This is a genomic window from Salipiger sp. ABF4_146 (assembly GCF_056161345.1).
Window position 1 is genome coordinate 1 of record NZ_JBSWYX010000014.1, and the last position, 56,179, is coordinate 56,179.

Consider the following 56,179-nt stretch of genomic DNA (forward strand, 5'->3'; position numbering starts at 1 on the left):
TTTGCCCGCTTTCGTTGCCCAACAACTCTTCTTGTGGGAGTCGCCCAAAGAAAGAAAAAGGTGTGTTTCTTGGGGGGGCTCCCCCGCTGTGAGTATTTCTTGGAAAGATGAAAGGGTTATTCGGCGGCCCAGCCGCTGACCGATTTCACCTCGAGGAAGTCTAGGATGCCGAAGCTGCCGCCCTCGCGCCCATTGCCCGACTGCTTCATGCCCCCGAAGGGCGCGCCCGCAGCGCGGCCCGTGCCATTGTTCTGCACCATGCCCGAGCGCAGCTGACGCGACAGGCGGTTCACCCGCGCGGCGTCTTGGCTCTGCACGTAGTTGGTCAGGCCGTAGGGCGTGTCGTTGGCGATGCGCACCGCGTCCTCTTCGGTCTCGAACTTCATCAGCGACAGCACCGGGCCGAAGATCTCTTCACGCGCGATGGTCATCTCGGGGGTCACATCGGCGAACACCGTGGGCCGAACGTAGAACCCCTTGTTGAGCCCCTCCGGACGGCCAAGGCCGCCAGCCACGAGGCGCGCACCTTCGTTGATACCGGTCTGGATGAGGTCTTGGATCTTCGTCCATTGCACCTCGTTCACCACCGGGCCGATGTGATCGCCCTCGTCCTGCGGCGGGCCCACCTTCACCGCGTCGGCTGTCTGTGCCGCCTGCTCGACCGCGCTGTCGTAGAAGGCGGCCTCGACCATCATACGCGAGGGCGCGTTGCAGCTCTGGCCGGAGTTTTCCATCATGTGCAGCACGCCGCGCGTCACCGCCTCGGGATCGGCATCGGCAAAGACGAGGTTCGCGCCCTTGCCGCCCAGTTCGAGGTGCACGCGCTTGAGCGTGTCGGCCGCGGCCTTGGAGATCGCCCGGCCCGCGCGGGTCGAGCCGGTGAAGCTGACCATATCCACATCCGGATGCGACGAGAGCTGCGCACCAACGCCCGCGCCATCACCGTTGACGAGGTTGAACACGCCCTTGGGGAAGCCCGCCGCATCCATCATCTCGGCAAAGAGGATGGCGTCGAGCGGGCTCTCCTCGGAAGGCTTCAGCACCATGGTGCAGCCCGCCACGGCGGCGGCGCCGACCTTCAGCGTGATCTGGTTCATCGGCCAGTTCCACGGGGTGATCAGCGCCGCGACGCCCACCGCCTCATGGATGATCCGGTGCTCGGGGGTATCCGCGCGCAGAGCATGCTCGAAGGGGAACTCCTTGGCGGCGCGGATGAAGTTGGTAAGGTGGAAGGTGCCCGCCCCGACCTGCGAAGCGCGTGACAGCGAGATCGGTGCGCCCATCTCAAGCGTCATCGCCTGCGCCATCTCCTCGGCGCGCGCCTTGTAGACCTCGAGCAGCTTCTCGACATAGCCGATGCGCTCTGCCACAGGCAGCGCCATCCAGCCCGGCAGCGCCGCTTTGGCCGCCGCGACGGCGGCGTCCGTGTCGGCCTGATCGCCCAGCGAGATGACGGCGCAGGGCTCTTCCGTGGCGGGGTTGACCACCGCGTGGTCGCGCGGCGTTGCCGGGTTTACCCATTGGCCGTCGATGTAGAACTGGCGCGTTTCGATCATGATGCTCTCCGCAATTCTGAATTTGATCAAATTCTCCCTGGCCGCACAGTGTCACCGCGCCGCGCCCGCTGCAAGCGGGCTCTTTACATCAAGACATGCGGACGTATCTATTTCGCGAGACCAAAAGCCGTTCACTCGGACAGGAAAGGAACATTCCCATGGCTCTGCGTATCAACGACACCATCCCGAACCTTCACGTGGTTACCGATCAGGGCGAGGTCGACCTGCACGACTGGATCGGCGACAGCTGGGCGATCCTCTTCTCGCACCCCAAGGACTTCACCCCTGTCTGCACCACCGAGTTCGGCGCGGTCGCGCAGCTGGCGGATGAATGGGCCAAGCGCGGCACCAAGGTGATCGGCGTCTCGGTCGACGGCGTCGAGGATCACAAGAAATGGAAGGGCGACATCGAGAGCGTTGCAGGCACCGCTGCTGGTTTTCCGATCATCGCCGACGAAGGTTTGGAAGTGTCGAAAGCTTTCGACATGCTGCCCGCCGAAGCCTATCTGCCCGACGGCCGCACCCCGGCCGACAGCGCCACGGTGCGCTCTGTCTTCATCATCGCGCCCGACAAGACCCTGAAGCTGTCGATGACCTACCCGATGACCATCGGTCGCAACTTCGGCGAAGTGCTGCGCGCGCTGGATGCGCTGCAGCTGACCTACGGCGCGCCGATCGCGACACCGGCGAACTGGCAGGTCGGAGAGGACGTGGTTGTGGCCACCTCGCTCGACAACGAGCAGGCCGCCGAGAAATACGGCGAGCTGGACATCAAGCTGCCCTACCTGCGCTTCGCCAAGAACCCCGGCTGAGCCGCGGCCCAAAGCGGCACTGGAGACAACGAGCACCCGGCGGACCTTCCGCCGGGTGTTTCTTTTGCAAGCGCAGCTTTATGCAACGCGGGCGCCGCACCGAAGTGCTTTCTCTCGCTTAGTGCGAAGGCCAAGAGCCTCAAACGCGCTTGGGTGGTGTTTCGCCGCCGATGTCCTGCTAAACTCGCTTAAAGACTTTTTGAACCCCACCAATCCTTTGAAATCACGACTTGAATCGAGGCCTTTATGCCGCGCGACATACTGCCATTTCTTCGCATTCTTCTACTTTCTCTGACCGCCTGCTTCGCCACGACCGCCGACGCGCAGGAAACCGCCGACACGCCGTCCGAGGCAGCGGCCGAGACGCCCGAAGCGCCGCCCACCCCCGTGGAACAGATCATCGAAAGCGCCGAAGAGCGGGGCAGTCAGGCGGCGATCACCCGGCCGGACGTCCTGTCCGCAGCCGGGGCTGCAGACGCGCCGCTGGCGCCGGAAAGCGACGCTGCCCTGCTCAGCGCGTTGACCGATCCGTCGATCTCTGCAGACGAACTGGCGCTGCGCACGCTTCCCCTGACCGTCGCCGAGTTATCGCAGTTGGCGCAGGCGTGGGAACGGATCGCCAAGGGCATGACCAAGGCGGTGGTTCAGGAACAGTTGGCCGTGAACACCCGCGAGGCCAACGGCGAGGAGGTCCCGCGCGAACGGCTGACCCAACTCGTCGAGTTCCGCAACGACGCGTTCGACAACCTCAGCACCGTGGTCGGCGCGCTGGAGGCGAAGGGCGGAGACGAGGCCGAGGTGGCCGGGTATCGCGCCTATCGCGGTGCCATCCACGTCGACGAGACCCAGCGCGCCGACTGGCGCACGCTGCTGGCGCAGGCCGCGAACTGGGCGACGGACGAGGACGGCGGGCTGCAGCTGGCGCTGCGTGTGGCGGTGATCGTCGGCTCGCTGCTGGCCCTGCTGATCATCGCCCGGGCCGTGCGCGGCGTGGCGCGGCGGGCACTGTCGCGGGTGCCGGACCTGTCGAAACTGCTGCAGGCCTTCATCGTCATGGTGATCTACTGGCTGACCATCGCCTTTGGACTGATGATTGTGCTGAGCGCGCTGGGGATCGATGTCACCCCGCTCTTCGCACTGGTCGGCGGTGCGTCCTTCATCATCGCTTTTGCGATGCAGGACACATTGGGCAATCTCGCCGCGGGGTTGATGATCATGATCAACCGCCCCTTCGATGAGGGCGATTACGTCACCGTCGCCGGCACCGGCGGCACGGTGCAATCGGTGTCGATCGTCTCCACCACCGTGGTCACGCCCGACAATCAGGTGATCGTCATTCCGAACTCGAAGGTCTGGGGCGATGTCATCACCAATGTCACCGCCAGCGATACCCGCCGCGTCGATTTCACCTTTGGCATCGGCTACGGCGACTCCATCGAAAAGGCGCAGGAGGTGCTCGAGAAGGTGGTCGCCGAACATCCACTGATCCTCGACGACCCGGCTCCGGTGATCCGGGTCAACGCACTTGGCGCCAGCTCGGTGGACTTCATCTGCCGCCCTTGGGTCAATGTCGAGGATTACTGGACCGTCTATTGGGATCTCACCCGGCAGGTGAAAGAGGCTTTCGACCGCGAGGGCATCTCGATCCCCTTCCCGCAGACCGACATGCACGTGCATATGGCCAAGCCCGGCGGCGCTCTGCCCTTCTCGGAAGAGACCGCGCCGGCTGCGGCGTCCACCGCGCCCGAGGAAGGCACGCCATATCACGCGCGCGAGGACCGGGTGACCTCCTTCCGGCGCGGCGACGAGGGCTATGACGACAACGATGACAACACGTAGTGTTGGCGCGGCGCGCCGCTGTGGCGCGCCGCCGGTTCAGATGTTGAAATCGTAGACGCCGCTGCGGCGCCGCGGGATCGACTGGCGCTCGATCATCCGGCGGGTGTGCGGCCGTTCCGGCCCGCGATGCAGCGCCATCAGCCGCTCGAACGTGCCGCCATCGGCCTTGGTGCGGCGGGTGTTGTGGCGGATGTACTCGACCCAAGTGGGCACGTGGTACGTCTCCTCCCACAGTCGCGGATCTTCGAGATCGCGCATCAGCACCCAGTTCTGCGCCCCGTCACGGATGCGCACACGGCGCCGCTCGGCCATGATTTCCAAAAACTCGGGCACATCGTCCGGGTCGATCTCGAACTCGGTCGAGGCAACGATCGGGCCGCTGCGCATTTTCAGGTCGAGATGTAGCTCCGGTGCTTTGAACCGGTCGAGTGGCGACAGATCGAGATCGCTGTATTCCGGCAGCGGCATCCTGAAGCCCACCACTGCAGCGATGGCCAGCAGCACTGCCGCGCCCGTGAGCGCGGTGCCCAGCCCCCAGCCATCCGAGACAGAGCCCCAGACCCAGCTGCCCGCCGCCATGCCGCCAAAGCTGGCCGACTGGTAAAGCGCGATCGCCCGGCCCACCACCCAGCGCGGCGTCGAGAGCTGCACCGTCACATTGAACAGCGACAGCGCCACCGTCCATGCCATGCCGTTGAGCAGCAGCGCTGGCAGGCAGAGCAGCAGCGTCGGCGCAACGGCGAGGATCGAGGTGCCGATCACCGCCGCCAGCGCCGCCACCCGGACCAGATGCTCATTGTCGAAGCGGTCGCGCAGCCGGGCATTGTTGAGCGCGCCGATCACAGCGCCGACGCCGAAGCAGCCCAGCATGATGCCGAAGGTCGAGGCGTCGCCGCCCAATCTCTCATGCGCAATGAGCGGCAGCAGCGACAGCACAGCAACTGAGCCGGACCCAAAGAGGAAGGCGCGCGCCATGACGTTCATCAAGTTCGGCGACATGGCGACGTAGCGCAGCCCCGAGCCCACCGCGAGACGCATCGGCTCGGGCGGCAGTGAACTGTCCGGCGGCGGCGACTTCCAGCGCCAGAGCACGGCGATCATCGGCACATAGCTCACCGCGTTGAGCGCGAAGGCCGCCGCGGCGCCCGCCACGGCGACGATAATGCCGCCGATCGCCGGACCGATCGAGCGCATGGCGTTGAAGGCCATGGAGTTCAGTGCCACCGCCGACGGCAGGTCGTTGCGCGGCACAATGTCCCCCAGCGAGGCCTGCCAAGACGGGTTGAAGAAGGTCGAGCCGGTGCCGATCAGGAAGGTCAGCACCAGCAGCAGCCACGGCGTCAGCAAATCGAACCACGCCAGCGAGCACAGCAGCGCCGCCGAGGCCATCATGAACAGTTGCGCCCCGATCATTACCCTGCGGCGGTCGAAATTGTCGGCCAGCGTGCCAGCAAACACCGCGAACAACATGGTCGGCACCGTCACCCCAGCCTGGACCAGCGCCACCATGGCGTCGCTGTCGGAAATCTGCGTCATCATCCAACCCGCGCCAACCGATTGCACGAGCGTGCCAAGGTTGGAGGCCATCGAGGCGGTCCAACGGGCGCGAAAGGCGGGAATGCGCAGGACTGTGAGGGGCGAGGCGGATTTGGTGGGCATATGGCTCGGGGGCTGGTCGCCGGCCCGGGGGAGCGACAGGGATACGGGCCTGCCGCCAAGGTAGAGCGGTTTTTCCCCGCGTCGCCAAGGGGGCTGGCGGAAAATAGATGCAGGGCGCATGTATTTGCCGAGCAGGCCGTGCAGCGCACGGACGCAGCTCTGCCCGTGGGCCAGCGCGGCGGTGACAGCGGCCCACATTATTTCAGCCCCCCATGAGCCGAAAAAACTCGCGCTCCGGCGCCAAAGCACCAGCCCGCCCAGCACGCCGAAGGCACAGAGCTCGAAATGGCGCCACCATCGGGACGACCGGCCGACCCTTGTCCGACGGCCTCTGGCCTTGGCTACGAGCAACAAGGCGCAATGCCCAAGCGAAAAGGGCGGACCTTGCGGCCCGCCCCTCAATCTCTCGACGATCCGAAGCTCAGAGCGACGGGTAGATCGGGAAGCCCTTGAGGAATGCCTCGACTTCACCTTTCACCTTGGCCTCGACCTCGGCGTTGCCCTCTTCACCGTTGGCAGCCAGACCGTCGACGACCTCAATGATCCAGTCGGCGATCTTGCGGAATTCCGCCTCGCCGAAGCCGCGGGTGGTGCCGGCGGGCGAGCCAAGGCGGATGCCCGAGGTCACGGTCGGCTTTTCCGGGTCGAACGGCACACCGTTCTTGTTGCAGGTGATGTGTGCGCGGCCCAGAGCCTTCTCGGTGGCGTTGCCCTTCACGCCCTTGGGGCGCAGGTCAACGAGCACCACGTGGGTGTCGGTGCCGTGGGTCACCGTGTCGAGGCCACCCTTGATCAGCTGGTCCGACAGCGCCTGAGCGTTGGCGATCACCTGCTTGGCGTAGTCCTTGAACTCGGGGCGCAGCGCCTCGCCGAAGGCCACGGCCTTGCCGGCGATGACATGCATCAGCGGGCCGCCCTGAATGCCGGGGAAGATCGCCGAGTTGACCTTCTTGGCGATCGCCTCGTCGTTGGTCAGGATCATGCCGCCGCGCGGGCCGCGCAGGGTCTTGTGGGTGGTGGTGGTCACCACATGCGCATGCGGGAAGGGCGACGGATGCTCGCCCGCCGCCACGAGGCCGGCGAAGTGCGCCATGTCGACGTGCAGGTAAGCGCCGACGCTGTCGGCGATCTCGCGCATCTTGGCAAAATCGATCTGGCGCGGGATGGCGGAGCCGCCGGCGATGATCAGCTTGGGCTGGTGCTCTTTCGCCAGTTCGGCAACCTGATCGTAGTCCAGCAGGTTGTCCTGCTTGCGCACGCCGTATTGCACCGCGTTGAACCACTTGCCCGACTGGTTCGGACGCGCGCCATGGGTCAGGTGGCCGCCCGCGTCGAGGCTCATGCCGAGGATCGTGTCACCCGGCTGGATCAGCGCGGTGAACACACCTTGGTTCGCCTGCGAGCCCGAGTTCGGCTGCACGTTGGCGAAGTCACAGCCGAACAGCTGCTTGGCGCGGTCGATGGCGAGGTTTTCCGCCACGTCGACCCAGTCACAGCCGCCATAGTAGCGTTTGCCCGGGTAGCCTTCGGCGTATTTGTTGGTCAGCACCGAACCCTGCGCCTGCATGACGGCATGGGAGACGATGTTCTCGGACGCGATCAGTTCGATCTCGTCCCGCTGGCGGCCAAGCTCGCCGGTGATGGCTGCGAAAAGTTCGGGATCACGCGACGAAAGCTCTTCAGTGAAGAAGCCGGTGTCATTGGGCGCTGCGGTCATGGGCAAGCCTCCGGAGTGTCAAGGATTCGAGTTCCGCGGCCTGAGTAAAGGAAACCGCGCGTAACGCAAAGATGTCAAAGCGACAGCTTGCGTTTCTCTTGCGCCCTCTCTGGCGGCCCGGGAAAACTTGTGATTGTTTCGGAACGTCCCGCCAGGGACAGGAAACCACAGGACACCCAAGGCCCATGTCCCCATGTCACTGAGAATTGCCTTCTGCGCCTCGCGCGCGCCCATCGCGCAGGCCGCCCACGCCGCGTTGAGCAATCGCTACGGCGACCACGCCGAGCAGGGCGCCGATGTGATCGTGGCGCTGGGGGGGGACGGGTTCATGCTGCAGACGCTGCACCGCACGCAGGAACTCAACGTGCCCGTCTACGGCATGAACCGCGGCACGGTGGGGTTTTTGATGAACGCCTATTCCGAGCACGGGCTGGAAGAGCGCCTGCGCGAAGCCGAAGAAGCGGTGATCAACCCATTGTCGATGCGCGCCACAACGCTCGACGGCACCATCAAAGAGGCGCTGGCGATCAACGAAGTCTCGCTGCTGCGTACCGGCCCGCAGGCGGCGCGGCTGGCGATCCACGTCGACGGCAAGCTGCGCCTTCCGGAACTGGTCTGCGACGGGGCACTGCTGGCCACGCCGGCCGGTTCGACCGCCTACAACTACTCCGCCCACGGGCCGATCCTGCCGATCGGATCGGAGGTTCTGGCGATGACCGCTGTCGCTGCCTTTCGTCCGCGCCGCTGGCGCGGCGCGCTGCTGCCCAAGGCGGCAGAGGTTTCCTTCGAGGTGCTGGAGCACGAAAAGCGCCCGGTCATGGCCGAGGCCGACAGCCAGTCGGTGCGCGACGTGGTGCGCGTTGATATCCGCTCCGAGCCCAATGTCGCTCACCGCGTCATGTTCGACCCCGGTCACGGCCTGGAAGAGCGTCTGATCCGCGAACAGTTCGTCTGAAGCCAAAGCCAGACGGGACCCGTCTCTGTCGGTTGCTATAAAGGCGGCGCCCCTACCCTACCGACCCTTCGGGAGACAAAGAATGATCGAAGGCCTGCACCATGTCGCGCTGATCTGCGGCGACTACGCGAAAAGCCGCGCGTTCTATGTCAATCTTCTGGGGCTGACGGTGATCGCAGAAACCCACCGCGCCGAACGTGACAGCTGGAAACTCGATCTGGCGGTGCCCGGCGGCGGCCAGCTGGAGCTTTTCAGCTTTCCCAATCCGCCCGAGCGGGTGTCACGCCCTGAGGCCAAAGGCCTGCGCCATCTCGCCTTTACCGTCGCTGACATAGAGGCGGCGGTCGCACGGCTGGAGGCGCACGGCGTCGACGTGGAGCCCCTACGCAGAGATGACCTCACGGGCAGGCGGTTCACCTTCTTTGCCGATCCGGACGGGCTGCCGCTCGAACTTTACGAGCGCTGACCACGCCCCTTGCCACAGCCGCGGCTCCCGCCGCCGCAGCCTTCAAGGGCCGGCGCCCCAAGACCCGTTTGGAAACTTTCGCCCTAGTGTTTCGCCGCACCCGCCCCTCGGCCTGAGACCAAGCAAAGAAAAAGGGGGCCAAGGCCCCCTCTTCCGTGATCTGTCCGCCCGGCTTAGCCGCCGAAGTCGTCGAGCATGATGTCCTCACGGTCCACGCCCAGATCAAGCAGCATGTTGATCACCGACTGGTTCATGATGGGCGGGCCGCACATGTAGAACTCGCAGTCCTCGGGGTTCGGGTGGTCCTTGAGGTACTCTTCATAGAGCACGTTGTGGATGAAGCCGGTGTAGCCTTTCCACTCGTCCTCGGGCAGCGCATCCGACAGAGCGACGTGCCATTCGAAGTTCTCGAACTCTTCGGCCAGTTGGTCGAAGTCCTCCACGAAGAACATCTCGCGCTTCGAGCGGGCACCGTACCAGAAGGTGATCTTCCGGTCGCGGTTCTCGAGCCGCTTGAGCTGATCGAAGATGTGCGAGCGCATGGGCGCCATGCCCGCGCCGCCGCCGATGAAGACCATTTCCTTCTTGGTGTCGCGGGCGAAGAACTCGCCGAACGGACCCGAGATGGTGACCTTGTCGCCGGGTTTGAGGTTGAAGATGTACGACGACATCTGCCCCGGCGGAATGCCGGTCGAACCCGGAGGCGGCGAGGCCACACGCACGTTGAGCATGATCAGCCCCTTTTCATCGGGGTAGTTCGCCATCGAATAGGCGCGCTCGATCGGCTCGTCGACGGTGGACTCGTACTGCCAGAGGTTAAACTTGTCCCAGTCGGGGCGGTATTCCTCGGCAACGTCGAAGTCCTTGTAGGACAGCTTGTGCGCGGGCGCCTCGATCTGGATGTAGCCACCGGCGCGGAAGTTGACGTCTTCGCCTTCGGGCAGTTCCAGCACGAGGTTCTTGATGAAGGTCGCGACGTTGTCGTTGGAACGCACGGTGCATTCCCACTTCTTGACGCCGAAGACCTCTTCGGGAACCTCGATCTCCATGTCCTGCTTGACCGCGACCTGACACGACAAGCGGTCGCCGCAGGAGGCCTCACGCTTGGTGATGTGCGATTCCTCGGTGGGCAGGATCGACCCGCCGCCCGAATGGATACGCACGCGGCACTGCGCGCAGGTGCCACCACCGCCACAGGCCGACGGCACGAACAGTTTCTGTCCGGCGAGGGTCTGCAGCAGCTTGCCGCCGGCGGGGACCGAGATGGTCTTTTCGCCGTTGATGGTGATGTTGACGTTGCCCGAAGACACCAGCCGCGAGCGTGCCGCGATGATGATGGTCACCAGCGCGATCACGATCAGGGTGAACAGGATGACGCCTAGGCTGAATGTTTCCATTGTTCGTTGCCCCCTGCCTCAGAGATTCACGCCGCTGAAGGACATGAAGGCCAGCGCCATGAGTCCCGCGGAGATGAAGGTGATGCCGAGACCCTGCAGCCCGTCGGGGATGTCGGAGTACTTCAGCTTTTCGCGCACGCCGGCCATGGCGGTGATCGCCAGAGCCCAGCCGAAGCCCGAAGAGATGCCGTAGGTGGCGGCTTCGGGGAAATCGTAGGCGCGTTCGACCATGAACAGCGAGCCACCCAAAATGGCGCAGTTCACCGTGATCAGCGGCAGGAACACACCCAGCGCGTTGTAGAGCGGCGGGAAGTACTTATCGAGCACCATCTCGAGGATCTGCACCAGCGCGGCGATCACCCCGATGTAGGAGATCAGGCCAAGGAAGGTCAGGTCCACGTTGGGAAAACCGGCCCATGCCAGCGCGCCCGGCGCCAGCAGGTAGTTCAGGATCAGGTTGTTGGCGGGCACGGTGATGGTCTGCACGATCATCACCGAAATACCGAGGCCGATCGCCGTCGAGATCTTCTTCGACACGGCGATGAAGGTACACATGCCGAGGAAGAACGACAGCGCGAGGTTCTCGACAAAGATGGCCTTTACGGCGAGAGAGACGAGACCTTCCATCAGTGCGCCTCCGCGGTCTGGATCTTATATTCACGCTCTTCGACCTGACCCGGCTTCCACGTGCGGATCGCCCAGATCAGCAGGCCGATGACGAAGAAGGCCGAGGGCGGCAGCAGCAGCAGGCCGTTGGGCACGTACCAGCCACCATTGTTCACCGTCTCCATGATGGTGATGCCGAACAGCGAGCCCGAGCCGAACAACTCGCGGATAAAGCCGACAATCATCAGGATCAGCCCGTAGCCGAGACCGTTGCCGATGCCGTCGACAAAGCTTGCCACCGGCGGGTTGCTCATGGCGAAGGCTTCGGCGCGGCCCATCACGATGCAGTTGGTGATGATCAGGCCGACGAAAACCGACAGCGTCTTGGAGATCTCGTAGGCATAGGCCTTCAGCACCTGATCCACGAGGATTACGAGGCTGGCGATGATCACCATCTGCACGATGATCCGGATCGAGCCCGGGATCTGGTTGCGCAGCATCGAGATGAACAGCGACGAGAAGCCCGTCACCAAGGTCACCGCCAGAGCCATGACAAAGGCCACGCTCAGCGACGAGGTCACCGCAAGAGCCGAGCAGATGCCCAGCACCTGCAGGGTGATCGGGTTGTTGTCGACCAGCGGATCGACAAGTTGCGATTGGCGTTTGTGAGCCATCAGATCTCTCCTGCCTTCAGCCGCTCGAGGAACGGGCCGTAGCCCTGTTCACCCATCCAGAAGCGGACAAGGTTGTCGACACCGCGCGAGGTCAGGGTCGCCCCGGCCAGCGCATCGATATAGTACTCGCGGCCCGCCGCCGGCGGCTGCTTGGCCACGGTGATTTGCAGATCGCCGTCTTCGTCGCGCAGCTTCTTGCCGTTCCAAAGGGCTTTCCAGCGCGGGTTGTCCACCTCGGCGCCAAGGCCGGGCGTCTCGCCGTGCTGGTAGAACTGCAGACCGAAGATGTCGTTGCCGTTCTCTTCCAGCGCGATGAAACCGTAGAGGGTCGACCACAGGCCGTAGCCTTCGATCGGCAGGATCACCTTGTCGATGGCCCCGTCCTCGGTGCGCAGGATGTAGATCATGCGGAACGCCTGCATCTGCCCGCCGAGCCCTGCCGGATCTTCGTCGAGCGCACGGATGATCGCCGGATCACCGGTGGCAGCAAGCTGGTCGAAGGTGTCGATCTCGAACTGATCGGTGAACTCACCGGTCGACAGGTCGAGCACATGCGGCTCCATCGATTCGAAGGCCTCGGCGACGCTGATGTTGGGATCGTAGACCCCGGCCACCTGCAACACGTTCGACTGCTTGTCGCGCAGCTGGTTGGCCTCCTGCACCGGGCGCAGCGACACCGCCGCAGCCGAGACGATCATCGAGGCCACGAGACACAGCACCACGGCCACCGTCACGGTCTTCGGCACCGAGTCGTTCGGCATGTCGAGGAAACGGCGGATCATGCCTTTGTTCGCGTTGGTGTCAGACATTGCGCTTGGCCCTCCGTTTGATGTTGGCCTGGACGACGAAGTAGTCGATCAGCGGCGCGAACACGTTGCCGAACAGGATCGCAAGCATCATCCCCTCGGGGAACGCCGGGTTCACGACACGGATCATCACAACCATGAAACCGATCAGTGCGCCGTAGATGTAGCGACCCATGTTGGTGTGGCTGGCCGACACCGGCTCGGTCACCATGAACACGAGGCCGAAGGCGTAGCCACCGATCACCAGATGCCAGTACCACGGCATCGCGAACATCGGGTTGCTGTCCGAGCCGATCAGGTTGAGCAGCGTCGAAAAGGCGATCATGCCGCCCAGACAGCCGACGATCAGCCGCCAGTTGGCGATCTTCGTGGTCAGCAGGAACGCGAGGCCGATCAGACAGGCCAGCGTCGAGGTCTCGCCGAACGAGCCTTGGATGGTGCCGAGGAACGCGTCGATCCAGTCGATGCCGCGCTCGGGCAGCGCTGCCGGGCCGTCGCTGGCGCCGATCGCCAGCGCGGTGGCGCCGGAAAAGCCGTCCACCGGGGTCCAGATGCTGTCACCGGACATCTGCGCCGGATAGGCGAAGTATAGGAACGCCCGTCCGACCAGCGCCGGGTTGAGGAAGTTCTTACCGGTGCCGCCAAAGACTTCCTTGCCGATCACCACGCCAAAGATGATGCCAAGCGCGACCTGCCACAGCGGTGCAGAAGCCGGCATGATGAGGGTGTAGAGCATCGAGGTGACGAGGAAGCCCTCGTTCACCTCGTGGCCGCGCACGACCGCGAAGATCACCTCGAAGATGCCGCCCGCGATCAGCGTGACGATATAGATCGGCAGGAAATACAGCAGGCCATGCAGGATGTTGGCCAGCGGGTTGGACGGGTTGAACCCGATGCCGAGCGTGTCGATGATCCACGCGCGCCAGCCCGATGCGCCGTACTCGGCGATCGCCATGTTGGTCTGCAGACCGGTGTTGTACATGCCGAAGAGGATGCAGGGGATGGTCGCCAACACCACATAGGTCATGATCCGCTTCATGTCGATGTACGAACGGGCATGCGGCGCGGCGGTGGTCACCGTCTTCGGGGTATAGATGAAACTTTCCACCATCTCGTAGATGGGGAAGTATTTCTCGAAGCGACCGCCCTTCAGGAATTGCGGCTCGATCCGATCAAAGAAATTGCGCAGACCCAAGGCCTTACCCCTCCTTCTCGATCTTGGTGAGGCTGTCGCGCAGGGCGATGCCATATTCGTATTTGGCCGGGCAGGCAAAGCCGCAGAGGCCAAGGTCCTCTTCATCCAGCTCCAGCGCGCCAAGCGCCTGCGCCGTGTCGGTGTCCATCACCAGCAGCGCGCGCAGCAGCTGAGTCGGCAGGAAGTCCTGCGGCATCAGCTTTTCGAAAGTGCCGATCGGCACCATGGCGCGGCGTCCGCCGTTGAGGTTCGAGGTCAACGCGTAGAGCTTCTTGGTAAAGGCCGAACCGAGCACCGGCTGAACCGCGAATTTCGACGGCATCGGACGAATCCAGCCCATCGGAATCTGCTCGTGGTCTTCCTTGATCAGCGTGATCTGGCGCGCGTAGCGGCCAAGATAGGCGGTCGGCCCCTCACCGGCGTGACCGCTGAGAATCGAGCCGGAGATGATCCGCACGGGCGTGTCCGTTTTCAGATCATCGCCCAGCAGATCGGTCATCGAAGCACCGGCGATGGTCCGCACGAGGCGCGGGCGGCTGCACAGCGGCCCCGACAGCGCGATGGTGCGCGACGAATCAAGCTTCCCGGTCTCCAGCAGTTTCCCGATGGAAATCACGTCGTGGTAGCCGATGCTCCACACGGTCTTCGCGGCCGACGGCGGCTCGAGAAAGTGCATGTGCGTCCCAGCCAGCCCCGAGGGGTGCGGACCGGAAAACCCTGCGGCGGTGATTCCGGGCAGGTCTGCGCCGGGCACGTCCTTGCCGATCTCCTGACACAGGTAGGTGTTGCCCTCGGTCAGCAGGGTGATCGCCTGCAGGCCGCGGGCGAAGGCGGCGCTGTCCTCGGCGATGATCGCGGCGGCGTCGCCCGACAGCGGCTCGCTGTCCATCGCGGTCACAAAGATCGCGGCGGGCTTGGTGTCTGCAGCGGGCACCTTCGAGTAGGGACGGGTGCGGAAAGAGGTCCACAGGCCCGACGCGCACAGACGCTCGGTCAGACCGGCCGCAGTGGTCGCATCCCCGACAGAGGAGAAGTCCACCGGCTCGGCTGCACTCGGGTCAACTTCGATCTCAACGCTGATCAGCACGCGGCGGGCGCCACGGTTGATCGCCTTGATTCGGCCAGACACCGGTGCGGTGACCTGTACTTCGGGCGTGTCCTTATGGGCGAAGATCGGCGCGCCGGCGGCGATTGCATCGCCCTCCTGAACCGCCAGTCTCGGCTTCAAACCGATGTAATCCTGCCCCAGAACTGCAACGGTCCGGACCGCTGCACCGTCTTCGATTCCGCCTTCGGGTGTCCCCAGCACCGGGACATCGAGACCTTTTCTCAACGTATATTGCTGCACGTCGCTTCGTCCTGTCCATTTTCCGGCAGCCTTATGCGCTGCAACGCAGCAGTTTGGAAGAGTTTGACGAGAAAGTTTCCAATTTAATATTGAATCACCCGCCAAAACGGCTCAGAAGCCCTTTGTCTCATCGTCGACCCAACAGTTTCTTGCGGAGATCCCGGATGAACCCTCTGACCTTTTCTCGCCGTAGCTTCCTCGTGATGCCTTTTGCATTGGCAGCGTGCAAGAAAGGGTGGTCCGTGCTCGAACTCTCCGGCCTCACCATGGGCACGAGCTACTCGATCGCCGCCATCGACCACAGCAACAAGATCGACAAGGCCGAGCTGCAGCAGGCCGTGGACGCCAGCCTTGCAAAGGTGAACACGCAGATGTCGAACTGGGACACCAGCTCAGAAATCTCGCGTTTCAACGCCGCGGGCGCCACCGACAACTTCGCCGTGTCGCACGAAGTGGCGCACGTGATGAAGGCCGCGCAGGACATCAACGCCGCCACCGATGGCCGCTTCGATGTCACCGTCGGCCCGCTGCTTGATCTGTGGGGCTTCGGCGCTGGCAAAACCCGCTCGGACATGCCCAGCGATTCGGAAATCGCACAGGCGCTGGCCTGCTGCGGTCAGGCACAATCGGTGAACGTCGGCGATCGTGCGCTGCAAAAGATGCGCCCCGAAGCGGAAGTCTACCTGTCGGCCATCGGCAAGGGCTTCGGCATCGACCAAGTGGCACGCACGCTGGCCGATTTCGGCATCACCGACTACATGGTCGAAGTCGGCGGCGATCTCTACACTGCCGGCAAGAACCCCGACGGCCAGCCGTGGCACATTGGCATCGAGACGCCCGAAGTGTTCAACCGCGGCGTTCAGCAGGTCGTGGCCGTGTCGGACATGGGCATGGCAACCTCGGGCGATTACCGCAACTTCTTCGACTACGAAGGCAAGCGCTACTCGCACATCATCGACGCCACCACCGGTCGCCCGGTCACCCACAACACCGCCTCGGTGACCGTGATGACCGAGAACGCCATGCTGGCCGATGCGTGGGCGACCGCCCTGCTGGTTCTGGGCCGCGAGCGTGGTCTCGAGATCGCAAATGAACGTGATATGGCCGCGCTGTTCATTGATCGTGCGGGCGAAGCGGGCGACAAAGGCTTCGAACTGACGCCGAGCAAGCGCTTCACCGCGCTGCAGGCCTGAGCCTGAACCGCCGCAACCGCTGAAAGGGGGACCGCCGTGTCGACCTTTATCCTTGCTTTCGGACTTCTGATGATCGTGATGCTGGGCATGGCGCTCGGCGTCATTCTCAACGGGCGCACGATCAAGGGCAGCTGCGGCGGGCTCAACGCGATCGCCGACGCCGATCACTGCGTCGTCTGCAAGCAGGAGATCGATCCCGACAGCCCGCTGCGCGACCGGCTGCATTGTCCGAAAGCCCGCAAGATGCTCGAGGACATGGAGCGCGAAGAACGCGCCGCGACCTGAGCGTCACTTTGATCGTGATCTGTTTTGCGCCGGCCCCGTGGCCGGCGTTTTCATGTCTTGCAGCCGGTCGGCGACGTTGACGCAGCGGTCGCCGCCCAGCCGGGCACGGATTCATTGCCTCCAAAACCCACGAACGGGCGCCGCGGGGCCAACGACCGCTTGACCAAACGCCCGGTCCCCGACATTTCATCAGACCATGTTCGGGATCCAAACCTTCTCTGATCGACGTCGACGCCGCATCCAAGCGGCGGCTCTTCGGGCTGCGCGTCGATCAGTGGCCTTTGGCGTGGCCCCCGGCTCTTTGTAAAAGGCCGATCGCCGGATCACCCTCGACCCGCGTTTTCCGAACCCCCGCAGCCCTCGGCTCCGGGGGCTTTGTATTTTGCGCACCTTGGAAGGATACCATCATGAGCATTCGCGTCGGCATTGTCGGCATCAGCGGTTTCGGCGGCGGCGAAGCGCTGCGACTGATCGCCAGCCATCCCTCATTCGAACTGGTCTACGCCGCGGGCGACAGCAGCGCCGGCAGCCGATTGATCGACCGCTTCCCCGGCGTGCCGCTCAAACTGGCGGGTCTGGTGATTGAAAAATGGGAGCCAGAAGCGCTGCCAAAGCTCGATCTGCTCTTCGCGTCGCTGCCAACCGGCACCTCTGCCGAGACGCTGGCGCGCGTGCCCGAAACGGTCAAGATTGTCGATATCGGCGGGGATCACCGCTACGCCGCGGGGTGGGCCTATGGCTTGGCCGACGTCTGGCCAGAGCGGATCAAAGGCCGCAGCCGCATCGCAAATCCCGGCTGCTTCCCTGTCGCGACGCTGACGGCCTTGGCACCGCTGCTAACCGCCGGGCTGATCCAGCCCGATCACATCGTGGTCGATGCCAAGACCGGCATTTCAGGCGCCGGGCGTGGCGGCGCCGACAGCCGCTTCGGCTACGCCGAAAGCAACGAGAACCTGCAACCCTATGGCCTGCTCAGACATGTGCATATGCCCGAGATGGAGACGACCATCGCGACGCTCGGCGGCGGCAGCGCCGAGGGGCTGGTGTTCACGCCGCATCTGGTGCCGATGACCCGCGGCCTGCTGGTGACGGTCTATTGCCGCGGCAGCGCCAGCACCGAGCAGTGTTTTGATGCGGCCCGCAGCTTCTACGCTGATCGGCCATTCGCCAGGGTCGCTGACAGGCCGCCGCAGACCAAATGGGCAACAGGTTCGAATCTGGCAATGGTCAGCTATGCCGCCGATCCGGCGCGCAATCTGGTGATCGCGATGGGCGTGGTGGACAATCTCGGCAAGGGGGCGGCGGGGCACGCGGTGCAAAACGCGAACCTGATGTGCGGGTTACCTGAAACGTCCGGTCTCGAAGGCGCGCCGGTCTGGCCGTAACCGGCGGTTGAGGAGCTGCGCCGCGCCCGAAAATCCCTTCGGGCGTGGCCGCGCATGCAAACGTGAGGGGCTCAGACCCCGGTCAGCGGCGTCAGCCCAAGCACCAGCAGGCAGACCGCCGCGACCACGCCAAACAGCCACAATTGCCAGCGCGGCCCCTCTGCCTTCCACACGCTGCGATAGCGGTATCCCGCAAGACAGGCGATCACGAAGATCACCGTGGCACTGGCCGGTGACAGCGTAAACTCGGGCATGGGGCGCAGCTCTCCGTCAGAATGCGTTTACAGGTGCGCTGATTGCACTAACCTTAGAGAGGTTCAAGGAGGGGAGCATTATGCCCGCATCATACAAGCCTCATACACGCGACGACGACGGTCACGAAAAGACTCATAGCCAATCGGTGGAAACCAACCTCTCTGCCGCCGAAGCGACGGTGGGCCATGTCATGGACACCAAGACCGGCGATCTCTACTGGGTGCAGCCGCAGGAGACCATTGCCGATGCGGTGAAAGTGCTGCGCGACAAGCGCATCGGCGCGCTGCTGGTGAAGAACCCGCAGGGCGAACTGGTCGGCATCCTGTCCGAGCGTGACATCGTCCGCCAACTCGCCGACACACCCGGCGGCACGCTGCCGCAGACCGTGGCCGACCTGATGACCACCGACCTCGAGACCTGCGGTCGCGACGAGTCGCTGGTGCGTGTGCTGCGCCGGATGACCGATGGACGATTCCGCCATCTGCCAGTTCTGGAAGACGGCGCGCTGATCGGCATGGTCTCGATTGGCGACGTGGTGAACTATCGCCTGACCGCGCTCGAATTTGAGGCGCTGCAACTCAAGCAGTTGATCGTCGGCTGACCCTCCGGCGTCCGCGCCTATCGGCAAGGCGGCGCGTGGCCGCCCTGCCCTTCTCTCATTCGTCGCCCGGTACGCCGTAAGACGGCGCCTCGCGCGGGTCGAGAGCGCGTTGCACGTAGGCATCCATCTGCGGCTTGTAGACCTCCCAAGCCTTGGCGACCGCCGCGATCGGGCAGTCTTCGGTCCAGTCGCAGCGCAGGTCGGCGACCGGCCACGCCACCGTGTCGACGATCTTCATGCCCGCAGAATGCACCGGCCCGGCCTCTCCGCCCGCCGCCAACCCGGCGCGCAGCGCGGCGATCAGCCGGTCGCCGATGTGACCCGCCGCGCCCAGGTAGCCATCCACCATCGCCTCGGGCACGCTGTCATTGGCCAGCAGATTGCCACCTGCCGCTGCGTTCTCGGCCTGTGCCTGCGTCCAGATGCCCAGCGAGTTCGGGCCGGAATGAATCGCCGTGCGGCCCTCGGCATCCACAGCAAGCACCTGCCGGTATTCGATGAACTGGCCGCGCGCCCGCACCTCTTCCACCGCCTCCGGCGCGGATTTTCCGGCTTCCATCAGGTCCAGCGCCAGCGGCCCGAGCGAAGGATCGGTGACGTTCTGCGAGGCCACGGCACCCACTCCGGCGCGGGCATAGGAACAGCGCGCCGCCACGGCGGGAGACGATGACGAGATCACCAGACCGAACATGCCGGTCTCAGGACAGCGGGCAACAAGCGAAAAAGTCATGCGGGATCAGGCCTTGAAGTCGTGGGGAATGACCGCGGTCGCCTCGATCTCGACCAGCCAATCGGGACGCGCCAGCGCCGTCACGACCAGCCCGGTCGACACCGGATACACCCCTTTGATGTATTCTCCCATCGTCCGGTAGACCGCCTCGCGGTTGCGCACGTCGGTCAGGAAGACCTGCACGCGGCAGACATGCTCCATCGCGCCGCCGCACTCCTCCATCAGCTGCCGGATGTTCTGCATGACCTTATGGGTCTGCTCGACCGGGTCATGGCTCTCGATGTTCTTGGCATCATCGAGGTTCTGCGGGCACTGGCCGCGCAGGAACACCATCTTGCCCTCGGCGACCACCGCCTGACACAGGTCGTTGTCGAGATTCTGCTCGGGGTAGGTGTCTTTGGTGTTGAACTTGCGAATGCGGGTATGAGCCATCTGGCGCTCCGTTGGTTATTCCGCGGCCTTGCTGCCGCCGCCAAGGCCAAGGGCCATGGCATTATAGGTGTCATAGGTGTGCTGGATGGCGATCTGGTCGGCGATATGCTTGGCATCGTGCCAAACGCCCCAGATAAAGCTCGAGCCGCGCCGCGACAGCCACGGCAGTCCGACGAAGTAGAGCCCGCGTTCGGGCGACACACCACGCTGATGACGCGGGCGGCCTCTCTCGTCGAAGACGTCGAGCTCCATCCAGCCATAGTCCAGCGCATAGCCGGTCGCCCAGATGATGCTGCCCACCCCGGCACCCGCCAGATCAAGCGTCTCCAGCGGCGTCAGCATGCAATCGGGATCGGGCAGCAGCGCGCGGGCCTCGGGCTCTTCCGGCAGATCGAGCCCGTTGCGCACGACGAAATCGTCGGCTTTGTCGAGCATCGCGAGATAATCCGCATCCCCACTCTCGACGTTCGCGCGCAGATCGCCGGCGAAACGGATGCGACCGTCCGCATAGCTTTCGGTCCGGCCCACCAGCGTGATCCCTTCCGACGCGAGGCGGCGGAAATCAACGGTGCGCCCGCCCTCTGCGCCGCTGACGGCAATGGTGACATGCTCGGTGCCCGGTGCCGGGGCCTCGATGTCCCACAGGCCTAGGACGCCCAGCCACCAGACGAAATCCCGCCCGCGATAGCGCCGCGGCGGGCGACCGTGCGGCCCGACCGAGAGATAGACCTCGCGCCCCGCCCGGTTCAGCTCGTCGGCGATCTGCACCCCGGACGAGCCCGCGCCCACCACCAGCACGGCCCCGTCGGGCAATTGCTCCGGGTTGCGATAGCCGGCCGAGTGCATCTGCGTGACCGGCGCCTGCTGCGGCACCACGGGCGGAATCACCGGCGTCTGGAACGGGCCGGTTGCCGAGACCACGTTGCGCGCCTCGATCACCCCTTCCGAGGTTTCGACGCGAAAGCCCGCCTGCCCTGCCAGCCGCTGCAGCCGCGTCACCTCGACACCGCAGCGGATCGGCGCGTGCAGTTTTTCGGCGTAACGCTCGAAATAGCGGGCAACGTCGTCCTTGCCGACAAAGGCCTCGCCATCCCCGTCGAACTCCATGCCGGGAAAGCGATCGTGCCACGCCGGTCCATTGGCGACCAGCGAGTCCCAGCGCCCGGTGCGCCAGCGCTCGGCGATCCGATCCCGTTCCAGCACAAGATGCGGAATGCCCACGCGGCCCAAATGCTCGCTCATGGCCACCCCGGCCTGACCGGCGCCAATGACAAGCGTATCGATGGTTTCTGTGGGCATGTGATGTCCTTTGCTGGCGACGGGCCGATACTGCCGCTTCTATCGCTTGGGACGCATCGAAAAAATTACGAATTTCTTCCGCAGTGGTTAGGCTCAGCCTATGCCGATGACAAAGCGGGCAGTGCCCCCCCATCAACGCAAAAGACCCGGCGCGGGCCGGGTCTCTTCAAATTTCACGCTGCAAAGCAGCTCAGTTCGCCGGCACCGCGCCAGTGTCCTCGCGCCGCGCCGCTTTTTGCGAGATGAAGGCGCAGACCAGAAGTTGGCTCATGTGATAGATCATCACCGGCAGAACGATGGCCCCCACCTTGTCCGCCGCGAACAGCGCCGTGGCGATCGGCAGGCCAGAGGCAAGGCTCTTGGTGGAACCGCAATAGAACAGCACGGCCCGGTCCGGATACGGCAGGCCAAAGACCTTCCCGGCTCCGACCATCAGGCCCATTGTGATCGCCAGGAAGACCAGCACCACCAGCGCCAGCATGATCAGGCTGGCGACCGGGATCGACTGCCACAGGCCCGAAACCGTGCTCGCGCTGAACGCCGAATAGACAATCAGCAGGATCGAGCCGCGATCGACCACCATGGTCAGCACCTTGTGTCGCTTCACGAAGGCGCCGATCCACGGCCGCGCGATCTGCCCGACCACGAAGGGCAGCAGGATCTGCGTGCCGATCTTGATCACCGAGTCGAGGCTGACGCCGCCATCGCCGGTGTGCAGCAGCAGCGCCACCAGAAGCGGGGTCAGGACAACGCCAACGATGTTCGACAGCGACGCCGCACAGATCGCCGCAGGCACGTTGCCGCCTGCAATCGAGGTAAAGGCGATCGACGATTGCACCGTCGAGGGCAGCACCGACAGGAACATCAGCCCCAGCGTCACCGTGGCCCCCAGCGCGGCCGAGAAGATTGCCGCCAGCGCCAGCCCGATCAGCGGGAACATCAGATAGGTGGCAGCAAAGGTCAGCCCCTGCAGCCGCCAGTTCATCAGACCGGCGCGCACCGAGGTCGGGTCCAGCTTGGCGCCGTAAAGAAAGAACAGCAGCGCGACGGCCCAGAAGGTCAGATGCTTCAGCCCGCCAGCCGCCACGCCTTGCGCGGGCAGCAGCACGCCAAGACACACCGTCGCGATCAGCAGCAGCATGTAGGTGTCGATGCCGATGCGTTTGAGATACTTCATCTCGTCTCCTGCTCTTTCCTCGTCGGCCTGCGCGCCGCTTCCTATGCCTCTGGCGCGGCGGTCCCGCGCCGAAGCGGGCGGGGCCGGCTCGGGCTCAGAAGCCCGCCGCCTGCCCATCCTTACGCGGATCCGAGCCCGCCGCATAGCCGCCTTCCGGCAAGCGATGCACCAGCTGCGCCCCGCCGAAACCAAAGGCATTGTCCGGCGCTTCGATCTGCACCTTGTGCCCCAGCGCCGTCAGCCCGTCCAGAAGATCAGGCGCCATGCTTGGCTCGCAGGCCACGTCGAGCCCCTCTATCATCCGCCAGCGCGGCGCGTCCGCAGCAACCTGCACGTCCTGCTTCCACAGTTGGGTGCGCAGCAGCAGCTGCATATGGCCCTGCGCCTGAATCGGCCCGCCCATCATGCCGTAAGCCATCAGCGGCGCGCCGTTCTTCATGACAAACCCCGGAATGATCGTGTGGAACGGGCGCTTGCCGCCCGCCACCTGATTGGGGTGGCCGTCTTCGGTGGTGAAGCCGTAACCGCGGTTCTGCAGCGACACGCCGGTGCCCGGCACCACCACGCCAGAGCCGAAGCCCGCGTAGTTGGACTGGATGAAGCTCACCATCATCCCCGACGCATCGCCCGTGTTGAGCAGCACCGTGCCGCCCCGCTTCGGCGCGCCGGGCCCAAAGTCCTGCGCCTTGTCCTCAGAGATGAGCGCGGCACGGGATTTCAGATACGCCGGATCAAGCAGCGCGGTCTCATCCACCTCGGTCATGTGATCGCGGTCGGCGACAAAGGCGTGCAGATCGGCATAGGCCAGCTTGATTGCCTCGATCTGCAGGTGCACGGCGGCCAGATCGTCCGGGCCATGGTCGCGAATAGACGTGTGCTGCAGCATCCCCAACGCCATGAGCGCGGCAATCCCCTGCCCGTTCGGCGGGATCTCGTGCAGATCCACGTCGTCGAACGACTGGCTCACCGTGCCGCACCAGTCAGGCTTGTGGTTGGAGAGATCCTGCAGCGTCATCGCACCTCCATGTGCCTCGGCAAAGGCGACGATCTCTTCCGCGATCTCGCCTTCGTAGAAGGCACGCCCCTTGGTGTCGGCAATCGCGCGCAGCGTGCGGGCGGCTCCGGGGTTGCGGAACCGCTCACCCGCCTTCGGGGTGCGCCCGCCGGGCATGAAGGTTTCGGCAAACCCCGGCTGCTTGCCCAGTGTTTCGGCGCCCTTGGCCCAGAGCGTGGCGATCACCGGCGAAACAATGAACCCATCTTCGGCGTAGCGGATCGCGGGCGCCAGCACCGTCGCCAGCCCCAGCTTGCCAAATCGCTCCGACAGTTCGACCCATGCGCTGACCGCGCCGGGCACGGTGACGCTGTCCCAGCCGTGCTGCGGCACACCATTGGGAAAGCGCTCGGGCGACCATGCGGCGGGCGCACGGCCCGAGGCGTTGAGGCCGTGCAACTGCTTACCGTCCCACAAAATGCAGAAGGCATCCGAGCCGAGGCCGTTGCCTGTGGGCTCCACCACGGTCAGCGCGGCGGCGGTGGCGATCGCGGCATCTACCGCGTTGCCGCCCTGTTGCAGGATGGTGAGCCCGGCCTGCGTGGCCAGCGGCTGAGACGTCGCAACGACGTTCTCTGCGAGAACCGGCGAGCGGCGCGACGGGTAGACGGGATCATGACGCAGGCGCATCGGCACTCCTTCAAAGGTCTGCGCAGACTGGTGGCACTTGGCGGTTGGCCCTGCGGGCAAGGCTTATCTCCGTCCCGCGGCAAGGCCACGCCCAGCATCCGGCACGTGTCTGCGATTTCATCAAGTGCAATAACACAAGACAGGCCTGCACAAAGCGCGGATTGATTGCGATCATTTTCAGAATTTCTTACGTTAGCGCGATGGACACCCGGCAACTCGAAACTCTTCTCGCGATCGAACAGCACGGCGGTTTCGCCGCGGCGGCGCAAGCGGTGAATTTGACAGCCTCGGCGGTCAGCCAGCAGGTCTCGGCGCTGGAGGCGGAACTGGGGGTGCAGCTTTACGATCGCGGCCGCCGCCCGCCCGTGCTCACCGCCAAGGGCGCCGAGGTGCTGCGCTCGGCCCGGCAGATCCTGCGTATCGTCACCGAGACCCGATCCTCGGTCACCGGCGGCGACGTCGGCGGCACGCTGGCGCTTGGCACCCTGCGCACAGGGGCCAATTCACTGGTGCCGCAGGCGCTGGCGTCCCTGCGGGGACGCTTTCCCGATCTCACCTACCGGCTGCGCATCGGCGTCTCCGAGGACCTGATGGCCGAAGTCGTCTCGGGTCAACTCGACGCCGCGCTGGTGGCCGAGCATGTGGCGGTGCCGCCAAGCCTGCGCTGGACAGAGGTGCTGGCCGAGCCCTTGGTGGTGATCACCCCACCGGGCACCGGCGGCGTCGCGATCCACGATCTGATCCGCCGCGTGCCCTACATCCGCTACCGCACGCAGGTGCCGCTGGCGCGGCAGATCGATACCGAAATCGCCCGGCTTGGCGTGGCGCCGCGGCAGGTCGTTTCGGTCAACACGATGACAGCGGTGGTGGGCTGTGTGCGGGCGGGCATGGGCTTTGCCATCATCCCCTATGTCGCGCTGCAGGATTCAATCACCGCCGCGCTCGACTGGTTTCCCTTCGGCACGCCGCCGATCCACCGCAGGCTCGGCCTCGTGCAGCGCCCGACCAGCAGCCGCGCCGAGGTGCTTTCAGCGCTGATCGCCGCGCTGCAAGAGCATGGCCGCCCGCGCGACGATCAGGATTGATGGCAAGGGCCGAAGGCGCCCCGGACGCCGCGGCGCTTAGCTGCGGTCGTCGAGGATACGCGCCAAGGCCGGATCGTTGCCGAAGAACGGCTCGGCGCTCAACCCGCCCTCGCCCGACTGGTCCGGCTGGATCATCAGGCGCTGGCGCAACTCGTTCTGGAACGGGCTGATCTTGCCAGTGCGCCGGGCTCTTGCCTTCAGCATTTCGCCTTCGATGGCCGCGTCGATGTCGTGATATTCCCCCCGCGCGACAAGGCCTTCGGCATAGGAGAGGACCTCTCCGCTGATGGTCACCGTCTGTGTCTTGCGCATGATCCAACCCCCTCACTCGTGTGGCAGCACGGCCAAGTGTAACGTGAGTCGGCCCGTACACCAGCAGCAAAAGTTAACGCGGCGTTAATACATGTGGCCTCGCTGTGGCGCAGACGCAAACCGGCCCGGACGGGCGCTGCCGTCCGGGCCGGTCATCTGTTTCAATCAGGGCCGAAGACCTTCCTTCAGGCCCACTCGCCCTTGCGGAACACCGGCACACGGGTGCCATCCTCGCGGATGCCATCGATGTCGGTCTCGGGGCCACCGATCATCCAGTCGACGTGGATCATCGAGCTGTTGCCGCCCTGCGCCGCGACCTCGTCTTGGCTCAGCGACGCGCCGTCGAGGAAGCACTTCGAATAGCACTGGCCAAGCGCGATATGGCAGGCGGCGTTTTCGTCAAAGAGCGTGTTGTAGAACAGCAGGCCGGACTGCGAGATCGGCGAGCCATGCGGCACCAGTGCCACTTCGCCAAGCCGCGCCGCGCCCTCGTCTGTGGCCAGCAGTTCCTTCAGCACCGCCTCGCCTTTCTCGGCCTTCGCTTCAACGATACGGCCGCCCTCGAAACGCACCTCGATGCCGTCGATCAGGCTGCCCTGATGCGACAGCGGCTTGGTCGAGCGTACGGTGCCCTCGACCTTCTGCGCGTGCGGCGTGGTGAACACCTCTTCGGTGGGGATGTTGGGATTGCACTGCACCCCGTTCTGCGCGCTGCTGGCGCCGCCATGCCATTCATGGCCGTCGGCCAGCCCCACCGTCAGATCAGTGCCCGGCCCGCTGAAATGCAACGCGGCGAAGCGCTCGGAGTTCAGCCATTCGGTACGCGCGCGCAGCGCCGCGTTGTGCTCGGCCCATGCGGCGACGGGATCGGCCTGATCGACGCGCGAGGCGGCAAAGATCGCCTCGGCCAGCTTGGCCTGGGCTTCGGGCTCGGGAAGCTCGGGGAACATGCGCTTGGCCCATGCCACGCCCGGCCATGCGCAGATCGACCAGTTGATCTTGAAGTTGGTGATCTCTTCCATCGCCGGCTTGTAGGCCTTGGAGTTCGCCTTGCCGACTCGCGAAACCTTCGCCGGGTCCTGTTCGGCCAGCAGCATCGGGTCTTCGCCGACGATCGCCATGCGCGCCGCGCCCTCGCCAAAGGCCTCGGCCATGCCGTTGTAGAGCCAGCCCGCGGCCACATCGAAACTGCCGTCCTTGGCCTCTTCGAAGCGCGCGAGGCTGACCTCCGAGTCGGACAGCAGCGGCGTCACCAGCGAGGCACCGGCGCGATAGGCGGCGCGCGTCACCGCCCGCACCAGCGGCAGCGCCGAGACCGGCGCGGTCAGAACAAGCTGCTGACCTTCCTGCAGGTTTACCCCGGTGCGCACGGCAACCTCGGCAAGGCGGTCGATCAGATCGGGGTCTATGGCGGTGGAAGTCATGGCAAGCTCCTTGTGTCTCTTTTGAGCGGTAAGCTGTGTCCGCAGCGGCCCGCCGTCAAGCCGATGGCCGCCGCTGCCGTCGGCGCGGGCCGGTCATGACCGCGCGTCACCAGTGCGACATAAAAGCGACAGACGCGCATGACAGATTGAAGTCGCCGATCCTTTGGTGATAGGAGGCGCGCCATGTTTCGGAAACTCTTGCATACCCTCCTTGGCCCGGCCTTCCGGCGGCCGCCGCGATTCCAGATCGCGGCGATGTGCTACCGGTATGCCCCCGATGGCGGCGCGCTCGAGGTTCTGCTGATCACATCGCGCGACACCGGACGCTGGGTGGTGCCCAAGGGCTGGCCCAAGGCCGGGCTCGACGCCGCAGGCGCGGCGATGGGCGAAGCCTGGGAGGAAGCCGGGGTCACCCCGCCAGATGTTCCGCCCACCGAGATCGGCACCTATCACTATGACAAGCGGCTCGATGGCGGCTTGCCGGTGGACACTAAAGTGCATGTCTATGCCACCGAGGTCACGAAACTCGAAGATAACTTCCCCGAGGCCGGGCAGCGCGAGCGGCGCTGGGTCAGCCCCGAAGAGGCGTCGGGCATGGTTCAAGAACCTGAACTCAGCACCCTCTTCCGCCGTTTGCCGGCGATCCTGAAAGCGCACGAAAAGTTTCGCTGACCGCCGCTCTCTGAAAGACACGGATGAAGGATGCGGCGATGAGCGCGCGTGACACCAATAAAGATTGGCCGACGCTGGACAAGGACCTCAACCGGATGTCCCTGCTCGAGTCGGCGTCGCTCTATACCGCGCGCCCGCTCGTCGGACTGGGCGTCTCTCTGGTCTTCATCGGGCTGATGGCGCTGCTTGCCGGGCTGGTCGCGGGTGCGACGCCGGGCACGATGATCATCGTCGTCGCAGCGGCCTTCGGGGCCTATATGGCGCTGAACATCGGTGCCAACGACGTGGCCAACAACATGGGCCCCGCAGTGGGGTCGAACGCGCTGTCGATGGCCGGCGCCATCGCGATCGCAGCGATCTGCGAAAGCGCCGGGGCGCTGCTGGCAGGCGGCGACGTGGTCTCGACCATCTCCAAGGGCATCAACGATCCCGCCGCCCTCGATCACGGTGGCCTTTTCGTGCACGCGATGCTGGCGGCGCTGCTGTCGGCAGCGCTCTGGGTCAACCTTGCCACGTGGATCGGCGCGCCGGTGTCCACCACGCACGCCGTCGTTGGCGGTGTCATGGGCGCGGGCATCGCCGCAGCAGGCTTTGCCACGGTGAACTGGCCGACCATGGGCGCCATCGCCGCAAGCTGGGTGATCTCGCCGGTGATGGGCGGTGTCATCGCCGCCGCCATGCTGGCCTTCATCAAGTGGCGGGTGATGTATGTGCCCGACCGGATCGCCGCCGCGCGCACATGGGTGCCGGTGCTGATCGGCCTGATGTCGGGCGCGTTTGCCACCTATCTCGCGCTCAAGGGCCTGAAGAAGGTGATGCACATCGACATGCCGATCGCGCTGCTGATCGGTCTCGGCGCGGCGATCCTCATCGGCCTGATCTCGGTGCCGCTGGTGCGCCGCCAGTCCGAAGGGCTGGAGAACCGCAACGCCTCGCTCAAGGTGCTCTTCCGGCTTCCGCTGGTGGTGTCCGCAGCCCTGCTGTCCTTCGCGCACGGTGCCAACGATGTGGCCAACGCCGTCGGTCCGCTGGCGGCCATCGTCGATGCGCTGCAGACCGGGACCGAAGGCGCGTCCGAAGTGTCGATCCCGCTCTGGGTGATGGTCATCGGCGCGGTGGGCATCTCCTGCGGCCTGATCCTCTTCGGCCCGCGGCTGATCCGCATGGTCGGCAGCCAGATCACCAAGCTCAACCCGATGCGCGCCTATTGCGTGGCGCTCTCGGCGGCGGTGACGGTGATCATCGCCTCGTGGCTCGGCCTGCCGGTCAGCTCGACGCATATCGCGGTGGGCGGCATCTTTGGCGTCGGATTCTTCCGCGAGTGGTACATGGCGCGCCGCGCGCGCAAGCTGAACAAGGCCAACGGCCGCAAGCCGCTGCCGATCGAGGAACGCCAACGCCGCAAGCTGGTGCGCCGCTCGCATTTCCTGACCATCGCTGCCGCGTGGGTGGTCACCGTGCCAGCCTCGGCGGTGCTGTCGGCGGTATGCTTCTTTCTCATCTCGGCCATGCTCGGCTGAGCTTAATCGACGCTTTACGGACACGGACGCAAGGTATATAGCGCACCCTTTCCCGGCGCCCTGACTCGGTCTGACTCCTCGTACCGACATCCTTCGCCGACAGTCCTTGGATCGGATCTCAGACTTTGAAACAGACCCTCGCAGCCGCTCTGCAAGCCCGCGGATACGAAACACTTACCCCGGTACAGGAAGCGGTGACAGACACCGCACTCGCCGGCGCAGACCTTCTGGTTTCCGCGCAGACCGGTTCCGGCAAGACGGTGGGCTTCGGCCTTGCCATCGCCCCTTCTGTACTCGGCGATGCCGAAAGCTTCGGCGCCGCTGGTGCCCCCGAGGCGCTGATCATCGCGCCGACGCGCGAACTGGCACTGCAGGTGAAGCGCGAACTGAGCTGGCTTTATGCCGAAGCGGGCGCCGTGATGGCCTCTTGCGTCGGCGGCATGGACGCGCGCACCGAGCGCCGGGCGCTCGAGCGCGGCGCGCATATCGTCGTCGCCACCCCGGGCCGTCTCTGCGACCACCTGCGCCGCGGCGCGCTGGATCTCTCGCAGGTCAAGGCCGTGGTGCTCGACGAGGCGGACGAGATGCTCGATCTGGGCTTCCGCGAAGACCTCGAAACCATTCTCGAAGCCTCGAACCCCGAGCGCCAGACGCTGCTGTTCTCGGCCACCGTCTCGCCGCAGATCGCGCAGCTGGCACAGCGCTACCAGCGCGACTCGCAGCGCGTGACCGTGCAGGGCGGATCGAAGCAACACTCGGACATCTCCTATCAGGCGATCACCGTGGCGCAGGGCGATCAGGAAAACGCGATCACCAACCTGCTGCGCTTCCACGAAGCGCCCAACGCCATCGTCTTTGCCAACACCCGCGCCACCGTGGCGCGGCTTGTGACCCGCCTGACCAACCGCGGCTTTGCCGTTGTCGGCCTGTCGGGCGAGCTGAGCCAGGACGAGCGCAGCCACGCGCTGCAAGCGATGCGCGACGGTCGTGCCCGTGTCTGCGTCGCCACCGATGTGGCCGCCCGCGGCATCGACCTGCCGAACCTCGATCTGGTGATCCACGCCGAGCTGCCGCAGAGCAACGAAGCGCTGCTGCACCGCTCGGGCCGCACCGGCCGCGCCGGGCGCAAGGGCATCTCTGCGCTGATCGTGCAGCTGCGCGACCGTAAGAAGGCCGAGCGCATCATGCGTTTTGCCAAGGTCGATGCAGAATGGGTCGAAGCTCCCAGCGCCGATGCCGTGCTTGAGAAGGACGAGGCGCGCCTGATGGCCGATCCGGTCTGGACCGATCCCTCGCCCGAAACCGACGAGGCACTGATCAAGCAGATCACCGAGCAATACTCGTCCGAACAGATCGCTGCCGCCATGGTCCGCCAGTGGCGCGGCCTGCGCTCGGCTCCCGAGGAACTGCTGCCGGTCGACGCCCGCCCCGAGCGCGCGCCGCGCTCCGAGCCCTTTGGCCCGAGCCGCTGGTTCAGCGTAACCGTGGGCCGCGAGGGCAACGCCAACCCGCGTTGGCTGCTGCCGAAGATCTGCCGTGCCGGCCAGATCACCCGCGAGTCCATCGGCGCGATCCGCATCGCCGACGAACTGACCTACGTCGAGATCGCCGCCAGCGCGGTCGACGGCTTCCTTGAGGCCCTCGGCCCCGACATGGAAGTGGCGCAGGGCCTCGTGATGGAAGAGGTCGACGGCCTCCCCGAGGAACTCAAGGGTGCGCCGCGCGGTCCCAAGAAGCCGGGCGGCTTCAAGAAAGACGGCGGCTTCCGCAAGGAAGGTGGGTTCAAGAAAGAGGGCGGCTTCAAGAAGAAGTCCTTCGGCGGCCCCGGCAAAGGTGGCTTCAAGCGCAAGTCCGAGGACAGCGATTTCGATCGCCCGCGCCGTGAGGGCGACAAGCCCAAGGGCAAGTTCGGTGCCAAGAAAACCTTCCGCGACACCGATGGCGCGCACAAGAAAGCCGGCCCCAAGAAGCACCGCAAGGGCTGAGGCTCCGCTGACAGACTGACGTGAAAGAGGCCGCCGGAAATCCGGCGGCCTTTTTCCATTTCCAACAGCGCTTACTTCGCCCGGAACAAGGCCGAAGGCCGCAGGGCGAGCGCCGGCCCGTCCCCACGGGCTGGCACTTTGTTATTGTTGTGCTGCGCTCGCGGGGTGGTCGGATTTGGCGGGCATAAAGTGCAGACCTCGAGGGGATTTGCGCCATAGGCAGCGTCAGTGCGCCGCGCCCCCTGCCCCGGCCTTCGGCGGTTTCATCGCCAGCGCCATCACGGCCAGCCCGGCAAAGAGCACGGTGATCAGCAAGAAGACGTCGACGAAGGACATCACCGTCGCCTGCTGCGCCACCCGCCCGGCCATCTGCTGTAACGCGCCAGTGTCGCCATCGGCACCCTGCGCCGTCAGGTTCTGGCCCATCATCTCGAGCTGACGCAACGCCTCGGGATTGTCCCAGTTCACCGCCTCATTGAGCCGCGCCGTGTGCAGCGCCCCACGATCAGTGAGCAGCGTGTTGATCACCGCCAGCCCGACCGCGCCGCCAAGGTTGCGCATCAGGTTGTAGAGCCCCGAGGCGCTTTTCATCTTGTCCGGCGGCAGCGTGCCAAGCGCAAGGTTGTTGATCGGCACCATACAGATCATCAGCGACAGCCCGCGCAGCACCTGCGGCCAGAACAATTCCTGAAAATCCCATTCGGCGGTCATCCCGGTCAGCATCCACGACGACAGGCCGAAGCCGAGAAAGCCCATCAGCAGCATCAGCCGCAGGTCCATCTTCGACGACAGGATCCCCGCCAGCGGTGCCGAAAGGAACATCGCAAGCCCCGACACGAAGACCGTCTGCCCGGTCATCAGGCTGTCGTAGCCGCGGATCGACGACAGGTAGAGCGGGTAAAGATAGGTCATCCCATAAAGCCCGATGCCCATGACGAAGCTGAACAGCGATCCGACGGCAAAGTTGGTATCCGAGAAGGCCGAGAAATCCACCACGGGGGTCTTCAGCGTGAAAGCCCGCCAGAAGGTGACGATCCCGCCCAGCACCATGACGACGAAGAGCGCGGCGACGATCTCGTCCTGAAACCAGTCGTTGCCCGGCCCTTCTTCCAGCACGTATTCCATCGCGCCAAGGAAGCAGGCCAGCGCGCCAAGGCCGATCCAGTCGAACGTGTCGAAAAGCTTCCACTCCGGCTTGTCGAAATCCACCAGCGTCAGCGCGCCAATGGTGACGAGAATGCCCGCGGGCACGTTGACGAGGAACAGCCAGTGCCAACTCATCGCGTGGCTGAGGTAGCCACCGACCGTCGGGCCGACGGTCGGCGCGAGCGTGGCGACAAGGCCGATCATCGGCGAGACGATGGCCCGCTTCGACGGCGGAAACAGCGTGAAGGCCGCCGCGAAGACCGACGGGATCATGCCGCCCCCCAGAAATCCCTGCACCGCCCGCCACAGGATCATCTCGTTGATCGAGCCCGACGTGGCGCAGAGAAAGGAGGCGATGGTAAAGCCCCCAGCCGACAGCGCGAAAAGATAGCGCGTCGACATCATCCGCCCCAGAAGGCCCGAGAGCGGGATCATGATCACCTCGGCGATCAGATAGGAGGTCTGCACCCAGCTGATCTCTTCCGACGAGGCGCCGAGCCCGGCCTGAATTTCCGGCAGCGAGGCCGAGACGATCTGGATGTCGAGGATCGCCATGAACATCCCGAAGACCATGACGAAAAACGCCGCGACCCTGCGCGGCGTCAGCTCGGGCTCCCCGGCTTCGATATCGGCGTCGGCACTCATTGCGAGACCTCCGCAAGCTCCGTGCGCTCGGGCGCGGTGCGCGCGTCGATCTCAACCACCACCGACAGGCCGGCGCGCAGGCCGGGAGTGTCCTCGGGCAGCTCGATCCGCACCGGCACCCGCTGCACGATCTTGGTGAAGTTGCCAGTGGCATTGTCCGCCGGCAGCAGCGAAAAGACCGAGCCGGTGGCCGGGGCGACCGAGATAACGCGGCCTTCGATCTCATGGCCTTCCAGCGCGTCGATGCTGACCTTGGCGGTCTCGCCGGGATGGATGCCCGCAAGCTGGGTTTCCTTGTAGTTCGCCTCGACGTAGAGCCCGCGCTCGGGCACCACCGCGGCAAGCCGCGCGCCGATATTCACCAGTTCACCTTCTTCTATGGCGATATTGGCGACCGTGCCGTCGAACGGCGCGCGCAGAACGGTATGATCGAGGTCGCGCTGCGCCTGAGCGATGTCGAGTTCGATCTCGCGGCGGCGGCTCTCGGTCTCGGCCCGCTCTGCCTTGAGCACCTCGACCTGCGCCTCGGCCCCTTTGATCGCGGCCTCGGCGGCGGCCTTGTTGGCCTTGGCGGTTTCCAGCGCCTCGTTCGCATCATCAAGGTCGGCCTGCGAGGTCACCTTGCGCTCGGCCAACCCCTGCGCGCGCCCCTGCGCGGTCTGCGCCGTGCGCAGGGCCGCCTCGGCGGCCGAGAGTTCGGCCTCGGATTGGGTGACGGTCGCCCGCGCCGCCGCGACCTGCGCGTCGATCCGCGCCAGCGTACGCTCCAGCGTCGGTAGTTGGGCCTGCGCCTGTTCCAACGCAATGCGGTAGTCGCCGTCCTCAATGCGGACCAGCACGTCGCCCTTGCTCACATGCTGGTTGGCCTGCACGGGGATCGCTTCGACGTAGCCCTGCAGCTTGGACGACACCAGCGACAGATCCGCCTGAACATAGGCGTCATCGGTTTCGACCATGAACCGCCCCTCGGTCCACCAGCCATAGCCCTCGTATCCCCCCGCCAGCAGCGCAAGAAGCGCGATCCCCCCAAGGATGCGCTTCTTGCGGCCACTTTTGGGCGGCGCCGTGTCTTCGTGAGTGGTGGCCTGTTCAGGCTGCGGCGCCGCAGGACGATTATCGGGATCGGTGGCTTCGATGCGATCGTGACGGGACATGGGGCGGACTTTCGGAGGCGGACGGACAGTACCCCGAGGGATTCGCTCTATCGAACCACCCGGTTCGATACCAGTTAGACGCCTGCCGACACGAAATCAAGGCTTCATCGAACCGACCGGTTCGATTATATCTGAGCCATGACCGAAGAGACTCTCACAGACGCCGCCCGCGTAGATGCGCAAAAACGCCGCCATGCCGCGGGCGAAGATCCTGAAAAGCGCCGCCAGATCCTCGAAGGCGCGTGGAGCGTGTTTGTCGCGCAAGGCTATCACGCCGCCTCGATGAACAGCATCTGCAAGGCCGCCGGCGTGTCGAAAGGCACGCTCTATGTCTATTTCGAGAACAAGGAGGATCTCTTCGTCGCGCTGGTCGAGGATAAACGTCGCGACTTCTTTGACGGGATATTCGAGCGTCTCGCCCATGCTGGCACCGTCGAGGAACGGCTGCTGGCCTATGCCACCGGGCTTTCGGTGCAGCTCAACTCCGACGACGTGATGCGTGCGCAGCGCATCGTCATCAGCGTGGTCGAACGCATGCCCGAACTGGGCAAGCGGTTCTATGATGCCGGCGCGCGGCATTTCCTTGGCTGTCTCGAGGAATTCCTGCGCAAGGAGACCGAGGCCGGAACACTTGCGATCGCCGACACCGAACTGGCTGCATCGCAGTTCGTCGAACTCTCGACCACCGGCACATGGCGCGCACGGCTCTTCGGGCGGCGGCCCGACGAACCCTCGGACGAAGAAATCGCCTATTATGCCCGCGAGGCGGTGCGCATGTTCCTCGCGAGGTACGGCAGCTGACGGCCGGACAGACAGGCCAAGAGCGCGCGCCGGTCTGATCCCCAGCGCGCGCCCTTCTTGGGGTCCGTCAAATCTTCAGCCTGCCCGGGTCAGCATGCCGAACAGATCGCGCGGATCATCCGGGTCGGCCAGCAGATCAAGCTGCTCGCAGAATGCCCCGCCCTCGATAAGCCCATGGACGTAGCGAAGCGCCGAGAAATCCTCGATCGCAAACCCCACCGAGTCGAAGAGCGTGATCTGCTTGGCGTCACGCCGCCCCGGGGTTTCGCCGCGCATCACCTGCCATAGCTCGGTCACCGGGTGATCTTGCTCCAGCTGCTGGATTTCGCCCTCGATGCGGGTCTGCTCGGGGTATTCCACAAAGATGTCCGAGCGCAGCAGGATGTCGCGATGCAGTTCGGTCTTGCCCGGGCAGTCGCCGCCGATCGCGTTGATGTGCACGCCGCTGCCGACCATGTTGTCGGTCAGGATGGTCGCGTATTGCTTGTCGGCGGTGCAGGTGGTGATCACCTGCGCGCCCTCGACCGCGGCTTCGGGGCTGTCGCAGCGCACCACCTCAAAGCCTTGCGCCTTGAGGTTTCGCTCGGCCTTGTCGGTCGCCGCCGGATCGACATCATAGAGCCGCAGCCTGTTGATCCCGCTCAGCGCGCGGAACGCCAGGGCCTGAAACTCGCACTGCGCGCCATTGCCGATCATCGCCATCACCTCGGCACCTTTCGGCGCGAGGTACTTGCCCACCAGCGCCGAGGTGGCGGCGGTGCGCAGCGCGGTCAAAACGGTCATCTCGGTCAGCAGGATCGGATAGCCATTGGCCACCGACGACAGCACGCCAAAGGCGGTGACGGTCTGATACCCCTCGCGCATGTTCTTGGGGTGGCCGTTGACGTATTTGAAGCCGTAGTTCTGGGCATCTGCCGTCGGCATCAGCTCGATCACCCCATCGCGCGAGTGGCTGGCCACGCGCGGCGTCTTGTCGAACTCCGGCCAGCGTTTGAAGTCATCCTCGATGACGGCAGCAAGCCCGGTGAGGAAGGCCTCGATGCCATGGGCATGCACCAGCTTCATCATGTTCTCGACCGACACGAAGGGCACATAGGCAAGTTCGGAGGGTTTCAGATCAGAAGGGGTCACGGCCATCATCAGAAGCTCCGGGTCATACGGTCAAGCACGCGGCGACCGAACAGGCTCGCCGTCAGGTCGCACAGCAGCTTCGCCGTACGCCCGCGCTCATCAAGGAACGGGTTCAGCTCGACGAGATCGAGCGAGCGCACCAGCCCGGAATCGCCAAGGGTTTCCATGATCAGATGCGCCTCGCGGAAAGTGGCGCCGCCGGGCACCGTGGTGCCCACGGCGGGTGCGATCCCCGGCTCGAGGAAGTCGACATCGAAACTGACGTGCAGCAGACCGTTCGCTGCCTTTACCTTTTCGAGAAAGGTTTTCAGCGGCGCCAGAACGCCGGTCTCGTCGATGGCGCGCATGTCGTGCACCTCGATCCCCTGCTCACGGATCAGCTTGTGCTCGGCCCGGTCGACCGAACGGATGCCCATCATGCAGATGTTCTGGGTCGGCACGGCGGCGGCGAGCGGCGGGTAGGCGTCATTGCCGGGCTGGCCGGTGAAATAGTTCACCGGGGTGCCGTGCAGATTGCCGCTTTCCGTGGTCTCCAGCGAATGCAGATCAGGATGCGCGTCGAGCCAGAGCACGAAGAGCGGACGCCCCTGCCCCTGCGCGTAGCGCGCCATCCCCGCGACGGTGCCCGCGGACATCGAATGATCGCCGCCCATGTAAATCGGCAGGTCATGCGCGCTGGCCGCGTCGAAGGCGGCGGCTTCCAGCGCTTCGATCCATGCGATGGTTTCGGCGAGGTTGTGGATCGCGCCATTGGCGTGTCCCCGCGGGGACACCGCGGGAATGCTGAGGTCGCCAAGGTCGGTCACCTGCCAGTCGAGCGCGGCCAAAGTCGGCTCGAGCCCGGCGGTGCGCAGGCTGGCGGGCCCCATCAGGCAGCCCGGTTGCGACGCGCCGGTCTGGATCGGGGCGCCGAGAAGGGAACAGGTACTGGGCATGGTCTCTCCGTTGTGCTTGCGCGCATGATGCCGCGAGTTGCTGACGAATGTGATCGTCAATGTGATCAAAACGCATTAGTATCTGCTCACTTTGATCAACATATGAGTCAAACCGTACAGCATGAGCCCGCTTCCGAAAACTGACCGTGCCATCATCGCCGCGCTGCGCGGCGACGCGCGCATGCCGATCACCCAGCTTGCGCAGACCGTTGGCATCTCGCGCACCACCGCGCGCGCCCGGCTCGAAGCGTTGGTGGCCGAGGGGCGGATCCGGCGGTTCACCATCGAGACCGATCAGGATGTGGAAGGCGAGGTGCGCGCGATCACCATGGTCGAACTGCAAGGGCGGCTGTCGCGCAATGTCATCCGCACGCTGACCCGCATCCCCGAGGTGTCGACCATCCATGCCACCAACGGCGCATGGGATCTGGTGGTGGAGATCAGGACGGACTCGTTGGTGAATTTCGACCGGGTGCTGCGCGAGATCCGCGACGTCCCGGGGGTGCTCAACTCCGAAAGCAGCCTGCTTCTGGCGCATGTGTCGGGGTGAAGCCCGCCCGGAACAAGGCGCGCAGCGCCGCCGGGCGAGCGCTGGCCCGTCCGGGCGGGCTGGCGCTTTGTCATTCATATGCAGATGAACGAGGTCACACGGATTTGGCGGGCATAAAGCGCGGACCTCAACCGTTGCAGCGTCACCCCACGGGCCGACGCTCGCCCGGCTTCACCCCTCAGCATCCTCCGACAACGCCTTGAGCCGGCGCAGCAGTGCCGCGTCGCGGAAGGCGACATCCTTGGCAAAACTTTCCTCGTTCGGCGTGCCATAGGCTTCGGTCAGCATCGCGCGGGTTTCGGGATCGAGCCGCGCGTCACCCAGATCGTCCCACCATGTCTCGACCGCCTCGCCGAGATGATCGAGGAAATGCCCCATGCCGCCGACACCGCCCGCCAGCGCAAAGATCTTGCCCTGCCCGATGAAGGCCCACCGCTGGCCCGGCCCCATCGAGGCCGCAAGGTCGATGTCCTCCATCGACGCCACGCCCTCGCGCGCGAGGTAAACGCTCTCGCGCAGAACGGCGGCCTGCAGGCGATTGGCGATATGGCCGATCATCTCGCGGTTCAGCTTGATCGGCACCTTGCCCACCGCCTTGTAGAACGCCATCGCCGCTGCGACCGCCGCCTCGGAGGTCAGCTTGCCCGGGACCACCTCCACCAGCGGCACCAGATGCGGCGGGTTGAACGGATGGCCGACGACCAGCCGCTCGGGGTGCTTCATCTCGGCCTGTAGTTCGCTGGGCATGATGCCACTTGTGGACGAAGCGATGACGACGTCGGGCGCCAGCGCAGACTCGAGCTTGGCATAGGTGTCGCGCTTGATCTCGATACGCTCGGGGGCGTTTTCCTGCACCAACCCGGCGCCGGTAGCGGCCTCTTCGGGGGTCGCAAAGAACGTCAGCGCGGCGAGCGCCTCCTCTGCGCTGCGGCCCGAGGTCTGTCCGAGTGCCTCCATCGACGGCCAAGCGGCGCGGACGAACTCGCGCAGTTTGGCTTCTGCGCTTGTGCCGGGATCGCTGGCGCGGACGCTCAGCCCGGCCCCAAGGAACAGCGTCGCCCAGCTGGCGCCGATGGTTCCGGTGCCGATCACGGCGATGGTCTGGGGAATCTGCGGGGATGCTTCGGCGGATGACATGGGAAAACCTCTCTCCTCAGGGAAATCGCGCATGGCTTGGCCCATCGTCTGCGACGACGGGCTTGCTGGCGCGCACCCTAGCGGTTTGCGCAGTGGGCGAAAGGGCAGCCGGGCGGAATCCGCCGACCGAAAGAGCGGGTCAGCCCGCGCGCATTTTGTGCCGCTGCGTCAGTTCGGCGCGCCAGCGCGCCGCATAGGCGCGCAGCGCGTCCGCGTTCTGCGGCGCGCGGCGCGGACGCGGGGCGGCAACAACTCCCCCCTCCGACGCCAGAAGCGCTGCGCCGATGCTGGTGCCCGTGGCCGAGGCCGAGCAGGCGATCTCGCGCCCGGTTGCTGCTGCGAGCATATCGAGCAACAGATCGTTGCGGGCAAACGGCCCTTCGACGAGGACCGGCCCCTCTGCCCCGATCAGCGACAGGCATTCGGCGGTCATCAGCCCGAGGTAAAAGGCCAGTGCCACCGTCTTCTCGCCGGATGTCAGCGCCGCGCTCCAACCGCCGCGCCGCCCCGGGAACGGCCCGGAGGAGGGTTCGACTGAGGGCAGGAGCATCGCCTGCCGGTCCAGCACATTGGTGATGTCGTGCGCGGTGTTGGGGCCGATCTCGGGTTTGAGCAGCTCGTATTCGCGTCCGCCCATGAAACGGGCCGAGGGGGTCGGCCCGCCCATCGCGTTGACGTTGATCAGCAGATCGCGCGCCGGATCAAGCGTGACCTGCGCGCCGCCCACCGCCATGGAAATCACCCATGTGCCGGTGGACACGACCGAGAACGGCTGCGGCATCGCCTTGAGGTGCGGCAGCAGCGAAGCGTTGGAATCGTGGATGCCCGAGAGCACGGGCGTGCCCGGCGCAATCCCGGTCCGCTCGGCGATCTGAGGCCGCAAGGTGCCCGCCACATCGCCCGCATGCACCAGCGGCGCCATCTTGCCCTCAAGCCCCAGAGCGGCGACGAGCGGCGAGAAACGTCCCTCCCGCGGGCGCCACAGGTCGGTGTGGCAGCCAAGCGAGGTGTACTCGCAGCCATATGATCCGGTCAGGCGGCCAGACCAGTACTGCGGGTAGGTCACCACCTGCGCCAGCCGGTCCCGCAGCCCCTCTTGAGTTTCCAGCAGCCAGTGTAATTGCGCCCCGGCGTTGAGGCCCATCGTCAGGCGCGGCGAGCCGGTCAGGGCAAACTCGGGACGGATCGCGTCGTATTGCGTGGCAAGCTGGTCGGGGCCGTCGTGCTCGTAGTCCAGCACCGAGCAGGCCAGCCCCCCCGCCGCATCGAGCAACGCGAGCGAGGCGCCATGGGTGGTGATGCTGATCGCATCTATCCCATGCTCTGCCTGCAGGTCGCGCAGCCCCTCGATCAGGAAGGCCCACAAAGCGTCGACATCATAATGCGGGTACGGCGGGCGGCTCAGCACAGGGTTGGGCCGGGTGCGCACGCCGATCTCGCACAGGCTTTCCATGTCCACCACCGCGAGCTTGGCGTTGGTCTTGCCGATGTCCCAGACGGCGACATGACGGGGGGCATCGGGGGCGCTCATGGCAGGTGAAACATCGGCTGCAGCGGCACGGCGACCGGTTCGTTGTCTGGCTGGGTCTGCATGATGTCGGCCATATGCGCCCACCAGCGCTGCATGACCTCGGTCTGCGGCAGCGCCTCCATGCGATGATCCGCGCGCCGCCAGAGCACCCCGAAGAGATGGTTCGTCTCGGGATCGAGATGGATCGAGTAGTCCTCCACTCCGGCGTCCTTGAGCAGCGCGACCAGTTCGGGCCAGATGGCGTCGTGGCGACGCTTGTACTCTTCGGCGCAGCCGGGGTTCAGCACCATGCGGAAAGCGTACTTTTCCATCACCGCCTCCACATCGCCCAGAGGCGCGGCAGGGCGATCACGCCGATCAGCAGCGCACCGATGAAGATCGACATGACGATGCCCGGCACGTTCAGCAGCCCGAGGCCAAAGGTCACCAGCCCCATCACGAAGGCGGCGATCACCACGCCGGGGATCGACCCCGAACCGCCAAGGATCGACACCCCGCCCAGCACCACCATGGTCACCACCTCCAGTTCCCAGCCGAAGGCGATAGACGGACGTGTCGAGCCGAGCCGCGAGGTCAGGCAGACCGCCGCGACGCCCGACATAAGCCCGGTGAGCAGGAAGAGGATGAACTTCACCCGCGCCACGCGGATGCCCGAGAAGCTGGCGGCGGTGGCATTGTTGCCGATGGCATAGACCATGCGGCCAAAGTTGGTGCGATGCAGCAGCAGGTAGTAGAGCACCGCCAGCAGCGCGAAGAGCACGAACTCGAAGGAGATCACCCAAAAGACGTAACCCTGCCCGAAGTAGGCGAAGTCTGCCGGATAGCCGCGATAGGCACCATCACCGAGCACGATGTAGGAAATGCCGCGGAAGAGGCTCATCGTGCCGATGGTCACCACGATCGACGGCAGGCCCATCTTGGTGACCAGCACCGCATTGAAGGCGCCGCAGGCGAGGCCGGTGGCGAGACCGATCAGCACGATCTCTGGCGTGCCTGCGCCATATTGCACCGCGGCGCCCATGGCAGTGGAGCACAGCGCGATGATCGAGGCAACCGAGAGGTCGATCTCGCCGCTGATGATCAGCAGCGCCATGGCGAAAGCGATCATCGCCTTTTCGGTGAAGTTGAAGGTCGCGTCGCTGAGGTTCCAAGCGTTGAGGAAATACGGCGAGGCGAAGCTGTTGGCGACGAAGATCGCCACGGCGACGGCGAAAAGCAGCAGCTCCCAGCTTTTCAGCAAGCGCGCGCCGGGGCCTTGCAGACGGTCGGGGATGCGGCGCGGGGCGGCGGTGTTTCGCTGCGAATTGATAGCGCTATCGGTCATGCGTGGCCCTCCGCACGTTTGAGGATGATGCGGCCCTTGTTGCGGCCCGAGCGGGCGTTGAAGGCCACCGCGACGATAATCGCCGTGCCCGAGATGGCGAGTTGCCAGAACGGTGAGATGTCGACCACCGGCAGCGCGTTCTTGACAATGCCGAGGAAAAGCGCGCCCAGAAGCGTGCCGAGGATGGTCCCTGCCCCGCCGGCGATCGAGATGCCGCCGATGACGCAGGCCGCCACGACCTCGAGCTCGAAGCCCCCGGCGATGTCGACATAGGCCACCGAATAGCGCGCGACCCAGAGATACCCCGTCAGCCCGGCCAGCATGCCGGAGATGGTGAAAGCCATGAACTGCGTGCGTCCGACGTCGATGCCGGTATAGACCGCCGCATGCGGGTTCCCGCCCACCGCATAGAAGGCGCGGCCCAGCGGGGTGCGGGCGATGCCGAGGAAGAACAGCCCGGTGACAAGGATGGCGATCCACGCCAGCACCGGCAGCCCGAGGATGTCGGCGCGCGGAAAGCCGGTGAAGGCGGCGCTCATCTCGTGGGCGTTCACCCAAGTGCCGCCGGAGATCACGAAGATGAAGCCGCGGTAGATGGTCATCGTGCCCAGCGTCACCACGATGGGCGGGATATTCAGCTTCCACACGAGGATGCCGTTGAACATGCCCATCACCGCGCCCATCGCCAGCGCAAGGATCAGGATCACCACCACCGGCACGCCGGGATAGGCGGCATTGAGCATGGCACAGACCATCCCGGTCAGCGCGAGGTTGGCGGCCACCGACAGATCGATGCAGCGGGTGAGGATCACCACCGTCTGCCCCAGTGCCAGCAGGATCAGCGGCGAGGTGTCGGTGAAGACGCGGGCGAGGTTGCCGGGCTCCACGAAGGCCGGAAAGCGGCTGGCGATCAGCGCCAGAAGCGCAATGATCGCCGCCGACAGGATCGCCTCGCGGGATTTCAGGAACTGGGTCATAGGGCGGCTCCTGCTGGTGAGGGGGGCTGGGGGGCGCTGCCCCCTCTTCGCTGCGCGAATTCACCCCCGGCGTATTTGGAAAGAGAAGAAGTGGCTTGGGTTGGCGTTTGGGTCATGGCTGCGCCCCGATGCCGGCGGCGTGGCGCACGAGGTTTTCCGGGGTGAGCGCGTCGCCCTCAAGCTCGGTGGCGATAAGCCCCTCGCGCATGACGATGACGCGGTCGGACATGCCCAGAACCTCGGGGATCTCGGAGCTGACCATGATCACCGACAGGCCCTGAGCGGCGAGCTCGGCCATGAACCCGTGCACGGCGGCCTTGGAGCCGATGTCGATGCCCTTGGTGGGCTCGTCGAGGATGATCACCTTGGGCTGGGTCGCCAGCCACTTGGCGATGACCACCTTTTGTTGGTTGCCCCCCGAAAGGTTGCCGACGTCCTGATCCAGCGCCGCGGCGCGCAGATCGAGCCGCTGCGTGTACTCACGCGCGAGGGCGAATTCTTCGGACAGGCGCAGGAAGCCGCGCCGCGAGGTCTGCGCCAGAGAGGGCAGCGTGACGTTCTGGAAGATCGGCAGGCCGATCACCGCCCCCTGCTTGCCGCGGTCCTCGGGGACGTAGACGATGCCATTGTCGACCGCCTCGGCGGGCGAGCGGATCACCCGCACCTGCCCGTCGATCCGCACCGCGCCCTTGGAGGGTTTGGTCACGCCAAAGAGCGCCTGCATGACCTCGGACCGCCCTGCCCCGACAAGCCCGTAAAAGCCGAGGATCTCGCCGCGGCGCAGGGTGAAGTTGATGTCGTCGAACTCGGTGGGATGGGCGTAGCCGACGACCTTCAGAACCTCGTCGCCAACAGTGTGGTCGCGCTGCGGGAAGATCTGGTCAACCGAGCGGCCCACCATCAGCCGCACCAGTTCGGCCTCGTCGACGTCGGCGATCAGGCCCGACCCCACGTGCTGCCCGTCGCGGAAAACGGTGTAGCGGTCGGCGATGCGGAAGATCTCGTCAAATTTGTGCGAGATGAAGAGGATGGCGCGCCCCTCGGCGCGCAGCCGTTCGACCAGCTCGTAGAGCTCTTCGATCTCCTTGTGCGACAGCGCGGCGGTGGGCTCGTCCATAACCACCACGCGGGCGTCGACCGACAGCGCGCGGGCGATGGCCACGAGGTGCTTGGAAGCGATGCCAAGCTCGCGCAGCGGCATGTCGGGATCGAGGTCGGCGTCGATGCGCGACAGGATCTCGCGCGCGGCCTTGCGCATCTTCGGCCAGTCGATCAGCCCGAAGCGGCCACGCGGCGCGTGACCGATGAAGATATTCTCGGCAACGCTGAGTTCGTCGAACAACACCGTCTCTTGGTGGATCGCAGTGATCCCGGCGGCGGTGGCGTCCTGTGCGGTGGCGAACTGCACCGGCGCACCGCCAAGGGTGATGGTGCCGCCATCGGGCTGATAGATGCCTGTGAGCGTTTTCACGATGGTCGATTTGCCCGCGCCATTCTCGCCGACCAGCGCGGTAACCTGACCGGGGTAGAGCTCGAGCGTGACGCCGTCGAGCGCCGTCACGCCGGGGAAGGTCTTGGTGATCCCCTCGAGCCGCAGCACAGGCGCGGAATCGACAGGCGCGGCATCGACCGTCGCGTCCGTGGATGAAACGGCGACGGGCGGGGTGGTGAGGCTGACTTGCATCGAGGCCCCCGAATTTGGATTTGGGTGGGACCCCGGCGCTGCTGCGCGCCGGGGCCGACATCAAGCGCGGATCAGAAGATGCTCTTGAACTCGTCGATGTTGCTGCTGTCGTAGACGAAGGGATCGGCCATGGCGCCCTCGTTGTTGTCGTCGAGGCTCAGCGTACCCATCCGGCCCATGGGGATCTCGGCGCCGGGTTCGGCCTCGGCCTCGCCGGTGGCCAGTTCGTAGGCGAGATAGGTCGCCGAGTAGCCGAGGTCGATCGGGTTCCAGATGGCGAAGCTCTTCGACGCGCCGCTCTCGATCGCGCCGGCCATCTCGGACGGCAGGCCAAGGCCGGTGACGTTCACTTCGCCGACCTTGCCGGCATCCTCGACCGCGCGGGCGGCGGCCACGATGCCCACCGAGGTCGGTGCAATGATCGCGTCGAGATCGGGATAGGTCTGCATCAGGCCCTGCGCCTCGCGGTAGGACTTGTCGGCCAGATCGTCGCCGTAGACCGTGGTGACCACCTCGATGCCCGGGTAGTCCCCCATCACCTTGTTCATCTCGTCGATCCAGATGTTCTGGTTGGTCGACGTGGTGGTGGCCGAGAGCACCGCGACCTCGCCTCCCTCGGGCAGGTTGTCGGCGGCGAGCTTGATGATCATGTTGCCGATCAGCGGGTTTGACGAGGGGTTGAGGTGCAACTGCCGGCCCTCGGGCGCGACGCCGCTGTCCCACGAGATCACCGTGATGCCGCGCTGCATCGCCTTCTTCAGCGCGGGCACCAGCGCGTCGGTGTCATTGGCCGACACGGCGATGGCGTCGACGTTCTGCGCGATCAGCGAGTTGATCACCTCGATCTGGCCCTCGGCCGTGGTGTCGGTGGGGCCGGTGTAGATCACCTCGACATTGCCCAGTTCGCTGGCGGCCTCCTCGGCGCCCTTGGCGGCGGCCTCGAAAAACCCGATGCCAAGCGCCTTGACCACCAGCGCGATGCGGACGTTGTCCTGCGCCTGCGCGGCACCGCCGGCCAGCATCATCGCCGCGAGCGCGGTTCCTCCGAAAAGTCGTCTCGTAATGCCCATTGTCTCCTCCCTAAGTTATGAGCCGTTCGTTATGTGCCGCTGCGGTCAGCCCGCCCCGGCGTCTCTGACCCGACCGGTCTGCGCCACGATCAGCCGTATCTCGGCTGCCTCCAGCATCGAGGCGGTGCGGTCGGTAATCCCTTCATCGGTGATCACGGTGTCGATGCGCTCGAGCGGGCAGAGCACGAGGCTCGAGCGGTTGTCGAATTTCGAGCTGTCGACCAACACCACCAGTTCGTCGGCCTGGTCGATGAGTTTCTCTTCGGCCTGAATCAGCAGCGGGTCGGCTTCCATCAGACCGATGGGCCCCAGCGCGTGCGCGCCCATGAACATGCGCTTGGCATAATAATGGCGCGTCATGTCGCTGGCGAAGGGTGACAGGATGATGTTCTGCTCGCGGTAGAGCGCGCCGCCGGGCAGCATCACCGTGTTCTTGGAATTCTTCAGAAGATGCTCGGCGATCGGGAAGCTGTTGGTCAGCACCTGCAGCCGGCGGTTGGCCAGCGGGTGCACCATCTGGAACGTGGTTGTCCCGCCGTTGATGATGATCGCCTCGCCGTCATCGCAGAGCGCCACGGCCTCGCGGGCGATGGCCTGCTTCTGATCGCTGTTGATCGCCTGGTTCACCGCGAAGGTGCGCCCGGCCAGCCCCGGCAGCGGCGGCGGGGTCAACGCCTCGGCCCCGCCGCGGACCCGGCGCAGCCGCTTAGCGGCGTGCAGCGTGGCGATGTCGCGGCGGATCGTCGCCTCGGAGGTGCCCGTAAGAGAGACGAGTTCCGACACCGTCACGATCGGCCGCTCTTGCACGGCAGACAGTATGATCCTGTGGCGTTCGGTTTCGTGCATCTGGTCCTCCCGTTCCGCTCAGATTGGACGAATCCTATCCCAAGTCAATCATGATTTTTCTTTTTCGATCATCCTGCAGCGCAGCATGATCGTTTTTGATTGTTTCTGGTTGACAGACTGGGCCCGTCACAGCAGCTTTCAAGGCGAGGAGGCGGTCATTCCGGACCGCGACATTGGGAGGATACCATGCTGACACGGGCCAAGGACCGCCTGCAAAATCTGTGGGATAGCGACAAGGCGGCGGCGATGAGCGAGCCGGAGAAGCTGCTTTATCGCTCGAACCTACTGGGGTCGGACAAGAGAATCACCAACTATGGCGGCGGCAATACCTCGGCCAAGGTGATGGCGCGCGACCCGCTCACTGGGGACGAGGTTGAGGTGCTGTGGGTCAAGGGCTCGGGCGGTGATGTCGGTTCGATGAAGCTCGACGGGTTTTCGACCCTCTACATGGACAAGCTGCGCGCGCTGAAGGGCATCTACCGCGGGCCCGAGCACGAGGACGAGATGGTCGGCTACCTGCCCCATTGCACCTTTGATCTGAACCCGCGCGCCGCCTCCATCGACACGCCCCTCCACGCCTATGTCCCGCGCGCGCATGTGGACCACATGCACGCCGACGCGATCATCGCCATCGCCGCCTCGAAGGACTCAAAGGCTCTGACGCGGGAGATCTTTGGCGACCGCATCGGCTGGCTGCCGTGGAAGCGGCCTGGCTACGAGCTGGGGCTGTGGCTCGAAAAGTTCTGCCTTGAGAACCCCGAGGCCGACGGCGTCGTGCTGGAAAGCCACGGGCTGTTCACTTGGGGCGATACCGCCGAGAGTTGCTATGCCACGACCATCGAGATCATCAACGAGGCCATCGGCTGGCTGGAGGAGAAGACCGAGGGCACCTCGGCCTTCGGCGGCGCGAAGCTGAAGAGCCTCGCGCCCGAGGCGCGGCGCGAGGTGGCCGCGGCGCTGATGCCCGCGATCCGCGGCATGGTGTCGGGCAACCAACACATGATCGGGCACTTCGACGATCAGGACGCGGTGCTGGAGTTCGTCAACGCGCACGCTCTAGACACGCTCGCACCGATGGGCACCTCCTGCCCGGACCACTTCCTGCGCACCAAGATTGCGCCGCTTGTTATCGCATTCGACCCTGAAAACCCCGATTTAGACTCGGTTCTTGAAAACCTTCCGGCGCAGATCGAAGCCTACCGAGAGAGCTATGTGGCGTATTACGAGCGCTGCAAACACACAGACTCCCCTGCCCTGCGCGACCCGAATGCGGTGGTGTATCTGGTCCCCGGCGTCGGCATGATCACCTTCGCCAAGGACAAGGCCACCGCCCGTATCTCGGGCGAGTTCTATGTCAACGCGATCAACGTGATGCGCGGTGCCTCGGCGGTCAGCGAATACCAGGGGCTGCCCGAGCAGGAAGCCTTCGATATCGAGTACTGGCTGCTGGAAGAGGCCAAGCTGCAGCGCATGCCCAAGCCGAAGTCTCTGGCAGGCCGCGTGGCGCTGGTCACCGGCGGCGGCGGCGGCATCGGCGCGGCCACCGCCGAGCGCCTGCTGCGCGAGGGGGCCTGCGTGGTGCTGGCGGACATCGACCAGAGCGCTGCAGAGACGGTACAGGAGCAGCTAAGCAGGCTCTATTCCGGCGATGTTGTGCGCTCTGTCGCGATGGATGTGACACGCGAAGATGCGGTCGAAAGAGCCTATGCAGAGACTTCGGTAGAGTTCGGCGGCGTAGACATTCTGGTGTCGAACGCGGGCATCGCCTCCTCCGCCCCGGTGGAAGAGACCTCTCTGGCGCTTTGGTCGCGCAACATGGACATCCTGTCGACCGGGTATTTCCTTGCCTCGCGCGAAGCCTTCCGGCTGCTGCGCAAGCAGGGTCTGGGCGGCGCGCTGGTCTTCATCGGCTCGAAGAACGGGCTCGCCGCCTCGCCCAATGCCTCGGCCTATTGTACCGCCAAGGCCTCGGAACTGCATCTCGCCCGCTGCCTTGCCCTGGAAGGTGCCGAGCACGGCATCCGGGTCAACGTGGTGAACCCCGACGCGGTGCTGCGCGGCTCGCGCATCTGGGAGGGCGAATGGCTTGACCAGCGCGCCTCGACCTACGGCACTGACAAGGCAGGGCTGGAGGAGATGTACCGCAATCGCTCGATGCTGAAGCGCTCGGTGCTGCCAGAGGATATCGCCGAGGCGGCCTATTTTCTGGCCTCCGACCTGTCGGCGAAATCCACCGGCAACATCCTCAACGTCGATGCGGGCAACAAGGAAGCCTTCACCCGCTGAGGCTCTGAATCGTCCCTGATACGAGGCAAACACGGCGGCGGGTCCTTCGGTCCGCCCGCCGAACGCCGCCCGCTGCGGCGGCATGGGAGGGAACTCATGATCGACAGTGATCTTATCGCCGCGCAGAACGCGGACCGCGCCGAGGCGCTCAAGTTCGACTACGAAATGCTGGGGGCGCAACTCGCCCGGCGCGGGGTCGATATCGACACGGTAAAGCGTAAAGTAGGCTCTTATGGCGTTGCCGTGCCCAGCTGGGGCGTCGGCACTGGCGGCACCCGCTTTGCGCGCTTTCCGGGCGGTGGTGAGCCGCGCGACATCTTCGACAAGCTCGACGATTGCGGCGTCATCCACCAACTAACCGGGGCCACGCCGACCGTCTCGCTGCACATTCCGTGGGACAAGGCTGACCCGGCCGCGTTGCGCCAGAAGGCGGCGGAACTGGGGCTGGGGTTTGACGCGATGAACTCCAACACCTTTCAGGACCAGCCGGGACAGGCGCTGAGTTACAAGTTCGGCTCCTTGTCTCACACTGATCTTGCGGTGCGCGCGCAGGCCATCGAGCACAACCTCGAATGCATCGAAATCGGCTCGAAACTAGGGTCGAAGGCTCTGACGGTCTGGATTGGCGATGGCTCGAACTTCCCCGGCCAGACCGATCTGACCGCACAGTTCGAACGCTACCTCGGTGCGATGCAGGATATCTACAAGGGCCTGCCGGGCGATTGGCGTCTATTCACCGAGCACAAGATGTTCGAGCCGGCCTTCTATTCGACCGTGGTTCAAGACTGGGGAACCAACTATCTCATCGCGCGGGAACTCGGGGAAAAGGCGTTTTGCCTCGTCGATCTGGGGCACCACGCGCCAAACACGAACATTGAGATGATCGTCGCCCGGCTGATCCAGTTCGGCAAGCTTGGCGGCTTCCACTTCAACGACAGCAAGTATGGCGACGACGATCTCGACACTGGCAGCATCGACCCGTTCCGCCTGTTTCTGGTGTTCAACGAACTGGTCGCGGCAGAGGGCAAGGAGGGCTTTGCGCCGGCGCACATGCTCGACCAGTCGCACAATGTCACCGACCCGATCGAGAGCCTGATTTCCTCTGCCAACGAGGTCCGCAGGGCCTACGCGCAGGCGCTTCTGGTGGATCGCCCTGCCCTCTCTGGTTTTCAACAGGAGAACGACGCTCTGATGGCCGCCGGAACGCTCAAGGCCGCCTATCGCACCGACGTCGAACCGATCCTCGCCATGGCCCGCCTAGAAGCCGGCGCAGCGGTCGATCCGGTGGCCGCCTACCGGGCGTCTAGATACCGCGCGAAAGTCGCCGGCGAGCGGCCCGAGGTCAGCGGTGCGGGCGGCGGGATCGTCTAAAGGCACCGGATTTCCCGAACTTTTCGGGCGTTTCCTGCCCAACTCCCCTCCCGGCGGCAAATTCCGCCGGGTTTTTTGTTGTTTTACATACATTTAAGCGCTGGTAAGCGTGTTAAATCGCCGTCAAACAACTGATTCGCAGCGGTTTTTGGCCGAATCACCCCTATTTTCCGGATTTTGACGAGTCTCGGAACCGCACTCCGCTGAAGCCGCTGATCCGGCATTCCAGCCGCCAGACATGGACGGCGGCACCAGCAGGTTTGGTGTGAATTTGAACGCGGCGGCCACCCTGCCCTGCGACTCTGGGTAACCCGTGGGTTACTCGGTGCCGCCCCTCAGCGCGCCCCATGAAGGAAGCCTCGCCCTCTGGGCTAAGGATGGGTCACGCCGATCAGCCCGCTTAGGAGAGCGGTCATGCGCCGCGCCACGCCGCCATCAGCCCCACACCCACCCAAGCAAAAGGCCGGTAACCCACGGGTTACCGGCCTCACAGTGCCTTTGTTTTTCAGGCCGGGTTACCGTCACCCGCACCCGTAACCCGCGGGTTACTCATCGCGCAGAACAGCCTCGAACGCCTCCACCGCCCTTTGCAGACGCTTGCGATCCACGGACGAAAAATCGATCTCGGAAAGGATACGGCACTCGCCCTTGCGGGCCGTGACCTTCGACAGCCCCACATGGAATTCGTACTTCACGCTACGCTGGCGCGGCGCCTGTTCGGGCTTGCCCTCCGAACGCTCGGCGCTTTGCACGAACTTCTTCAGAACTTCGGCTTGCTCTTCAGCCGTGCTCACCTCACCAAGCGCCGTCTTCAGTGCACCAATCCGCCCCGGGTTGGCCTGCATCTTGCGCGCCACATCAACACCAAGGTTGCGCGAGATCGATTTCGGGTACGGCAGCGCCTCTTCGAGATGCTCAAGAAGATAGACAAAGCTGCGGATGTAAGAGCGCTTCATCTTATGCAGCGAGGCATAGATACGGCCCACCAGTTCTTCGGCGCCCATACCGTCGAGCCCGGCATCCTGCGCCGCGGTGATCGCGACCTGCGCCATCTCGGCAAAGCTGAGGTCCTCGCGGATCACGTTCTCTTCGACCATGTCGATATAGAGATCGATCCGCGTGCCGGCCTCTTCGGCAACCCGCGCCACAGCTTTGGCATAGCGCGCGTCACCGGTTTCCGTCAGCAGCTGCTGCAAAGCGGTCAGACGCCGCCAGCCCTTTTTCAGCTGGTAGCCGCTTTCAGTGCGGTAGACCTCAATGGGTTCTTTCTGCCCGCGCTCGCGGATTGACGCCTTGAGTTCTTCCATCTCGTCCGAGGCAGCCACGCCCGACAGGTCGAGACGATCGCGCGGCAGATCGTCGGTGCGAATATCCTCCAGCGGCACCGCCACCAGAACGCGACCTTCTTCTTGCGCCTGCCGAAACGCCTTGGCGTCTGTCGCGTTCTGGCGGCGCTGTTCGACGAGGTTCTCGGTGCTCTCGGTCATGCTGCTGGCAGCCTCGCGTACCGCGGTGCCCATCGGGCCCGGGTCGCGGCGGCGCGGTTTCACCTGTGCAGGCTCGATCGGGCCGAAACCGAACTTGTTCTTGCTGCTCATGCCTCAACCTCTTCCTTCGCGCCTTTCGCTTCCCACGCGCGCAACACAACTTCTTTGAACTCATCATAGGCAGCGTCGAAACTCTGCCGCGCCCGTTTCCATGTCTCGCGGGTCATCTGCCGGTAGTCCTGCTCGTAGACCGACTGCTGGAAGCGCCCCGACTGTTCTACCGCGCGGGTCATCTCGATGGCGTGCTTACAGACGTCGGCGCCAAAGACATTCCGGAAGGCGTCCATCATCGCCACGTGCAGCGGATTGGACTGCTCGAAGCGGGTCATCAGCAACCGCACATCCTCGAACCGCTTGGGCAGCCGGATGCCCGCATCCTCGGCCACCTTGGCAAACCCGTCCGAGATATCCTCGAGCGCATCACCGAGCTGGCCGAGGAAGCTGGTGGTGGAGTCATATTCCCAATAGCCGGGGCCCGAGGGGATATAGAGGATGTCGGCGGCGAAGGCGGCGTTGAGCGACTGGTAGCCGATGGCGGGCGGGCAGTCGAAGATGATGAGGTCGTATTGGTCCTCGGGCAGCTCATCGAGGTAGCGCGACACGCAGCCGAAAAAGCTCCACGCCTTGTGCATGGCCCGGTACTGTGCCGAGGCGAACTCGACGAAGGCGGCGTTGGCGCAGGAGGGGATGATGTCGATGGTCGGCCAGGCCGTCTTCTGGATGAAGTCCTGGATGCGTTGCGCGCCGATCGACTGCACATCCTCGGGCAATTCGTCGGCGGTGGGGTAGGGGCAGTCGGCCGGGTCATCGTAGGCCGCGGCGATGCGGTCCGCCTCGCGGCACAGGTCGCGACACATGATGCCCCAGACGGTGTTCCACTCCTTCACCTCAGTGAGGCCCATGGAGTGGGTCATCGTCGCCTGCGGGTCGAAATCGATCACCAGCACCCGATAGCCGTCGAGCGCCGCGGCATTGGCGAGGTGCTGGGCCACGACCGTCTTGCCGACGCCGCCCTTGAAGTTCGACACCGCGACGCGCATCGCGCGGCCGGCTGGGCGGTGGGGCAGCAGCGACTTGCCCCGGAAGCGCAGACGCCGGCGCAGCTCATTGATCTCTTGCAGCGTGAACCAGCGCTGGCGCCCGTCTTCTTCTACAGAGCCCTGCGGCAGCGACGGATCGTCGGCCAGCTTCTTGCGCAGCGTATCCGCGGGCACGTCGAACATGAAGTGGCTGATCTCCCAGATAGAGAAGGGCCGCAGGATTTTCTCTTCTGCCGGAGAGAAGGTCGCGCGGCGCACCGCAGCCTGCTGCGCGAGGCTGCGCTCGTTCATCGTTTGAAGGTCTGTGTGATCTCTCATGAGCCTGCTCGTGTTTTCTGTTACTGTGCTTTCAATAACGCGAATTGCGGAAAGGGCAAAACCCGGAGTCTGGATTTCACTTATTTTCGCGAAGATTTTCAGATTTACGGGATTTCTGCGGCAGGCTTGGCACAGTTTTCGTGACAGCAATCCCGGCTCAGGGCCGAATATGGTGACAACACCCCCTTGAAACGGTGTCAGTATGCGTGTCACCCATTACCAATATACCGATTTTTTCCAAATAAATTTGGATAAGGGTGCCCGTCCCGTATTTGACCACCCGTTGACAAACGACGGGAAAATCCAGCACTGTCGAAGCCAACGGGGAATCGGCCAATGAAGCCGGACCCACTCAGGCGGCAGAGCAGACGACGATGGACATCAAACGATTTACGGGACCTCAGGCAGGCTCCCAGAAATACGACCTGTTGACGGCAATCGCCGTCGCCGGGCTCAATGGATCCCCCGGATTCCAGACCTCGATGCTGCGCCTCGTGGCGTTGGTCACGGCCCGCTACAATTGGCGCAACGATGAGCTTACCGTCGGTCAGCGCGAAATGGCACGGCTGTGGTCGGTGGACGAGCGGACCGTCAAACGAGAGGTCAAACGCCTCACCAAAACCGAGATCCTGCTGCAGCTGCGGCCCGGTGTGCGGGGCAGGGTGGCCGCCTACCGGCTCAACTACGCCGAGGTGTATCGCCTGAGCGAGCCGCATTGGGACAAGGTCGGGCCGGATTTCTCTGCCCGCATGGAAGGCCAGCAGCCGCAAGAGGCGCCCCCTGCCGAAAAGGTGGTGCGCGTGGATTTCGCGGCACGCAGCGCCGCCGAGCCGGTGCCGCCCGCGGATGCGCCGTGGCCGCGCACGCTGGCCCGTCTCGCGCAAAGCGATCCGGGGCTTTATCGCAGTTGGTTCTCGGGGCTTGCGCTCGAAAGCTACGAGAATGGCCTGCTGATGCTCAAGGCGCCTTCGGCCTTTGCCGCCCAATACGTGCTGACGCATCACATGCGCCCGCTACAGGGCATGGCTCAACAGGAGTTTCCTGGCCTTCGCCGGATCGAGATCGGCGCCTGAGCCTTCGTCTAGACGCAAATATCCCGGGGGAGTCGCCGCGCAGGCGGCGACGGGGGCAGCGCCCCCAATCGCCCTGCGGCGCGGTCTCTGTGCCGGGCGAGACAACCACAGAACGCTTTACAATAGTAATAAAGTAATACTTAATGTCCGAAGGACCAGAGGAGAGGTCCGAGGGAGGAAATCATGAATATATTGAAAAGCTTGCTCGCAAGCGCCGCTATCCTTGTGCCTGCCGCCGCGCTGGCCGAGGGAGAGACTGTCGGCTTCAGCCAGATCGGGTCCGAGTCCGGCTGGCGCGCTGCCGAGACGACGGTGACCAAGCAACAGGCCGAAGAGCGCGGAATCAACCTCAAGTTTGCCGATGCCCAGCAGAAGCAGGAGAACCAGATCAAAGCGCTCCGCAGCTTCGTCGCGCAGGGAGTCGACGCGATCCTGCTCGCGCCCGTGGTGGCCACCGGTTGGGAAGAAGTGCTGGAAGAGGCCAAGGACGCCGAGATCCCGGTGATCCTGCTCGACCGCAATATCGACGCGCCGGAAGACCTCTATATGACCGCTGTCACCTCCGATCAGGTGCATGAGGGCATGGTGGCCGGCAATTGGCTGGTCGAGGCCGTGGGCAACGCAGAATGCCCGGTGGTCGAGCTTCAGGGCACCACCGGCTCGTCACCGGCGATCTCGCGCAAGCAGGGCTTTGAGGAGGCGATTGCCGCTGCGGACAACATCTCGATCACCCGCAGCCAGACCGGCGATTTCACCCGCGCGCAGGGCAAGGTGGTGATGGAGAGCTTCCTGAAGTCCGAGGGCGGTGAGAACATCTGTGCGCTCTATGCGCATAACGATGATATGGCCGTCGGCGCGATTCAGGCGATCAAGGAAGCGGGTCTGAAGCCGGGCGAAGACATCAAGATCGTGTCGATCGACTCTGTGCCCGACATTCACCTCGCGATGCAGGCGGGCGAGGCCAATGCCACGGTGGAACTGACACCGAACATGGCGGGCCCGGCGTTTGACGTGCTGGAGGCCTATTGGGCCGATGGCACCCTGCCGCCGAAGTGGATCCAGACCGAGTCCAAGCTCTACACGGCAGAGGACGACAACGCGGCCATTTACGAGAGCAAGAAAGATCTCGGATACTGACGCTGCGCGGCGGGGGCAGGGCCCCTGCCACACGCGCCTTCCGGTGGGGGCCGGGAGGCGCACAAGCCTGTTTCAGGGGAGGGAACTCGGGATGGCCATGCCGGAACCGGTGCTGCACGCGCGCGGCATCAGCAAATTTTTTCCGGGCGCGATCGCGCTCGATGACGTCGAGCTGGCGCTCTATCCCGGCGAGGTGCACGCGCTGTTGGGCGAGAACGGCGCGGGGAAATCGACGCTGATCAAATGTCTGACGGGCGCCTATAGCCGCGATGGCGGCAGTGTCACGCTTTCGGGCGCCGAGATCGACCCGCGCGATCCGCTCGACAGTCAGGCGCTTGGCATCGGCACGGTCTATCAAGAGGTGAACCTTCTGGAGAACCTGACGGTGGCCGAGAACCTCTTTCTTGGGCGCCAGCCGACGCGCTGGGGCATGGTCGATCATCGGCGGATGAAACGCGAAACGGCGGAGCTGCTGCGCGACTACGGGCTCGACATCGATCCGGGGCGGCTGCTGAGCAGCTATTCCATCGCCATCCAGCAGATCGTCGCTATCGCTCGCGCCGTGGAGCTTTCGGGCAAGGTGCTGATCCTCGACGAGCCCACCGCCAGTCTCGACCACGACGAGGTACAGCTGCTGTTCTCGGTGATCGAACGGCTGAAGGGCAGGGGGCTGGCCATCGTCTTCATCACCCATTTTCTCGATCAGGTCTTCGCCATCTCTGACCGCGCGACGATCCTGCGAAACGGCCGCGTCGTGGGCACCCGGCGGCTCGCCGACGTGAGCCAGACCGAGATCGTCACTCTGATGCTCGGCCGCCAGCTTGAGGCGGCGACGCACCATCGCGCCCATTCCGAGCCCGGCGAATTGCTGCTGTCGCTCAAAGGTTTCGGCAAGCGCGGCAGCATCGAGCCGTTTGACATGGACATCCGCGAGGGCGAGGTGGTCGGCCTTGCCGGGCTGCTTGGCTCGGGCCGCAGCGAGACCGCCAATGTGGTCTTCGGCGTGGTCGCGGCGGATCAGGGCACGGCGGAATTGCGGGGCAGGGGGCTGCGCATCAGCAACCCGCGCGAGGCGATCCGCAACCGTTTTGCGCTTTGCCCCGAAGACCGCAAAACCGACGGTATCGTCGGCGATCTGTCGGTGCGTGAGAACATCATCCTGTCGCTGCAGGCGCGGCAGGGCTGGCACCGGCCCATTCCGCGCGCCAAGGCCGAAGAGATCGCCCAGCACTACGTCAAGGCGCTGGATATCCGGCTTGCCTCGCTCGACATGCCGATCCGGCTGCTCTCGGGCGGCAACCAGCAGAAGGCGCTGCTGGCGCGCTGGCTGGCCACCGAGCCCGAGCTGCTGATCCTCGACGAGCCGACCCGCGGCATCGACGTCGGCGCGCACGCCGAGATCATCGC

50 protein-coding genes (1 of these 50 cut by a window edge) are annotated in these 56,179 nt (G+C 64.9%); 19 read left to right on the forward strand and 31 right to left on the reverse strand.

The genetic code is table 11. The annotated features are described in order from the left end of the window. Positions 1-116: 116 nt before the first annotated feature. Complete coding sequence (locus tag ACXAJT_RS18900; RefSeq protein WP_475237600.1) at positions 117-1,556, reverse strand: aldehyde dehydrogenase family protein; 1,440 nt, start codon at positions 1,554-1,556, stop codon at positions 117-119. Between the two features lie 158 nt (positions 1,557-1,714). Between ACXAJT_RS18900 and ACXAJT_RS18905 the strand changes: the two genes are divergently transcribed. Together ACXAJT_RS18905 and ACXAJT_RS18910 are read left to right on the forward strand one after the other, a co-directional pair. Next, positions 1,715-2,368, forward strand: a complete 654-nt coding sequence (locus tag ACXAJT_RS18905) for a peroxiredoxin (RefSeq protein ID WP_475237601.1) — start codon at positions 1,715-1,717, stop codon at positions 2,366-2,368. Positions 2,369-2,614: 246 nt separating this feature from the next. Beyond that, a complete protein-coding gene (locus ACXAJT_RS18910; RefSeq protein WP_475237602.1) occupies positions 2,615-4,207 on the forward strand; it encodes a mechanosensitive ion channel family protein in 1,593 nt (530 codons plus the stop codon). A gap of 36 nt (positions 4,208-4,243) precedes the next feature. On the opposite strand, the gene ACXAJT_RS18915 is transcribed toward ACXAJT_RS18910, so the two are convergent. Both ACXAJT_RS18915 and glyA read right to left on the reverse strand, forming a co-directional pair. Then, positions 4,244-5,866, reverse strand: a complete 1,623-nt coding sequence (locus tag ACXAJT_RS18915) for an MFS transporter (RefSeq protein ID WP_475237603.1) — start codon at positions 5,864-5,866, stop codon at positions 4,244-4,246. A 421-nt stretch (positions 5,867-6,287) separates the two neighbouring features. Further along, a complete protein-coding gene (glyA, locus tag ACXAJT_RS18920) occupies positions 6,288-7,583 on the reverse strand; it encodes a serine hydroxymethyltransferase (RefSeq protein WP_475237604.1) in 1,296 nt (431 codons plus the stop codon). Positions 7,584-7,776: 193 nt separating this feature from the next. Here glyA and ACXAJT_RS18925 point away from each other — a divergent pair, with 193 nt between their 5' ends. Next, entirely contained in the window at positions 7,777-8,538 is a 762-nt protein-coding gene (locus ACXAJT_RS18925) for an NAD kinase (protein ID WP_475237605.1), read from the forward strand. Positions 8,539-8,620: 82 nt separating this feature from the next. Continuing rightward, a complete protein-coding gene (gene gloA2 / locus ACXAJT_RS18930; RefSeq protein WP_475237606.1) occupies positions 8,621-9,004 on the forward strand; it encodes an SMU1112c/YaeR family gloxylase I-like metalloprotein in 384 nt (127 codons plus the stop codon). Positions 9,005-9,177: 173 nt separating this feature from the next. Here the strand turns inward: gloA2 and nqrF are convergent, their stop codons facing one another. The 6 genes from nqrF to ACXAJT_RS18960 are packed head-to-tail and all read right to left on the reverse strand — an operon-like array spanning position 9,178 to position 15,030. After that, on the reverse strand, positions 9,178-10,401 hold the full coding sequence (gene nqrF, locus ACXAJT_RS18935; protein WP_475237607.1) for an NADH:ubiquinone reductase (Na(+)-transporting) subunit F: 1,224 nt from the start codon (positions 10,399-10,401) through the stop codon (positions 9,178-9,180). Between the two features lie 18 nt (positions 10,402-10,419). Next, entirely contained in the window at positions 10,420-11,028 is a 609-nt protein-coding gene (gene nqrE, locus ACXAJT_RS18940) for an NADH:ubiquinone reductase (Na(+)-transporting) subunit E (RefSeq protein WP_475237608.1), read from the reverse strand. Further along, positions 11,028-11,681 (reverse strand): NADH:ubiquinone reductase (Na(+)-transporting) subunit D, encoded by a 654-nt coding sequence (locus tag ACXAJT_RS18945; RefSeq protein WP_475237609.1) that lies wholly within the window; start codon positions 11,679-11,681, stop codon positions 11,028-11,030. Before ACXAJT_RS18945 ends, nqrE begins: the two co-directional genes overlap by 1 nt. Then, complete coding sequence (locus ACXAJT_RS18950; protein ID WP_475237610.1) at positions 11,681-12,490, reverse strand: Na(+)-translocating NADH-quinone reductase subunit C; 810 nt, start codon at positions 12,488-12,490, stop codon at positions 11,681-11,683. Before ACXAJT_RS18950 ends, ACXAJT_RS18945 begins: the two co-directional genes overlap by 1 nt. Continuing rightward, positions 12,483-13,682 carry an NADH:ubiquinone reductase (Na(+)-transporting) subunit B gene (locus ACXAJT_RS18955; RefSeq protein ID WP_475237611.1) on the reverse strand — a complete coding sequence of 400 codons (1,200 nt, stop codon included), beginning with the start codon at positions 13,680-13,682 and terminating at the stop codon, positions 12,483-12,485. Before ACXAJT_RS18955 ends, ACXAJT_RS18950 begins: the two co-directional genes overlap by 8 nt. Positions 13,683-13,686: 4 nt before the next feature. After that, positions 13,687-15,030, reverse strand: coding sequence for a Na(+)-translocating NADH-quinone reductase subunit A (locus ACXAJT_RS18960; protein WP_475237612.1), 1,344 nt, complete (start codon positions 15,028-15,030; stop codon positions 13,687-13,689). 203 nt (positions 15,031-15,233) lie between these two features. Here ACXAJT_RS18960 and ACXAJT_RS18965 point away from each other — a divergent pair, with 203 nt between their 5' ends. The 3 genes from ACXAJT_RS18965 (at position 15,234) to argC (ending at position 17,893) form a co-directional block, all read left to right on the forward strand. Continuing rightward, positions 15,234-16,223 (forward strand): FAD:protein FMN transferase, encoded by a 990-nt coding sequence (locus tag ACXAJT_RS18965; protein ID WP_475237752.1) that lies wholly within the window; start codon positions 15,234-15,236, stop codon positions 16,221-16,223. 36 nt (positions 16,224-16,259) lie between these two features. Then, positions 16,260-16,508, forward strand: a complete 249-nt coding sequence (gene nqrM, locus ACXAJT_RS18970; protein WP_475237613.1) for a (Na+)-NQR maturation NqrM — start codon at positions 16,260-16,262, stop codon at positions 16,506-16,508. 407 nt (positions 16,509-16,915) lie between these two features. Then, on the forward strand, positions 16,916-17,893 hold the full coding sequence (gene argC, locus ACXAJT_RS18975; protein WP_475237614.1) for an N-acetyl-gamma-glutamyl-phosphate reductase: 978 nt from the start codon (positions 16,916-16,918) through the stop codon (positions 17,891-17,893). Between the two features lie 71 nt (positions 17,894-17,964). Here argC and ACXAJT_RS18980 read toward each other — a convergent pair whose 3' ends face one another. After that, positions 17,965-18,147: a hypothetical protein gene (locus ACXAJT_RS18980; RefSeq protein WP_475237615.1), complete on the reverse strand. Its 183-nt coding sequence runs from the start codon at positions 18,145-18,147 to the stop codon at positions 17,965-17,967. An 80-nt stretch (positions 18,148-18,227) separates the two neighbouring features. Between ACXAJT_RS18980 and ACXAJT_RS18985 the strand changes: the two genes are divergently transcribed. Continuing rightward, entirely contained in the window at positions 18,228-18,749 is a 522-nt protein-coding gene (locus tag ACXAJT_RS18985) for a CBS domain-containing protein (RefSeq protein WP_475237616.1), read from the forward strand. A gap of 55 nt (positions 18,750-18,804) precedes the next feature. Here the strand turns inward: ACXAJT_RS18985 and ACXAJT_RS18990 are convergent, their stop codons facing one another. The 5 genes from ACXAJT_RS18990 to ACXAJT_RS19010 all read right to left on the reverse strand — a co-directional run bounded on the left by ACXAJT_RS18990 (position 18,805) and on the right by ACXAJT_RS19010 (position 24,071). Next, on the reverse strand, positions 18,805-19,479 hold the full coding sequence (locus ACXAJT_RS18990; protein WP_475237617.1) for a DUF1028 domain-containing protein: 675 nt from the start codon (positions 19,477-19,479) through the stop codon (positions 18,805-18,807). Positions 19,480-19,485: 6 nt separating this feature from the next. Next, positions 19,486-19,911: a RidA family protein gene (locus ACXAJT_RS18995; protein ID WP_475237618.1), complete on the reverse strand. Its 426-nt coding sequence runs from the start codon at positions 19,909-19,911 to the stop codon at positions 19,486-19,488. A gap of 15 nt (positions 19,912-19,926) precedes the next feature. After that, positions 19,927-21,210 (reverse strand): flavin-containing monooxygenase, encoded by a 1,284-nt coding sequence (locus tag ACXAJT_RS19000; protein ID WP_475237619.1) that lies wholly within the window; start codon positions 21,208-21,210, stop codon positions 19,927-19,929. A 190-nt stretch (positions 21,211-21,400) separates the two neighbouring features. Further along, positions 21,401-22,387, reverse strand: a complete 987-nt coding sequence (locus ACXAJT_RS19005; RefSeq protein WP_475237620.1) for a bile acid:sodium symporter family protein — start codon at positions 22,385-22,387, stop codon at positions 21,401-21,403. Between the two features lie 94 nt (positions 22,388-22,481). Next, positions 22,482-24,071: a gamma-glutamyltransferase family protein gene (locus tag ACXAJT_RS19010; protein ID WP_475237621.1), complete on the reverse strand. Its 1,590-nt coding sequence runs from the start codon at positions 24,069-24,071 to the stop codon at positions 22,482-22,484. A gap of 200 nt (positions 24,072-24,271) precedes the next feature. Between ACXAJT_RS19010 and ACXAJT_RS19015 the strand changes: the two genes are divergently transcribed. Then, positions 24,272-25,156, forward strand: a complete 885-nt coding sequence (locus ACXAJT_RS19015; protein WP_475237622.1) for a LysR family transcriptional regulator — start codon at positions 24,272-24,274, stop codon at positions 25,154-25,156. A 36-nt stretch (positions 25,157-25,192) separates the two neighbouring features. Here the strand turns inward: ACXAJT_RS19015 and ACXAJT_RS19020 are convergent, their stop codons facing one another. Both ACXAJT_RS19020 and ACXAJT_RS19025 read right to left on the reverse strand, forming a co-directional pair. Continuing rightward, a complete protein-coding gene (locus ACXAJT_RS19020) occupies positions 25,193-25,468 on the reverse strand; it encodes a hypothetical protein (RefSeq protein ID WP_475237623.1) in 276 nt (91 codons plus the stop codon). Positions 25,469-25,653: 185 nt separating this feature from the next. Continuing rightward, a complete protein-coding gene (locus ACXAJT_RS19025) occupies positions 25,654-26,892 on the reverse strand; it encodes an aminopeptidase (protein WP_475237624.1) in 1,239 nt (412 codons plus the stop codon). A 183-nt stretch (positions 26,893-27,075) separates the two neighbouring features. Between ACXAJT_RS19025 and ACXAJT_RS19030 the strand changes: the two genes are divergently transcribed. The 3 genes from ACXAJT_RS19030 to ACXAJT_RS19040 all read left to right on the forward strand — a co-directional run bounded on the left by ACXAJT_RS19030 (position 27,076) and on the right by ACXAJT_RS19040 (position 31,069). Continuing rightward, on the forward strand, positions 27,076-27,564 hold the full coding sequence (locus ACXAJT_RS19030; RefSeq protein ID WP_475237625.1) for an NUDIX hydrolase: 489 nt from the start codon (positions 27,076-27,078) through the stop codon (positions 27,562-27,564). Between the two features lie 38 nt (positions 27,565-27,602). Then, positions 27,603-29,084, forward strand: coding sequence for an inorganic phosphate transporter (locus ACXAJT_RS19035; protein ID WP_475237626.1), 1,482 nt, complete (start codon positions 27,603-27,605; stop codon positions 29,082-29,084). 125 nt (positions 29,085-29,209) lie between these two features. Beyond that, complete coding sequence (locus tag ACXAJT_RS19040; RefSeq protein ID WP_475237627.1) at positions 29,210-31,069, forward strand: DEAD/DEAH box helicase; 1,860 nt, start codon at positions 29,210-29,212, stop codon at positions 31,067-31,069. 225 nt (positions 31,070-31,294) lie between these two features. Here the strand turns inward: ACXAJT_RS19040 and ACXAJT_RS19045 are convergent, their stop codons facing one another. Beyond that, on the reverse strand, positions 31,295-32,860 hold the full coding sequence (locus ACXAJT_RS19045) for a DHA2 family efflux MFS transporter permease subunit (protein ID WP_475237628.1): 1,566 nt from the start codon (positions 32,858-32,860) through the stop codon (positions 31,295-31,297). Next, the gene (locus ACXAJT_RS19050; protein ID WP_475237629.1) at positions 32,857-34,014 is read right to left on the reverse strand and encodes an HlyD family secretion protein; all 1,158 of its coding nucleotides are present in this window, start codon (positions 34,012-34,014) and stop codon (positions 32,857-32,859) included. The genes ACXAJT_RS19045 and ACXAJT_RS19050 overlap by 4 nt, the downstream gene beginning before the upstream one ends. Positions 34,015-34,152: 138 nt before the next feature. Between ACXAJT_RS19050 and ACXAJT_RS19055 the strand changes: the two genes are divergently transcribed. Continuing rightward, entirely contained in the window at positions 34,153-34,815 is a 663-nt protein-coding gene (locus ACXAJT_RS19055) for a TetR/AcrR family transcriptional regulator C-terminal domain-containing protein (RefSeq protein WP_475237630.1), read from the forward strand. A 75-nt stretch (positions 34,816-34,890) separates the two neighbouring features. Here the strand turns inward: ACXAJT_RS19055 and ACXAJT_RS19060 are convergent, their stop codons facing one another. Then, entirely contained in the window at positions 34,891-35,955 is a 1,065-nt protein-coding gene (locus ACXAJT_RS19060; RefSeq protein ID WP_475237631.1) for an ornithine cyclodeaminase, read from the reverse strand. Further along, positions 35,955-36,881: an arginase gene (rocF, locus tag ACXAJT_RS19065; protein WP_475237632.1), complete on the reverse strand. Its 927-nt coding sequence runs from the start codon at positions 36,879-36,881 to the stop codon at positions 35,955-35,957. Before rocF ends, ACXAJT_RS19060 begins: the two co-directional genes overlap by 1 nt. Positions 36,882-37,002: 121 nt before the next feature. Here rocF and ACXAJT_RS19070 point away from each other — a divergent pair, with 121 nt between their 5' ends. Beyond that, on the forward strand, positions 37,003-37,431 hold the full coding sequence (locus tag ACXAJT_RS19070; protein WP_066108342.1) for an Lrp/AsnC family transcriptional regulator: 429 nt from the start codon (positions 37,003-37,005) through the stop codon (positions 37,429-37,431). Positions 37,432-37,602: 171 nt separating this feature from the next. On the opposite strand, the gene ACXAJT_RS19075 is transcribed toward ACXAJT_RS19070, so the two are convergent. The 8 genes from ACXAJT_RS19075 to ACXAJT_RS19110 all read right to left on the reverse strand — a co-directional run bounded on the left by ACXAJT_RS19075 (position 37,603) and on the right by ACXAJT_RS19110 (position 46,000). After that, positions 37,603-38,568: a 3-hydroxyacyl-CoA dehydrogenase NAD-binding domain-containing protein gene (locus tag ACXAJT_RS19075; protein WP_475237633.1), complete on the reverse strand. Its 966-nt coding sequence runs from the start codon at positions 38,566-38,568 to the stop codon at positions 37,603-37,605. 139 nt (positions 38,569-38,707) lie between these two features. Next, positions 38,708-40,099, reverse strand: coding sequence for an FGGY-family carbohydrate kinase (locus ACXAJT_RS19080; protein WP_475237634.1), 1,392 nt, complete (start codon positions 40,097-40,099; stop codon positions 38,708-38,710). Then, on the reverse strand, positions 40,096-40,410 hold the full coding sequence (gene rhaM, locus ACXAJT_RS19085) for an L-rhamnose mutarotase (RefSeq protein WP_475237635.1): 315 nt from the start codon (positions 40,408-40,410) through the stop codon (positions 40,096-40,098). The genes ACXAJT_RS19080 and rhaM overlap by 4 nt, the downstream gene beginning before the upstream one ends. Continuing rightward, positions 40,410-41,423, reverse strand: a complete 1,014-nt coding sequence (locus ACXAJT_RS19090; RefSeq protein ID WP_475237636.1) for an ABC transporter permease — start codon at positions 41,421-41,423, stop codon at positions 40,410-40,412. Before ACXAJT_RS19090 ends, rhaM begins: the two co-directional genes overlap by 1 nt. Next, entirely contained in the window at positions 41,420-42,400 is a 981-nt protein-coding gene (locus ACXAJT_RS19095) for an ABC transporter permease (protein WP_475237637.1), read from the reverse strand. Before ACXAJT_RS19095 ends, ACXAJT_RS19090 begins: the two co-directional genes overlap by 4 nt. Positions 42,401-42,512: 112 nt before the next feature. Next, positions 42,513-44,084: a sugar ABC transporter ATP-binding protein gene (locus ACXAJT_RS19100; protein WP_475237638.1), complete on the reverse strand. Its 1,572-nt coding sequence runs from the start codon at positions 44,082-44,084 to the stop codon at positions 42,513-42,515. Positions 44,085-44,155: 71 nt separating this feature from the next. Beyond that, entirely contained in the window at positions 44,156-45,154 is a 999-nt protein-coding gene (gene rhaS, locus ACXAJT_RS19105; protein WP_475237639.1) for a rhamnose ABC transporter substrate-binding protein, read from the reverse strand. Between the two features lie 45 nt (positions 45,155-45,199). Then, positions 45,200-46,000 (reverse strand): DeoR/GlpR family DNA-binding transcription regulator, encoded by an 801-nt coding sequence (locus ACXAJT_RS19110; protein WP_475237640.1) that lies wholly within the window; start codon positions 45,998-46,000, stop codon positions 45,200-45,202. 186 nt (positions 46,001-46,186) lie between these two features. Between ACXAJT_RS19110 and ACXAJT_RS19115 the strand changes: the two genes are divergently transcribed. Together ACXAJT_RS19115 and rhaI are read left to right on the forward strand one after the other, a co-directional pair. Further along, the gene (locus ACXAJT_RS19115; RefSeq protein WP_475237641.1) at positions 46,187-48,286 is read left to right on the forward strand and encodes a bifunctional rhamnulose-1-phosphate aldolase/short-chain dehydrogenase; all 2,100 of its coding nucleotides are present in this window, start codon (positions 46,187-46,189) and stop codon (positions 48,284-48,286) included. Between the two features lie 96 nt (positions 48,287-48,382). Further along, positions 48,383-49,657, forward strand: coding sequence for an L-rhamnose catabolism isomerase (gene rhaI / locus ACXAJT_RS19120; RefSeq protein WP_475237642.1), 1,275 nt, complete (start codon positions 48,383-48,385; stop codon positions 49,655-49,657). A gap of 545 nt (positions 49,658-50,202) precedes the next feature. Here rhaI and ACXAJT_RS19125 read toward each other — a convergent pair. Continuing rightward, on the reverse strand, positions 50,203-51,255 hold the full coding sequence (locus ACXAJT_RS19125) for a ParB/RepB/Spo0J family partition protein (RefSeq protein ID WP_475237643.1): 1,053 nt from the start codon (positions 51,253-51,255) through the stop codon (positions 50,203-50,205). Then, positions 51,252-52,562, reverse strand: coding sequence for an AAA family ATPase (locus ACXAJT_RS19130; RefSeq protein ID WP_475237644.1), 1,311 nt, complete (start codon positions 52,560-52,562; stop codon positions 51,252-51,254). The genes ACXAJT_RS19125 and ACXAJT_RS19130 overlap by 4 nt, the downstream gene beginning before the upstream one ends. Positions 52,563-52,936: 374 nt before the next feature. On the opposite strand from ACXAJT_RS19130, the gene ACXAJT_RS19135 reads away from it, so the two are divergent. The 3 genes from ACXAJT_RS19135 to ACXAJT_RS19145 form a co-directional block, all read left to right on the forward strand. Further along, positions 52,937-53,635: a DnaA N-terminal domain-containing protein gene (locus ACXAJT_RS19135; protein ID WP_475237645.1), complete on the forward strand. Its 699-nt coding sequence runs from the start codon at positions 52,937-52,939 to the stop codon at positions 53,633-53,635. A gap of 183 nt (positions 53,636-53,818) precedes the next feature. Then, on the forward strand, positions 53,819-54,772 hold the full coding sequence (gene ytfQ / locus ACXAJT_RS19140; protein WP_475237646.1) for a galactofuranose ABC transporter, galactofuranose-binding protein YtfQ: 954 nt from the start codon (positions 53,819-53,821) through the stop codon (positions 54,770-54,772). 91 nt (positions 54,773-54,863) lie between these two features. Further along, positions 54,864-56,179 carry the 5' portion of a sugar ABC transporter ATP-binding protein gene (locus ACXAJT_RS19145; RefSeq protein WP_475237647.1) on the forward strand. The gene runs 187 nt beyond the window's last position, so 1,316 of the gene's 1,503 nt are visible here — the first part of the coding sequence; it begins with the start codon at positions 54,864-54,866; its stop codon lies beyond the right edge, outside the window.

Coding starts and splice junctions, on each gene's coding strand:
- ACXAJT_RS19020 (WP_475237623.1), bottom strand. CDS start 25,468: ATGCGCAAGACACAGACGGTGACCATCAGCGGAGAGGTCCTCTCCTAT.
- ACXAJT_RS19115 (WP_475237641.1), top strand. CDS start 46,187: ATGCTGACACGGGCCAAGGACCGCCTGCAAAATCTGTGGGATAGCGAC.
- ACXAJT_RS19075 (WP_475237633.1), bottom strand. CDS start 38,568: ATGTCATCCGCCGAAGCATCCCCGCAGATTCCCCAGACCATCGCCGTG.
- rhaS (WP_475237639.1), bottom strand. CDS start 45,154: ATGGGCATTACGAGACGACTTTTCGGAGGAACCGCGCTCGCGGCGATG.
- rhaI (WP_475237642.1), top strand. CDS start 48,383: ATGATCGACAGTGATCTTATCGCCGCGCAGAACGCGGACCGCGCCGAG.
- ACXAJT_RS19100 (WP_475237638.1), bottom strand. CDS start 44,084: ATGCAAGTCAGCCTCACCACCCCGCCCGTCGCCGTTTCATCCACGGAC.
- rocF (WP_475237632.1), bottom strand. CDS start 36,881: ATGCCCAGTACCTGTTCCCTTCTCGGCGCCCCGATCCAGACCGGCGCG.
- ACXAJT_RS19130 (WP_475237644.1), bottom strand. CDS start 52,562: ATGAGAGATCACACAGACCTTCAAACGATGAACGAGCGCAGCCTCGCG.
- ACXAJT_RS18985 (WP_475237616.1), top strand. CDS start 18,228: ATGCCCGCATCATACAAGCCTCATACACGCGACGACGACGGTCACGAA.
- ACXAJT_RS19010 (WP_475237621.1), bottom strand. CDS start 24,071: ATGCGCCTGCGTCATGATCCCGTCTACCCGTCGCGCCGCTCGCCGGTT.
- ytfQ (WP_475237646.1), top strand. CDS start 53,819: ATGAATATATTGAAAAGCTTGCTCGCAAGCGCCGCTATCCTTGTGCCT.
- ACXAJT_RS18945 (WP_475237609.1), bottom strand. CDS start 11,681: ATGGCTCACAAACGCCAATCGCAACTTGTCGATCCGCTGGTCGACAAC.
- ACXAJT_RS18905 (WP_475237601.1), top strand. CDS start 1,715: ATGGCTCTGCGTATCAACGACACCATCCCGAACCTTCACGTGGTTACC.
- ACXAJT_RS19080 (WP_475237634.1), bottom strand. CDS start 40,099: ATGAGCGCCCCCGATGCCCCCCGTCATGTCGCCGTCTGGGACATCGGC.
- argC (WP_475237614.1), top strand. CDS start 16,916: ATGAGCATTCGCGTCGGCATTGTCGGCATCAGCGGTTTCGGCGGCGGC.
- ACXAJT_RS18910 (WP_475237602.1), top strand. CDS start 2,615: ATGCCGCGCGACATACTGCCATTTCTTCGCATTCTTCTACTTTCTCTG.
- glyA (WP_475237604.1), bottom strand. CDS start 7,583: ATGACCGCAGCGCCCAATGACACCGGCTTCTTCACTGAAGAGCTTTCG.
- ACXAJT_RS19050 (WP_475237629.1), bottom strand. CDS start 34,014: ATGTCCCGTCACGATCGCATCGAAGCCACCGATCCCGATAATCGTCCT.
- rhaM (WP_475237635.1), bottom strand. CDS start 40,410: ATGGAAAAGTACGCTTTCCGCATGGTGCTGAACCCCGGCTGCGCCGAA.
- ACXAJT_RS18995 (WP_475237618.1), bottom strand. CDS start 19,911: ATGGCTCATACCCGCATTCGCAAGTTCAACACCAAAGACACCTACCCC.
- ACXAJT_RS19110 (WP_475237640.1), bottom strand. CDS start 46,000: ATGCACGAAACCGAACGCCACAGGATCATACTGTCTGCCGTGCAAGAG.
- ACXAJT_RS18950 (WP_475237610.1), bottom strand. CDS start 12,490: ATGTCTGACACCAACGCGAACAAAGGCATGATCCGCCGTTTCCTCGAC.
- ACXAJT_RS18980 (WP_475237615.1), bottom strand. CDS start 18,147: ATGCCCGAGTTTACGCTGTCACCGGCCAGTGCCACGGTGATCTTCGTG.
- ACXAJT_RS18965 (WP_475237752.1), top strand. CDS start 15,234: ATGCCTTTTGCATTGGCAGCGTGCAAGAAAGGGTGGTCCGTGCTCGAA.
- ACXAJT_RS18925 (WP_475237605.1), top strand. CDS start 7,777: ATGTCACTGAGAATTGCCTTCTGCGCCTCGCGCGCGCCCATCGCGCAG.
- ACXAJT_RS19000 (WP_475237619.1), bottom strand. CDS start 21,210: ATGCCCACAGAAACCATCGATACGCTTGTCATTGGCGCCGGTCAGGCC.
- ACXAJT_RS18900 (WP_475237600.1), bottom strand. CDS start 1,556: ATGATCGAAACGCGCCAGTTCTACATCGACGGCCAATGGGTAAACCCG.
- ACXAJT_RS19095 (WP_475237637.1), bottom strand. CDS start 42,400: ATGACCCAGTTCCTGAAATCCCGCGAGGCGATCCTGTCGGCGGCGATC.
- ACXAJT_RS19030 (WP_475237625.1), top strand. CDS start 27,076: ATGTTTCGGAAACTCTTGCATACCCTCCTTGGCCCGGCCTTCCGGCGG.
- ACXAJT_RS18915 (WP_475237603.1), bottom strand. CDS start 5,866: ATGCCCACCAAATCCGCCTCGCCCCTCACAGTCCTGCGCATTCCCGCC.
- nqrF (WP_475237607.1), bottom strand. CDS start 10,401: ATGGAAACATTCAGCCTAGGCGTCATCCTGTTCACCCTGATCGTGATC.
- ACXAJT_RS19090 (WP_475237636.1), bottom strand. CDS start 41,423: ATGACCGATAGCGCTATCAATTCGCAGCGAAACACCGCCGCCCCGCGC.
- ACXAJT_RS19005 (WP_475237620.1), bottom strand. CDS start 22,387: ATGAAGTATCTCAAACGCATCGGCATCGACACCTACATGCTGCTGCTG.
- ACXAJT_RS19060 (WP_475237631.1), bottom strand. CDS start 35,955: ATGATGGCCGTGACCCCTTCTGATCTGAAACCCTCCGAACTTGCCTAT.
- ACXAJT_RS19015 (WP_475237622.1), top strand. CDS start 24,272: ATGGACACCCGGCAACTCGAAACTCTTCTCGCGATCGAACAGCACGGC.
- ACXAJT_RS19045 (WP_475237628.1), bottom strand. CDS start 32,860: ATGAGTGCCGACGCCGATATCGAAGCCGGGGAGCCCGAGCTGACGCCG.
- ACXAJT_RS19135 (WP_475237645.1), top strand. CDS start 52,937: ATGGACATCAAACGATTTACGGGACCTCAGGCAGGCTCCCAGAAATAC.
- ACXAJT_RS19125 (WP_475237643.1), bottom strand. CDS start 51,255: ATGAGCAGCAAGAACAAGTTCGGTTTCGGCCCGATCGAGCCTGCACAG.
- ACXAJT_RS19070 (WP_066108342.1), top strand. CDS start 37,003: ATGAGCCCGCTTCCGAAAACTGACCGTGCCATCATCGCCGCGCTGCGC.
- ACXAJT_RS19055 (WP_475237630.1), top strand. CDS start 34,153: ATGACCGAAGAGACTCTCACAGACGCCGCCCGCGTAGATGCGCAAAAA.
- gloA2 (WP_475237606.1), top strand. CDS start 8,621: ATGATCGAAGGCCTGCACCATGTCGCGCTGATCTGCGGCGACTACGCG.
- nqrE (WP_475237608.1), bottom strand. CDS start 11,028: ATGGAAGGTCTCGTCTCTCTCGCCGTAAAGGCCATCTTTGTCGAGAAC.
- ACXAJT_RS19025 (WP_475237624.1), bottom strand. CDS start 26,892: ATGACTTCCACCGCCATAGACCCCGATCTGATCGACCGCCTTGCCGAG.
- ACXAJT_RS19035 (WP_475237626.1), top strand. CDS start 27,603: ATGAGCGCGCGTGACACCAATAAAGATTGGCCGACGCTGGACAAGGAC.
- ACXAJT_RS18990 (WP_475237617.1), bottom strand. CDS start 19,479: ATGACTTTTTCGCTTGTTGCCCGCTGTCCTGAGACCGGCATGTTCGGT.